Origin of the sequence: Pseudomonas sivasensis (assembly GCF_013778505.1) — a bacterium.
GTDB classification, from domain to species: domain Bacteria; phylum Pseudomonadota; class Gammaproteobacteria; order Pseudomonadales; family Pseudomonadaceae; genus Aquipseudomonas; species Aquipseudomonas sivasensis.
The window spans coordinates 113,032-169,146 of sequence record NZ_JAAOWU010000007.1 but is presented as its reverse complement, the minus strand read 5'-3'; the positions used below and the strand labels follow the sequence as shown (position 1 = coordinate 169,146).

General features: G+C 60.0%; 58 protein-coding genes and 2 pseudogenes (2 of these 60 cut by a window edge). 32 read left to right on the top strand and 28 right to left on the bottom strand.

Going from position 1 to position 56,115, the window contains the following annotated elements; translation table 11 throughout:
• Positions 1-1,094 carry the 3' portion of a glycoside hydrolase family 17 protein gene (locus G9Q84_RS14555; RefSeq protein WP_181643578.1) on the top strand. It extends 460 nt beyond the left edge of the window, so only the last 1,094 of its 1,554 coding nucleotides appear in the window; its start codon lies beyond the left edge, outside the window; the stop codon is at positions 1,092-1,094.
• Positions 1,095-1,174: 80 nt separating this feature from the next.
• Here the strand turns inward: G9Q84_RS14555 and G9Q84_RS14550 are convergent, their stop codons facing one another.
• The gene (locus G9Q84_RS14550) at positions 1,175-1,543 is read right to left on the bottom strand and encodes a hypothetical protein (RefSeq protein WP_032889146.1); all 369 of its coding nucleotides are present in this window, start codon (positions 1,541-1,543) and stop codon (positions 1,175-1,177) included.
• Between the two features lie 236 nt (positions 1,544-1,779).
• On the opposite strand from G9Q84_RS14550, the gene G9Q84_RS14545 reads away from it, so the two are divergent.
• The 3 genes from G9Q84_RS14545 to G9Q84_RS14535 all read left to right on the top strand — a co-directional run bounded on the left by G9Q84_RS14545 (position 1,780) and on the right by G9Q84_RS14535 (position 4,605).
• A complete protein-coding gene (locus G9Q84_RS14545) occupies positions 1,780-3,078 on the top strand; it encodes a serine/threonine protein kinase (protein ID WP_032889143.1) in 1,299 nt (432 codons plus the stop codon).
• Entirely contained in the window at positions 3,071-3,859 is a 789-nt protein-coding gene (locus G9Q84_RS14540; RefSeq protein ID WP_032889141.1) for an MlaA family lipoprotein, read from the top strand. Before G9Q84_RS14545 ends, G9Q84_RS14540 begins: the two co-directional genes overlap by 8 nt.
• A 230-nt stretch (positions 3,860-4,089) precedes the next feature.
• Positions 4,090-4,605, top strand: a complete 516-nt coding sequence (locus tag G9Q84_RS14535) for a hypothetical protein (protein ID WP_050442854.1) — start codon at positions 4,090-4,092, stop codon at positions 4,603-4,605.
• Positions 4,606-4,669: 64 nt separating this feature from the next.
• On the opposite strand, the gene G9Q84_RS14530 is transcribed toward G9Q84_RS14535, so the two are convergent.
• Positions 4,670-5,590 (bottom strand): DUF808 domain-containing protein, encoded by a 921-nt coding sequence (locus G9Q84_RS14530; protein WP_032889139.1) that lies wholly within the window; start codon positions 5,588-5,590, stop codon positions 4,670-4,672.
• 133 nt (positions 5,591-5,723) lie between these two features.
• Between G9Q84_RS14530 and G9Q84_RS14525 the strand changes: the two genes are divergently transcribed.
• Positions 5,724-6,329 (top strand): TetR/AcrR family transcriptional regulator, encoded by a 606-nt coding sequence (locus G9Q84_RS14525; RefSeq protein ID WP_032889137.1) that lies wholly within the window; start codon positions 5,724-5,726, stop codon positions 6,327-6,329.
• Between the two features lie 117 nt (positions 6,330-6,446).
• On the opposite strand, the gene G9Q84_RS14520 is transcribed toward G9Q84_RS14525, so the two are convergent.
• Complete coding sequence (locus G9Q84_RS14520) at positions 6,447-6,887, bottom strand: GlcG/HbpS family heme-binding protein (RefSeq protein ID WP_095184250.1); 441 nt, start codon at positions 6,885-6,887, stop codon at positions 6,447-6,449.
• 255 nt (positions 6,888-7,142) lie between these two features.
• Here G9Q84_RS14520 and gcl point away from each other — a divergent pair, with 255 nt between their 5' ends.
• The 9 genes from gcl (at position 7,143) to G9Q84_RS14475 (ending at position 18,032) form a co-directional block, all read left to right on the top strand.
• Complete coding sequence (gene gcl / locus G9Q84_RS14515; protein ID WP_032889133.1) at positions 7,143-8,918, top strand: glyoxylate carboligase; 1,776 nt, start codon at positions 7,143-7,145, stop codon at positions 8,916-8,918.
• 10 nt (positions 8,919-8,928) lie between these two features.
• Complete coding sequence (gene hyi / locus G9Q84_RS14510; protein ID WP_099601479.1) at positions 8,929-9,711, top strand: hydroxypyruvate isomerase; 783 nt, start codon at positions 8,929-8,931, stop codon at positions 9,709-9,711.
• Positions 9,712-9,837: 126 nt separating this feature from the next.
• The gene (locus G9Q84_RS14505) at positions 9,838-10,728 is read left to right on the top strand and encodes a 2-hydroxy-3-oxopropionate reductase (protein ID WP_032889129.1); all 891 of its coding nucleotides are present in this window, start codon (positions 9,838-9,840) and stop codon (positions 10,726-10,728) included.
• Positions 10,729-10,905: 177 nt separating this feature from the next.
• On the top strand, positions 10,906-12,186 hold the full coding sequence (locus G9Q84_RS14500) for a glycerate kinase type-2 family protein (protein WP_032889128.1): 1,281 nt from the start codon (positions 10,906-10,908) through the stop codon (positions 12,184-12,186).
• Complete coding sequence (pyk, locus tag G9Q84_RS14495; protein ID WP_095184248.1) at positions 12,176-13,591, top strand: pyruvate kinase; 1,416 nt, start codon at positions 12,176-12,178, stop codon at positions 13,589-13,591. Before G9Q84_RS14500 ends, pyk begins: the two co-directional genes overlap by 11 nt.
• A gap of 137 nt (positions 13,592-13,728) precedes the next feature.
• Positions 13,729-14,604, top strand: a complete 876-nt coding sequence (locus tag G9Q84_RS14490; protein WP_181643577.1) for an urea transporter — start codon at positions 13,729-13,731, stop codon at positions 14,602-14,604.
• Between the two features lie 31 nt (positions 14,605-14,635).
• Positions 14,636-15,460 carry an ion transporter gene (locus G9Q84_RS14485; protein ID WP_032889122.1) on the top strand — a complete coding sequence of 275 codons (825 nt, stop codon included), beginning with the start codon at positions 14,636-14,638 and terminating at the stop codon, positions 15,458-15,460.
• Between the two features lie 96 nt (positions 15,461-15,556).
• Positions 15,557-16,561: a sulfate ABC transporter substrate-binding protein gene (locus G9Q84_RS14480; protein ID WP_032889121.1), complete on the top strand. Its 1,005-nt coding sequence runs from the start codon at positions 15,557-15,559 to the stop codon at positions 16,559-16,561.
• A 274-nt stretch (positions 16,562-16,835) separates the two neighbouring features.
• A complete protein-coding gene (locus tag G9Q84_RS14475) occupies positions 16,836-18,032 on the top strand; it encodes an MFS transporter (RefSeq protein ID WP_081797774.1) in 1,197 nt (398 codons plus the stop codon).
• On the opposite strand, the pseudogene G9Q84_RS29070 reads toward G9Q84_RS14475, so the two are convergent.
• Together G9Q84_RS29070 and G9Q84_RS14460 are read right to left on the bottom strand one after the other, a co-directional pair.
• Positions 18,029-18,478, bottom strand: a pseudogene (locus G9Q84_RS29070) (type II toxin-antitoxin system HicB family antitoxin). The gene G9Q84_RS14475 and the pseudogene G9Q84_RS29070 sit on opposite strands and share 4 nt — an antisense overlap.
• Positions 18,479-18,585: 107 nt before the next feature.
• Entirely contained in the window at positions 18,586-19,710 is a 1,125-nt protein-coding gene (locus G9Q84_RS14460; protein WP_181643576.1) for a cytochrome P450, read from the bottom strand.
• A 74-nt stretch (positions 19,711-19,784) separates the two neighbouring features.
• Between G9Q84_RS14460 and G9Q84_RS14455 the strand changes: the two genes are divergently transcribed.
• Positions 19,785-20,480 (top strand): ArsR/SmtB family transcription factor, encoded by a 696-nt coding sequence (locus G9Q84_RS14455; RefSeq protein WP_181643575.1) that lies wholly within the window; start codon positions 19,785-19,787, stop codon positions 20,478-20,480.
• Positions 20,481-20,515: 35 nt separating this feature from the next.
• Here G9Q84_RS14455 and phnN read toward each other — a convergent pair whose 3' ends face one another.
• Together phnN and G9Q84_RS29330 are read right to left on the bottom strand one after the other, a co-directional pair.
• Complete coding sequence (phnN, locus tag G9Q84_RS14450; RefSeq protein ID WP_032889113.1) at positions 20,516-21,088, bottom strand: phosphonate metabolism protein/1,5-bisphosphokinase (PRPP-forming) PhnN; 573 nt, start codon at positions 21,086-21,088, stop codon at positions 20,516-20,518.
• A pseudogene (locus tag G9Q84_RS29330) lies at positions 21,088-21,319 on the bottom strand (alpha-D-ribose 1-methylphosphonate 5-triphosphate diphosphatase); the annotation flags it as partial. The gene phnN and the pseudogene G9Q84_RS29330, both read right to left, overlap by 1 nt.
• A gap of 95 nt (positions 21,320-21,414) precedes the next feature.
• Here G9Q84_RS29330 and G9Q84_RS14445 point away from each other — a divergent pair.
• Positions 21,415-22,398, top strand: coding sequence for a hypothetical protein (locus G9Q84_RS14445; RefSeq protein ID WP_177434249.1), 984 nt, complete (start codon positions 21,415-21,417; stop codon positions 22,396-22,398).
• A gap of 209 nt (positions 22,399-22,607) precedes the next feature.
• Here G9Q84_RS14445 and G9Q84_RS14440 read toward each other — a convergent pair whose 3' ends face one another.
• From G9Q84_RS14440 to ccmA, 10 genes are all read right to left on the bottom strand, one after another.
• Positions 22,608-23,003 carry a hypothetical protein gene (locus tag G9Q84_RS14440; RefSeq protein WP_181643596.1) on the bottom strand — a complete coding sequence of 132 codons (396 nt, stop codon included), beginning with the start codon at positions 23,001-23,003 and terminating at the stop codon, positions 22,608-22,610.
• Positions 23,004-23,022: 19 nt separating this feature from the next.
• Positions 23,023-24,207, bottom strand: a complete 1,185-nt coding sequence (gene ccmI, locus G9Q84_RS14435; RefSeq protein WP_032889107.1) for a c-type cytochrome biogenesis protein CcmI — start codon at positions 24,205-24,207, stop codon at positions 23,023-23,025.
• On the bottom strand, positions 24,200-24,673 hold the full coding sequence (locus tag G9Q84_RS14430; RefSeq protein WP_122755806.1) for a cytochrome c-type biogenesis protein: 474 nt from the start codon (positions 24,671-24,673) through the stop codon (positions 24,200-24,202). Before G9Q84_RS14430 ends, ccmI begins: the two co-directional genes overlap by 8 nt.
• Positions 24,670-25,224: a DsbE family thiol:disulfide interchange protein gene (locus tag G9Q84_RS14425; protein WP_122755805.1), complete on the bottom strand. Its 555-nt coding sequence runs from the start codon at positions 25,222-25,224 to the stop codon at positions 24,670-24,672. The genes G9Q84_RS14430 and G9Q84_RS14425 overlap by 4 nt, the downstream gene beginning before the upstream one ends.
• Positions 25,224-27,215, bottom strand: coding sequence for a heme lyase CcmF/NrfE family subunit (locus G9Q84_RS14420; RefSeq protein WP_122755804.1), 1,992 nt, complete (start codon positions 27,213-27,215; stop codon positions 25,224-25,226). The genes G9Q84_RS14425 and G9Q84_RS14420 overlap by 1 nt, the downstream gene beginning before the upstream one ends.
• 3 nt (positions 27,216-27,218) lie before the next feature.
• Entirely contained in the window at positions 27,219-27,674 is a 456-nt protein-coding gene (gene ccmE, locus G9Q84_RS14415) for a cytochrome c maturation protein CcmE (RefSeq protein ID WP_032889100.1), read from the bottom strand.
• Entirely contained in the window at positions 27,671-27,847 is a 177-nt protein-coding gene (gene ccmD, locus G9Q84_RS14410) for a heme exporter protein CcmD (protein ID WP_003172771.1), read from the bottom strand. Before ccmD ends, ccmE begins: the two co-directional genes overlap by 4 nt.
• Positions 27,844-28,599: a heme ABC transporter permease gene (locus G9Q84_RS14405; RefSeq protein ID WP_181643574.1), complete on the bottom strand. Its 756-nt coding sequence runs from the start codon at positions 28,597-28,599 to the stop codon at positions 27,844-27,846. Before G9Q84_RS14405 ends, ccmD begins: the two co-directional genes overlap by 4 nt.
• A 91-nt stretch (positions 28,600-28,690) precedes the next feature.
• Positions 28,691-29,359 carry a heme exporter protein CcmB gene (gene ccmB, locus G9Q84_RS14400; protein WP_003189951.1) on the bottom strand — a complete coding sequence of 223 codons (669 nt, stop codon included), beginning with the start codon at positions 29,357-29,359 and terminating at the stop codon, positions 28,691-28,693.
• Positions 29,356-29,991, bottom strand: a complete 636-nt coding sequence (gene ccmA / locus G9Q84_RS14395) for a cytochrome c biogenesis heme-transporting ATPase CcmA (protein ID WP_032889096.1) — start codon at positions 29,989-29,991, stop codon at positions 29,356-29,358. The genes ccmB and ccmA overlap by 4 nt, the downstream gene beginning before the upstream one ends.
• A 200-nt stretch (positions 29,992-30,191) precedes the next feature.
• Between ccmA and fliK the strand changes: the two genes are divergently transcribed.
• Both fliK and G9Q84_RS14385 read left to right on the top strand, forming a co-directional pair.
• Positions 30,192-31,769, top strand: coding sequence for a flagellar hook-length control protein FliK (fliK, locus tag G9Q84_RS14390; RefSeq protein ID WP_095184332.1), 1,578 nt, complete (start codon positions 30,192-30,194; stop codon positions 31,767-31,769).
• A complete protein-coding gene (locus G9Q84_RS14385) occupies positions 31,766-32,095 on the top strand; it encodes an EscU/YscU/HrcU family type III secretion system export apparatus switch protein (protein WP_181643573.1) in 330 nt (109 codons plus the stop codon). Before fliK ends, G9Q84_RS14385 begins: the two co-directional genes overlap by 4 nt.
• Before the next feature lie 129 nt (positions 32,096-32,224).
• Here the strand turns inward: G9Q84_RS14385 and G9Q84_RS14380 are convergent, their stop codons facing one another.
• A complete protein-coding gene (locus G9Q84_RS14380) occupies positions 32,225-33,451 on the bottom strand; it encodes a molybdopterin molybdotransferase MoeA (protein ID WP_095184238.1) in 1,227 nt (408 codons plus the stop codon).
• On the bottom strand, positions 33,435-33,974 hold the full coding sequence (gene moaB / locus G9Q84_RS14375) for a molybdenum cofactor biosynthesis protein B (protein ID WP_032889090.1): 540 nt from the start codon (positions 33,972-33,974) through the stop codon (positions 33,435-33,437). Before moaB ends, G9Q84_RS14380 begins: the two co-directional genes overlap by 17 nt.
• Before the next feature lie 76 nt (positions 33,975-34,050).
• Between moaB and mobA the strand changes: the two genes are divergently transcribed.
• Both mobA and G9Q84_RS14365 read left to right on the top strand, forming a co-directional pair.
• Complete coding sequence (gene mobA, locus G9Q84_RS14370; RefSeq protein WP_181643572.1) at positions 34,051-34,653, top strand: molybdenum cofactor guanylyltransferase MobA; 603 nt, start codon at positions 34,051-34,053, stop codon at positions 34,651-34,653.
• An 80-nt stretch (positions 34,654-34,733) separates the two neighbouring features.
• Positions 34,734-34,955, top strand: coding sequence for a YgdI/YgdR family lipoprotein (locus tag G9Q84_RS14365; RefSeq protein ID WP_032889086.1), 222 nt, complete (start codon positions 34,734-34,736; stop codon positions 34,953-34,955).
• A 55-nt stretch (positions 34,956-35,010) separates the two neighbouring features.
• Here G9Q84_RS14365 and G9Q84_RS14360 read toward each other — a convergent pair whose 3' ends face one another.
• The 3 genes from G9Q84_RS14360 to G9Q84_RS14350 form a co-directional block, all read right to left on the bottom strand.
• Positions 35,011-35,901, bottom strand: coding sequence for a pseudouridine synthase (locus tag G9Q84_RS14360; protein WP_181643595.1), 891 nt, complete (start codon positions 35,899-35,901; stop codon positions 35,011-35,013).
• A 73-nt stretch (positions 35,902-35,974) separates the two neighbouring features.
• Positions 35,975-36,310: a hypothetical protein gene (locus G9Q84_RS14355; protein ID WP_032889084.1), complete on the bottom strand. Its 336-nt coding sequence runs from the start codon at positions 36,308-36,310 to the stop codon at positions 35,975-35,977.
• A 74-nt stretch (positions 36,311-36,384) separates the two neighbouring features.
• The gene (locus G9Q84_RS14350; RefSeq protein ID WP_095184236.1) at positions 36,385-36,621 is read right to left on the bottom strand and encodes a glutaredoxin family protein; all 237 of its coding nucleotides are present in this window, start codon (positions 36,619-36,621) and stop codon (positions 36,385-36,387) included.
• Between the two features lie 147 nt (positions 36,622-36,768).
• On the opposite strand from G9Q84_RS14350, the gene G9Q84_RS14345 reads away from it, so the two are divergent.
• Positions 36,769-38,490, top strand: coding sequence for a cation:proton antiporter (locus G9Q84_RS14345; protein ID WP_095184235.1), 1,722 nt, complete (start codon positions 36,769-36,771; stop codon positions 38,488-38,490).
• Here G9Q84_RS14345 and G9Q84_RS14340 read toward each other — a convergent pair.
• On the bottom strand, positions 38,481-39,689 hold the full coding sequence (locus tag G9Q84_RS14340) for an ammonium transporter (RefSeq protein ID WP_032889301.1): 1,209 nt from the start codon (positions 39,687-39,689) through the stop codon (positions 38,481-38,483). The two genes, G9Q84_RS14345 and G9Q84_RS14340, sit on opposite strands and share 10 nt — an antisense overlap.
• A 346-nt stretch (positions 39,690-40,035) precedes the next feature.
• On the opposite strand from G9Q84_RS14340, the gene G9Q84_RS14335 reads away from it, so the two are divergent.
• From G9Q84_RS14335 to G9Q84_RS14300, 8 genes are all read left to right on the top strand, one after another.
• A complete protein-coding gene (locus tag G9Q84_RS14335) occupies positions 40,036-40,350 on the top strand; it encodes an ElaB/YgaM/YqjD family protein (protein ID WP_032889079.1) in 315 nt (104 codons plus the stop codon).
• Between the two features lie 4 nt (positions 40,351-40,354).
• Entirely contained in the window at positions 40,355-40,744 is a 390-nt protein-coding gene (locus tag G9Q84_RS14330) for a phage holin family protein (RefSeq protein WP_032889077.1), read from the top strand.
• The gene (locus tag G9Q84_RS14325; protein ID WP_032889075.1) at positions 40,741-41,082 is read left to right on the top strand and encodes a hypothetical protein; all 342 of its coding nucleotides are present in this window, start codon (positions 40,741-40,743) and stop codon (positions 41,080-41,082) included. Before G9Q84_RS14330 ends, G9Q84_RS14325 begins: the two co-directional genes overlap by 4 nt.
• A gap of 95 nt (positions 41,083-41,177) precedes the next feature.
• Positions 41,178-42,341 carry an EAL domain-containing protein gene (locus G9Q84_RS14320; RefSeq protein ID WP_181639728.1) on the top strand — a complete coding sequence of 388 codons (1,164 nt, stop codon included), beginning with the start codon at positions 41,178-41,180 and terminating at the stop codon, positions 42,339-42,341.
• Positions 42,342-42,412: 71 nt separating this feature from the next.
• Positions 42,413-43,744, top strand: a complete 1,332-nt coding sequence (locus G9Q84_RS14315; RefSeq protein WP_181643571.1) for a deoxyguanosinetriphosphate triphosphohydrolase — start codon at positions 42,413-42,415, stop codon at positions 43,742-43,744.
• Positions 43,745-43,915: 171 nt separating this feature from the next.
• The gene (locus G9Q84_RS14310) at positions 43,916-44,311 is read left to right on the top strand and encodes a response regulator (RefSeq protein ID WP_081797772.1); all 396 of its coding nucleotides are present in this window, start codon (positions 43,916-43,918) and stop codon (positions 44,309-44,311) included.
• A 255-nt stretch (positions 44,312-44,566) separates the two neighbouring features.
• Positions 44,567-45,187, top strand: a complete 621-nt coding sequence (locus G9Q84_RS14305; RefSeq protein ID WP_181643570.1) for a response regulator transcription factor — start codon at positions 44,567-44,569, stop codon at positions 45,185-45,187.
• Positions 45,188-45,195: 8 nt separating this feature from the next.
• Positions 45,196-48,831, top strand: a complete 3,636-nt coding sequence (locus G9Q84_RS14300) for a transporter substrate-binding domain-containing protein (protein ID WP_081797770.1) — start codon at positions 45,196-45,198, stop codon at positions 48,829-48,831.
• A gap of 25 nt (positions 48,832-48,856) precedes the next feature.
• On the opposite strand, the gene G9Q84_RS14295 is transcribed toward G9Q84_RS14300, so the two are convergent.
• Both G9Q84_RS14295 and G9Q84_RS14290 read right to left on the bottom strand, forming a co-directional pair.
• On the bottom strand, positions 48,857-49,339 hold the full coding sequence (locus G9Q84_RS14295; protein ID WP_032889067.1) for a GAF domain-containing protein: 483 nt from the start codon (positions 49,337-49,339) through the stop codon (positions 48,857-48,859).
• Positions 49,336-50,226 carry an ATP-binding protein gene (locus tag G9Q84_RS14290; protein WP_181643569.1) on the bottom strand — a complete coding sequence of 297 codons (891 nt, stop codon included), beginning with the start codon at positions 50,224-50,226 and terminating at the stop codon, positions 49,336-49,338. Before G9Q84_RS14290 ends, G9Q84_RS14295 begins: the two co-directional genes overlap by 4 nt.
• A gap of 163 nt (positions 50,227-50,389) precedes the next feature.
• On the opposite strand from G9Q84_RS14290, the gene G9Q84_RS14285 reads away from it, so the two are divergent.
• Positions 50,390-52,699 (top strand): hybrid sensor histidine kinase/response regulator, encoded by a 2,310-nt coding sequence (locus tag G9Q84_RS14285; protein WP_032889297.1) that lies wholly within the window; start codon positions 50,390-50,392, stop codon positions 52,697-52,699.
• On the opposite strand, the gene G9Q84_RS14280 is transcribed toward G9Q84_RS14285, so the two are convergent.
• The 3 genes from G9Q84_RS14280 to msrB form a co-directional block, all read right to left on the bottom strand.
• Positions 52,653-53,144, bottom strand: a complete 492-nt coding sequence (locus G9Q84_RS14280) for a MarR family winged helix-turn-helix transcriptional regulator (protein WP_095184231.1) — start codon at positions 53,142-53,144, stop codon at positions 52,653-52,655. The two genes, G9Q84_RS14285 and G9Q84_RS14280, sit on opposite strands and share 47 nt — an antisense overlap.
• Positions 53,141-53,626, bottom strand: a complete 486-nt coding sequence (locus tag G9Q84_RS14275) for a glutathione peroxidase (protein WP_032889060.1) — start codon at positions 53,624-53,626, stop codon at positions 53,141-53,143. The genes G9Q84_RS14280 and G9Q84_RS14275 overlap by 4 nt, the downstream gene beginning before the upstream one ends.
• Before the next feature lie 133 nt (positions 53,627-53,759).
• Positions 53,760-54,152 (bottom strand): peptide-methionine (R)-S-oxide reductase MsrB, encoded by a 393-nt coding sequence (gene msrB, locus G9Q84_RS14270; protein WP_032889057.1) that lies wholly within the window; start codon positions 54,150-54,152, stop codon positions 53,760-53,762.
• Between the two features lie 202 nt (positions 54,153-54,354).
• On the opposite strand from msrB, the gene G9Q84_RS14265 reads away from it, so the two are divergent.
• Positions 54,355-55,566, top strand: a complete 1,212-nt coding sequence (locus tag G9Q84_RS14265; protein WP_032889055.1) for a pyridoxal phosphate-dependent aminotransferase — start codon at positions 54,355-54,357, stop codon at positions 55,564-55,566.
• A gap of 303 nt (positions 55,567-55,869) precedes the next feature.
• Positions 55,870-56,115, top strand: partial view of a protease HtpX gene (htpX, locus tag G9Q84_RS14260; RefSeq protein WP_181643568.1) — the 5' portion only. The gene runs 642 nt beyond the window's last position; only the first 246 of its 888 coding nucleotides appear in the window; its start codon is at positions 55,870-55,872; its stop codon lies beyond the right edge, outside the window.

The following is a 56,115-nucleotide window of genomic DNA, read 5'->3' as shown; positions in this document are numbered from 1 at the left end:
TCACCGCCGCGCAGTTGGTGAAGCTGATCCAGACAGTCAAAAGCCAGATCAAACAACCGGTGACTTACGCCGATGTCTGGGAGTTCTGGCTGCAACACCCGGAAATCGCCCCGGCGGTGGATTTCCTGACCATTCACCTACTGCCCTATTGGGAAGATGATCCTTCGAGCATCGACGAGGCCCTCAAGCACGTGGGCGATGTGCGTCAGACCTTCGGCAACAAGTTCGCGCCCAAGGACGTGCTGATCGGCGAAACCGGCTGGCCCAGCGAGGGTCGCCAGCGTGAAACAGCCGTGCCGAGCCGAGTCAATGAAGCCAAGTTCATGCGTGGTTTTGTGGCGATGGCCGAAGCCAATGGCTGGCGCTACAACCTGATCGAAGCGTTTGACCAGCCGTGGAAACGTGCCAGCGAAGGTGCGGTAGGCGGCTACTGGGGCTTGTTCGATGCTGATCGCCAGGAAAAGGGCATCCTCGCCGGGCCGGTGACTAACGTGCCGTACTGGCCGCTGTGGTTGGGGGTGGGTGGTGTCATCCTGCTCGGGACGTTGGTGCTCGGTGGTCGCGTTCGCAGCACTCGCGCCGCCATGGCCCTGCCGCTGCTCGGCGCAGTGGCGGCCTGCTCTATCGGAACCTGGGCCGAACTGACCCGCGTGACTGCGCGATTTAATGATGAGTGGGTGTGGGCGGCGTTGTTGATGACGCTCAACTTGCTGGTATTGGCTCATGCAGCACTGGCATTGAGCACTCGGGAAGGTTGGCGCGAGCGGGCCTTCAATTGGCTGGAACAGCGTGCGGGCTGGCTGGTGGCAATCGCCGGCTTTGCCGGTGCGGTGATGATGCTGGCACTGGTGTTTGACCCACGCTACCGCAGTTTCCCGAGTGCGGCGCTGCTACTGCCGGCGTTGGTGTATCTGGTTCGTCCGGTGACCGGGCCACGCCGGGAGATTGCACTCTTGACCTTTATCATCGGCGCCGGCATTGCGCCGCAACTATACCGTGAAGGCTTGCTGAACCAGCAGGCGTGGGGTTGGGCGGTGGTCAGTGGGTTGATGGTTGTGGCTTTGTGGCGGTGCTTGCGGATGCGTAAGGCTTAAGACCGCTATCGGGGGCAAGCCCCCTCCCACATGAGAACGCATTCCAAAGGTGGGAGGGGGTTTGCCCTCGATTGGCCTTATCAGGCGCCCCGCGGCTGCCTGACCAACCGCAACCCCGCAATCACCAGTGCAAACACCGCAAACGTGGTGTTGTACAACGCCAGGGCCGGGAACCCGAACACCAGCCCCAGCACTGCCAATCCCCAGCCCACGCGACCCGGCACGAAAAACGCCAGCACCGAGGTCACCAGTGCGGCCCAGCCCAGCACCTTAAAGTGAATCATCAAGCCCAGGTTCGAACGCACCTGGCATTCCCAGCGGCTGGCCTCGTCGGCACAGATGCCGACCCACTGGCCATCTTCCATAAAGCCGTAACGTGCGCCATAACTGGCAGCCAGCCATAACGGCAGGGCAATAAGCAGCAGAATCAAGGGCAAGCGGCGGGACATGGAGCACTCCGATAGGCAAAAACGGCGCTCAGCTTAATGCGCCAGCGGTCGTTAGCAAGGTGCATACACACAATTAGTGTTCACTAATGCATGGCAAAGTGTATCGTCTCGCTACTATTACCCCGATTCCGACGTTATTTTCCGACTTTTCGTGCCGAGAGCTGGCACTTCGGTGGCAACGCGGTGGTCATAGCCTGCGAACTTCATTAAGCACGTTTCCTCTTAGGGATTAAGTCATGCTCCGTTCCTTGCGCTGTGCTGCCTTACTGGGCAGCCTTTTTTTGAGTGCGTCAGCACTGGCGGTCGATATCGACCAAGCCAGCTATGGCTACCCTTTGACCAACCCGTTCGAAGCGACCATCGCCACCACTCCGCCTGACCTTCGGCCCACATTGCCGAGTGATAGCGAAATCAACCAGTCCGACTACACCCTGAACATGCGCCCAGAGCGCGAGTTCAGCCTGCCGGACAACTTCTGGGCGGTGAAGAAGCTCACCTACCGCATCGCCAAGCAAGACCGCGCCGCGCCGCTGATCTTCCTGATCGCGGGCACCGGTGCGCGGTTCGATAGCAGCATCAACGAATACCTGAAAAAACTGTATTACCAAGCCGGCTATCACGTAGTGCAACTGTCGTCGCCCACCAGCTTTGACTTCATCAGTGCCGCCTCGCGCTTCGCCACCCCTGGGATCACCCAGGAAGACGCCGAAGACATGTACCGCGTGATGCAAGCCGTGCGTGCGCAAAACGCCTCGCTGCCAGTGACCGACTTCTACCTCACCGGCTACAGCCTCGGCGCACTGGATGCGGCGTTTGTCAGCAAACTGGACGAGACCCGCCGCAGCTTTAACTTCAAGAAAGTGCTGTTGCTCAACCCGCCGGTCAACCTCTATACCTCGATCACTAACCTCGACAAGCTGGTACAGACCGAGGTCAAGGGCATCAACAACACCACCACCTTCTATGAACTGGTGCTGAACAAGCTGACTCGCTACTTCCAGCAAAAGGGCTATATCGACCTCAACGACGCCCTGCTCTACGACTTCCAGCAATCCAAGCAGCACTTGACCAACGAACAGATGGCCATGCTGATTGGCACGTCGTTCCGCTTTTCGGCGGCCGACATTGCCTTTACCTCGGACCTGATCAACCGCCGCGGCCTGATCATCCCACCGAAGTACCCGATTACCGAAGGCACCAGCCTCACGCCGTTCCTCAAGCGTGCACTGCAATGCGATTTCGACTGCTACCTCACCGAACAGGTAATCCCGATGTGGCGCGCCCGTTCCGATGGCGGCAGCCTGTTGCAACTGGTTGACCAGGTCAGCCTGTACGCCCTCAAGGACTACCTGCACGCCAGCCCGAAAATCGCCGTCATGCACAACGCCGACGACGTAATCCTCGGCCCGGGCGACCTTGGTTTCCTGCGTAAAACCTTCGGCGATCGCTTGACCGTCTACCCACTGGGCGGCCACTGCGGCAACCTCAATTACCGCGTCAACGCCGACGCCATGCTGGAGTTCTTCCGTGGCTAAATATCTTCTGCTGCTCGCCGCCCTGATGTGCGCGGGCGTAGCCAATGCCGACAACAGCAAGGCTCACGCGCCGGTCGTGGTGGATTCCGACGGTTTCAAAGAGCCGTTAAGCAAACTTAAATTCAACCCGGGTCTGGACCAGCGCGAGTTTGAACGCTCGTCCGTCAACGCCCTCAACGTGTATGACCCGCTCGAATCGTGGAACCGTCGCGTGTACCACTTCAACTACCGCTTCGACCAATGGGTGTTCCTGCCCGTGGTCGACGGCTACAAATACGTGACCCCGAGCTTCCTGCGCACCGGCGTGAGCAACTTCTTCAACAACCTGGGCGACGTGCCCAACCTGTTGAACAGCTTGCTCCAACTCAAGGGGCACCGCTCCCTGGAGACCACTGGCCGCCTGCTGCTCAACACCACCGTCGGCATCGCCGGCCTGTGGGACCCGGCCACCGCCATGGGCCTACCGCGCCAGAGCGAAGACTTCGGCCAGACCCTGGGCTTCTACGGCGTCCCCGGCGGGGCGTATTTGGTACTGCCGATCTTCGGCCCATCGAACTTGCGCGACACCGGCGGCTTGCTGGTGGACTACACCGCGGAATCGCAGATCAACTTCCTGAACGTCTCGGAAGTCAGCTCCAACCACCCGGAAATCTGGGCCCTGCGCGCGGTGGACAAGCGTTATCAGACCAGCTTCCGTTATGGCCAGATGAACTCGCCATTCGAGTATGAGAAGGTGCGGTATATCTACACGGAATCGCGCAAGTTGCAGATTGCCGAGTAATCACCTCTAGCTTAATTAAAAGGCCATCCAGGCAATCTGGATGGCCTTTTTTTTCGCACAACAGACTCAAGCAACCTCCCACAGAGCACGCACACTTTGCCCGGGAACTATCCCTGGGGAAAAACTCAATACTAAGAGTGTGCCTCTCAGGTTCAGTTAACGCCTGAAGCAGCAGACGCCCCCAACCAAAGAACATCCCATCAGACGCTTTATTTTAAAGGCCGACACAGATGCTGTTATCCAGCGCTTCAGTAACACACTCAAACGTGGACAAGGTTCTGACGACTACCTCCACACATCAGAACGAAGTAAAGCACGCGCCGCCGACCCAAAATACCGGCCGGGACGAGGGTGACTATCGTAGCCATCACGACTTCTACGAAGATCCGCTTTTTGCTTCGGTTTTCGGCACTAGCACCAAGCCTTCTGTGCTCACTAAAACTCAACTCCAAGCATTTTTCCTCAAAGTCGGCGGCGTTCCCCAGCATGAGTTGCATAAACTCACGCCCTACGACCGCGCGAACATCGCAGCCAATGCTCTTCGGGTACTTAAATACATTGATAGCACTCCACATGCCTTTTCGACGCCCAACAACGACCGCATAGACACTGGCTTTAAGAGTCCATCAGCGCACAACGCTTCAACTCCGAACAACGGCAAGATGCACCTTTGGAACTCCGAAGCGAGCATGCTTGTACGCTTCACGGAAGAAGGCTATCCAGGGCTGCAACCCGGTCCGAGATAAGCGGCACCACGATCAGACCGAACGCCCTTATAGCGCCCTGAACACAGATGCGTGACTGCGAACTTCACGCCTGACGTTTAGTGCGCTGCCATACCTTGCGAACCAGCGACACCATCATCAATACCAGCGCACCGGCGATAATCCCCGCCACCGCATTCAGCAAGGTCGGCATCAACCAAGCGATTGCGCCGGCGCTCTGACTCACCGATTCAATCCAGTGATGCACCACCGGTACGCCGTGGGTGAGGATGCCGCCACCGACCATAAACATCGCAGCCGTGCCGATCACCGACAGGCTTTTCATCATGTATGGCGCCGCACTCAGGATCCCACCACCGATGCTGCGCGCTACCTGACCGGGCTTCTGGGTGAGCCACAGACCCAAGTCGTCCAGCTTGACGATACCGGCCACCAGCCCATAGACGCCGATGGTCATGACAATGGCGATGCCCGACAGCACGATCACCTGCTGGGTCAACTGCGCGTCGGCCACAATACCGAGGGTAATGGCGATGATTTCGGCGGAGAGAATGAAGTCGGTGCGGATCGCGCCTTTGATCTTGTCTTTTTCGAACGCCACCAGGTCGGTCGCCGGGTCTGCTACGGCGTCGGCCAACTGCGCATGCTCGGCCTGGTCTTCAGCTTTGCTGTGAAGGAATTTGTGCGCGACTTTCTCGAAGCCTTCAAAACACAGGTAGGCGCCGCCGAGCATCAACAGCGGCGTCACCGCCCACGGCGCAAAGGCGCTGATCAACAGTGCGGTGGGCACCAGGATCAGTTTATTGACGAACGAGCCCTTGGCCACCGCCCACACCACGGGAATTTCACGCTCGGCGCGCACACCGGAAACCTGCTGGGCGTTGAGCGCCAGGTCGTCACCCAGCACGCCGGAGGTCTTCTTCGCGGCCATTTTTGTCATCAAGGCAACGTCATCGAGTACCGCGGCGATGTCATCGATCAACACCAACAAGCTGCTTCCTGCCATGAATCGCACTTCCATAAGGGGGGATGGCGCGAGCATAACGCGGCGCAAGGCGTTGCGGGCACATTGTTGAGGCCCGCGGATAGCCGGTGCTACCATGCGCAACCGCCGGTATTGGCAAGGAAACTCCTGGTTTATGAGCACCATTCGCGAGCGCAACAAAGAAAAAATCCTGCGGGCGGCAAGCGAGGAGTTTGCCGACAAGGGCTTCGCCGCGACCAAAACCAGCGACATTGCCGCCAAGGCCGGCCTGCCCAAGCCCAACGTCTATTACTACTTCAAGTCCAAGGACAACCTCTACCGCGAGGTACTCGAAAGCATTATCGAGCCGATCCTGGCCGCTTCCACGCCGTTCAATCCGGACGGCGACCCCAAAGAAGTGTTGAGCAACTACATCCGCTCGAAAATCCGCATCTCCCGCGACCTGCCCTTTGCCTCCAAGGTGTTCGCCAGTGAAATCATGCACGGCGCCCCGCACCTGAGCAGCGATCAGGTCGAACAGCTCAACGCCCAGGCCAAGCACAATATCCAATGCATCCAGAGCTGGGTGGATCGTGGGTTGATTGCGGCGATCGACCCGAATCACCTGATGTTCAGCATCTGGGCGGCGACGCAGACCTATGCGGATTTCGACTGGCAGATTTCGGCGGTGACCGGCAAGGCCAAGCTCGATGAAGCGGATTACGAAGCGGCGGCGCAGACCATTATTCGGTTGGTGCTCAAGGGCTGTGAACCCGACTGATACACCGAGGTGCCTGTGGCAATCGGGAGCAAGCCCCCTCCCACATGTTGAACTGCGAACGCGGTCAAAATTGTGGAAGGGAGCTTGCTTCGGTGGACACCTGACAGTCACCGACGATTAGGCTGACACCCCAGCATCCGCCCACAACCCCACCCCCTCGATCGCCGTGATCGCACACTGCTCATCAATATCCGACGTATCCCCACTGATACCGATTGCTCCCAGTACCGCCCCATCCTGATCCCGAATCAACACGCCTCCCGGTGCCGGCACGACGCTGCCCTGCCCCAGGCTATTCAACGCCGCAATAAACGCCGGTCGTTGCTGCGCATCCAGTGCCAGCAAGCGCGAGCCCTTGCCCAACGCAATCGCCCCCCAGGCCTTGCCGATGGCGATTTGCGGGCGCAGCAGGCTGGCGCCGTCTTCGCGCTGCAGGGTGATCAAATGGCCGCCGCTGTCGAGGACCGCGATGGTCAGCGGTGCCGCTGAAATCGTGCGGCCTGCGGTGAGGGCCTGGCTGGCCAGTTGGGTGGCAATCTTCAAGGTTAAAGCGCTCATGGTGCCGTCCTTCTTTTGTTATTGGGAAAGCGGTGGAGGTCTGTTTGATCAGATGCTCGATCAAACAAATAGAACACAATGACATTTGTTTTTGTATACAATATTTTCGCACAAAGGCTCCATACGTCGAAAAAAGCCGTTCCGACGAACGCAAAGACCAATCAATAAAATGGATTGACCTGCGCATCCCGCCGTGAATACACTTTGAACAGACACCACTTGTATACAATTACAAAACGCAAGAGGCACCAAAACATGAGCAAAATGAGAGCAATCGAAGCCGCCGTCCTCGTCATGCGCCGTGAAGGCGTGGACACCGCCTTCGGCATCCCAGGCGCCGCGATCAACCCGCTGTACTCAGCCTTGCAGAAGGTGGGTGGCATCGATCACGTCCTTGCTCGCCACGTTGAAGGCGCCTCGCACATGGCCGAGGGTTACACCCGCACCAAGGCCGGGAATATCGGCGTGTGTATCGGCACCTCGGGCCCGGCGGGCACCGACATGGTCACCGGCCTCTACAGCGCCTCGGCCGACTCGATCCCGATCCTGTGCATCACCGGCCAAGCCCCTCGTGCACGGATGCACAAGGAAGACTTCCAGGCCGTGGACATCACCAGCATCGTCAAGCCGGTGACCAAGTGGGCGACCACCGTCCTGGAACCGGGTCAGGTGCCCTACGCGTTCCAGAAAGCTTTCTATGAAATGCGCTCCGGCCGACCAGGCCCAGTGCTGATCGACCTGCCGTTCGACGTGCAGATGGCCGAAATCGAATTCGACATCGACGCCTATCAGCCACTGCCCCTGGCCAAACCACTGGCGACACGCATCCAGGTCGAAAAAGCCCTGGCCCTGCTCGACGCGGCCGAACGTCCGTTGCTGGTCAGCGGGGGGGGCGTGATCAACGCCGATGCCAGCGAGCTGCTGGTGGAATTCGCTGAACTCACCGGTATCCCGGTGATTCCGACCCTGATGGGCTGGGGCACCATCGCCGATGATCACCCGCTGATGGTGGGTATGGTCGGCCTGCAAACCTCCCACCGTTATGGCAACGCGACCATGCTCAAGTCGGACGTGGTGCTGGGCATCGGCAACCGCTGGGCCAACCGCCACACCGGTTCGGTAGAGGTCTACACCGAGGGCCGCAAGTTCATCCACGTCGATATTGAGCCGACCCAGATTGGTCGTGTTTTCACCCCGGACCTGGGTATCGTTTCCGACGCCGGTGCGGCGCTGACAATGTTTATCGAAGTGGCCCGCGAGTGGAAAGCCGCCGGTAAGCTCAAGGACCGCAGTGCCTGGCTGCATGACTGCCAGCAGCGCAAAGCCACCCTGCACCGCAAGACTCACTTCGACAACGTGCCGGTCAAGCCGCAGCGCGTGTACGAAGAGATGAACCAGGTGTTTGGCAAAGACACCTGCTACGTCAGCACCATCGGCCTGTCGCAGATTGCCGGCGCGCAGTTCCTGCACGTCTACAAGCCACGCCACTGGATCAACTGCGGCCAGGCTGGCCCGCTGGGCTGGACCATTCCCGCCGCACTCGGCGTGGTCAAGGCCGACCCGAGCCGCAAGGTGGTGGCGTTATCCGGCGACTATGACTTCCAGTTCATGATCGAAGAACTGGCCGTGGGCGCGCAGTTCAAGCTGCCGTACATCCATGTAGTGGTGAACAATTCCTACCTGGGTTTGATCCGTCAGGCACAACGTGGCTTTGAAATGGACTACTGCGTGCAGCTGTCTTTCGACAACCTCAACGCCCCGGAACTCAATGGATATGGCGTGGACCACGTCGCCGTCGCCGAAGGCCTGGGTTGCAAGGCCCTGCGTGTATTCGAGCCAGGCCAGATCCAGCCGGCACTGCGCAAGGCCCAGGAGATGATCGAAGAGTTCAAGGTGCCAGTGATCGTCGAAATCATTCTGGAGCGCGTGACCAATATTTCCATGGGCACCGAGATCAACGCCGTCAACGAATTCGAAGACTTGGCCCTGGTCGGCAACGATGCACCGACTGCCATTTCCCTGCTCGATTAAGGAGAACCTTATGCCGCGTTTCGCCGCCAACCTGTCCATGCTGTTTACCGAACAGGATTTCCTTGCCCGTTTCAAAGCGGCCGCCGATGCCGGTTTCGAAGGTGTCGAGTACCTGTTCCCGTATGAATTCAGCTCGGCTGACATCAAGGCACACCTCGACGCCAACGGCCTGACCCAGGTGCTGTTCAACCTGCCAGCCGGTGACTGGGCCAAAGGCGAACGCGGCCTGGCGTGCCACCCGGACCGGGTCGAGGAATTCCGCGCCGGGGTCAAGCTGGCCATCGCTTACGCCCAAGTGCTGGGCAATACCCAGATCAACTGCCTGGCGGGCATTCGGCCACAAGGCGTTGACGACGACATCCTGGAAAAAACCTTCGTCGCCAACCTCAAGTACGCCGCCGACAAGCTGCAAGCAGCGGGCATCAAGCTGGTGATGGAGATGATCAATACCCGCGACATCCCCGGCTTCTACCTGAACACCACAGCGCAAGCCCTGTCGATCCGCGAGCAGGTGGGCAGTGCCAACCTGTTCCTGCAGTACGACATCTACCACATGCAAATCATGGAAGGCGACCTTGCCCGGACCATGGCCACGCACCTGGATGAGATCAACCACATCCAGCTGGCGGACAACCCTGGGCGCAATGAGCCGGGCACGGGCGAGATCAACTATCGCTTCCTGTTCGAGCATCTGGATCGGATTGGCTACTCGGGTTGGGTCGGCTGTGAGTACAAGCCGTTGACCACCACCGAAGCGGGCCTGGGTTGGCTTAAAACCCATAACGCCATCTGACAGACACCACACAAAACCCTGTGGGAGGGGGCTTGCCCCCGATAGCGGCGGGTCAGTCAGCAATGTTTTGCCTGACACACCGCCATCGGGGGCAAGCCCCCTCCCACATAAGAAGAGGATTTCACCATGGCTAAAATCGGATTTATCGGCACCGGCATCATGGGCCAACCCATGGCCGCGAACCTGCAGAAAGCAGGTCACCAACTGTTTCTTTCCGAGCACCACGGCAAGGCGCCGGCCGAGCTGATCAACGCCGGCGCAGTGGCCCTGGCCAATCCGCAGCAAGTCGCCCAGGAAGCCGAATTCATCATCGTCATGGTGCCCGACACCCCGCAGGTCGATGACGTGCTGTTCCGCGCCGACGGCGTCGCCGCTGGCTTGTCGCCGAACAAGGTTGTGATCGACATGAGTTCGATCTCGCCCACTGCCACCAAGGCATTCGCAGCGAAAATCAACGAGACCGGTGCACAGTACCTCGATGCACCGGTGTCCGGCGGTGAGGTCGGCGCCAAGGCCGGCACCCTGAGCATCATGGTCGGCGGCGAGCCCCAGACCTTCGAACGTGCCCTGCCGCTGTTCCAGAGCATGGGCAAGAACATCACGCTGGTCGGCGGCAATGGCGATGGCCAGACGGCCAAAGTGGCCAATCAGATCATCGTTGCGCTGAACATCCAGGCGGTGGCCGAAGCGCTGCTGTTTGCCTCGAAAAACGGCGCCGACCCGGCCAAGGTGCGTGAAGCACTGATGGGTGGATTTGCCTCGTCGAAGATTCTGGAAGTGCACGGCGAACGCATGATCAAGGGCACCTTCGATCCTGGCTTCCGCATCAACCTGCACCAGAAAGACCTGAACCTGGCCCTGGCCGGAGCCAAGGAGTTGGGGATCAACCTGCCGAACACTGCCGGTACCCAGCAGGTGTTCAGTACGTGCACGGCAATTGGTGGCGGCAACTGGGATCACTCGGCGCTGATCAAGGGGCTGGAGCATATGGCGAATTTCTCGATTCGCGATAAGTAACCCGCCAGTGGAAACACCTTGAATGTGGGAGGGGGCTTGCCCCTGAGGACAGTGTTTCAGCCCAATCATCTACGTCTGACACACCGCTATCGGGGGCAAGCCCCCTCCCACACTTGATCGCATTCCAAATCTGAAATTGCTGCACCTCTAATAACAAAAATCCCCGGGAGCCCGCTTATGTCGGTCGATCCGCAACACCTGCTTCGCGAGCTGTTTGCCACAGCCATCGACGCCGCCCACCCCCGGCAAGTCCTTGAACCCTTTCTGCCCGCCGACCGCACCGGCCGCGTGATCGTGATCGGCGCCGGCAAGGCCGCCGCCGCCATGGCACTCGTCGTCGAAAACTGCTGGCACGGCGAGGTCACTGGTCTGGTGGTCACCCGCTACGGCCATGGCGCACCGTGCAAAAAAATCGAAGTGGTTGAAGCCGCCCACCCCGTCCCCGATGCTGCCGGCCTGGCCGTGGCCAAGCGCGTGCTGGAGTTGATCAGCAACCTCGGCGAAGACGACCGCGTGATCTTCCTGCTCTCCGGCGGCGGCTCTGCATTGCTGGCCCTGCCCGCCGAAGGCATCACCCTGGCGGACAAACAAACCATCAATAAGGCGTTGCTTAAATCCGGCGCGACCATTGGCGAGATGAACTGCGTGCGCAAGCACCTCTCGGCAATCAAGGGCGGTCGGTTGGCCAAGGCCGCATGGCCGGCAACGGTGTACACCTACGCCATCTCCGACGTGCCGGGCGACCAAGCCACGGTGATTGCCTCCGGCCCTACCGTCGGCGACCCGAGCACCTCGCAACAAGCCCTGGCGATTCTCAAGCGTTACGGGATCGACGCACCCGCCTCCGTGCGCAGCTGGCTGCAAAACCCGGCCTCGGAAACCGTCAAACCCGGCGATCCGATCCTCGCCCGCAGCCACTTCCAATTGATCGCCCGCCCCCAGCAATCCCTGGAAGCCGTGGCCGTAAAAGTACGCCAGGCCGGTTTCAGCCCGCTGATCCTCGGCGATCTGGAAGGTGAAGCGCGGGACGTGGCCAAAGTGCATGCGGGCATTGCCCGGCAGATCGTGCAGCACGGCCAACCGTTGGCAGCGCCGTGCGTGATCCTGTCCGGCGGTGAAACCACCGTCACAGTGCGCGGCAATGGCCGGGGCGGGCGCAATGCGGAATTTCTGCTGAGCCTGACCGACAGCCTCAAAGGCCTGCCCGGCGTGTACGCACTGGCGGGCGACACCGACGGCATCGACGGTTCGGAAGACAACGCCGGCGCAATCATGACGCCCTGCAGCTACCGCCGCGCCGAAGCCTTGGGCCTGAGCGCCAGCGATGAGTTGGATAACAACAACGGCTACGGCTATTTCGCGGCGCTCGACGACTTGATCGTCACCGAGCCAACCCGCACCAACGTCAACGACTTCCGCGCCATCCTGATCCTTGAGAGCACTGCACATGACGCCTGACAAGAAGGTCAAGATCCTCGCCACCCTGGGCCCGGCCACCGACGGGATCGATGACATCCTCGAACTGGTAGAAGCCGGGGTGAATATCTTCCGCCTCAACTTCAGCCACGGTGACCACGCCGATCACGCCCAGCGCTACCAATGGATTCGCCAGGTGGAGCGCCAGCTCAACTACCCGCTGGGCATCCTGATGGACCTGCAAGGGCCGAAGCTGCGAGTCGGGCGTTTCGCCGAAGGCAAGGTGCAATTGGTGCGCGGCCAGGCCCTGCGCCTGGACCTGGATGAGACCCCGGGCGACCAACGCCGGGTCAACCTGCCCCACCCGGAAATCATTGCAGCGCTGGAGCCGGGCATGGACCTGCTACTGGACGACGGCAAGCTGCGCCTGCGGGTGATCACCAAGCACACCGATGCCATTGATACCACCGTGCTCAATGGCGGTGAGCTTTCCGACCGCAAGGGCGTGAACGTGCCACAAGCGCTGTTGGAACTGAGCCCTCTGACCGCCAAGGACCGCCGCGACCTGAGCTTCGGCCTGGAGCTGGGCGTGGACTGGGTGGCGTTGTCGTTCGTGCAACGCCCGGAAGACATCCGCGAAGCCCGCGAGCTGATCGGTGACAAAGCCTTCCTGATGGCCAAGATCGAGAAGCCGTCGGCCGTCCAGCGCCTGCGGGAAATCGCCGAACTGAGCGACGCGATCATGGTGGCCAGAGGCGACCTGGGTGTGGAAGTACCGGCCGAGAGCGTGCCGCAGATCCAGAAGGACATCATCAGCACCTGCCGTCAGTTGGGTAAACCGGTGGTGGTCGCCACGCAGATGCTCGAATCCATGCGTTTCTCACCGGCGCCCACCCGTGCCGAAGTCACCGATGTGGCCAACGCCGTGGCCGAGGGCGCGGATGCGGTGATGCTGTCGGCAGAAACCGCATCGGGTGAGTACCCGCTGGAAGCCGTGCAGATGATGAGCAAGATCATCCGCCAAGTGGAAAACGGTCCGGATTACCAGGCGCAACTGGACGTCAGCCGGCCCAAAGCCGATGCCACCGTGTCGGACGCCATCAGCTGCGCGATCCGTCGTATCAGCAGCATCCTGCCGGTGGCGGTGCTGGTGAACTACAGCGAATCCGGCAGCTCCAGCCTGCGCGCTGCACGGGAACGGCCCGTGGCGCCGATTCTTAACCTCACGCCGAACCTGTCCACGGCGCGACGGCTGAGCGTGGCGTGGGGCGTGCACTCGGTGGTCAATGATCGGCTGCGCCAGGTGGATGAGGTGTGTTCCACGGCACTGGAGATTGCCCAGGCTCAGGGCATGGCGCAGCGCGGGGATACGTTGGTGATTACGGCGGGGGTGCCGTTCGGGCAGCCGGGGTCGACCAACTCTTTGCGTATAGAGACGCTGATCTAGCGCCTGTAGAGGCCCCATCGGGGGCAAGCCCCCTCCCACATTGGACTGCATTCACACATCTAACGGTGTGAACCCAATCAAGTGTGGGAGGGGGCTTGCCCTCGATGGGGACAACTCGGTCTCACTGAATCCCCATCATGCACAACCAGACCTGCCCCGACTGGGCCGAAGCGCTGCTCAACGGCTTCAGCCAAATCTTCCTACAACGCCAGCCGCTGTGCGGCTTGCTGTGCCTACTGGCCATCCTGATCGGCGCTCCGGCCTTGCTCGGCGGTGCACTGCTGGGTGGCGTGGCCGGGTTGCTCACGGCCCAGCGCCGGGGTTATCCCAAAGCTGAACGCCAAGCTGGCTTATATAGCTACAACGGCGTGTTGCTGGGCTTGTTGATCAGCGAGCATTTCGCGTGGTCTGCCTTGTTGCCGCCGCTGATCCTGGCGTGTGGCGGCTTGAGTGCGATTCTCACGCGGCAATGGCTCAAGCACGCGACGCAACCGGATGACTTGCCTGCCTACACCGCGCCGTTTGTCATGCTGGGTTGGCTGCTGCTGGGCACTGCGGCGCCAAACACCTTCGCCCTGGGCGCGCCGGACGCCCTGGTTTGGTTCAGCGCGCCCTTCACTGGACTGGCGCAAATCATGCTGCTGGATCAGCCCGTGGCCGGCGCCTTGATTGCACTTGGCCTGTGGCTCGCCAACCGACGCGCGGCCATCTGGGCCTTGATCGGCGCCAGCGCCGGCGTGCTGATCGGCGTCATGCTGGAGGACAGCACCGGCGCCCTCCTCGGCCTGCACAGCTACAACCCGGCCCTCGCGGCCCTGGCCATGAGCCAAGCGCGTCGCCAAGCCTGGCTGCCGCTGCTCGGCATCCTGCTGGCGATCCTTCTGACACCGGGCTTTGCCGCCCTGCACCTGCCCGCGCTCACCGCGCCGTTTATCCTCGCCTGCTGGCTGGTACGCGCCGGTCGCCGAATCGTGCAGAAACCGCGCATGGACAGCCCCTTCGAATCCCCCTAGGCTTGCTCGATCTTCGATTCGGGCGGGACTTATGGACAGCAACAACGACTGGCGCCAGCGGCTCTACGTCATGGTTTTTCAGAGCGACACCGTCGCCGGGCGGCGCTTTGACGGCATCTTGTTGCTGATCATCCTCGCCAGCCTGGTGATCGTGATGCTCGACAGCATCGACCAGATCCACCAGAACTACGCCAATGTGCTGGCGTATATCGAGTGGGGCTTCACCGTCATCTTCCTGATCGAGTACGGGCTGCGCCTGTACTGCTCGCCCAAGCCGTTGCGCTATGCCTTCAGTTTTTACGGGCTGGTGGATTTGCTCGCCATCGTGCCCGGCATCCTTGCGCTGTATTACAGCGATGCGCAGTACCTGCTGATCATCCGCATCATCCGCATGCTGCGGATTTTCCGCGTGCTCAAGCTCAGCCCGTACCTCAAGCAAGCCAACTACCTGATGGCGGCGTTGCGCGGCAGCAAGCAGAAGATCGTGGTGTTCCTGGTGAGCGTATGCACCTTGGTGACGGTGTTCGGCACCTTGATGTACGTGATCGAAGGCCCGGAACACGGGTTTACCAGCATTCCAAAAGGCATCTATTGGGCCATCGTCACGCTGACCACCGTGGGCTTTGGCGATATCGTTCCGAAGACGCCGCTGGGCCAAGTGATTTCGTCACTGGTGATGATCACCGGTTACTCGATCATCGCAGTGCCCACGGGCATTTTTACCGCGGAGCTGGCCAGTGCCATGCGCGGTGAACAGCTGCAAACCGACTGCCCCGTGTGCAAGAAAAACAGCCACGAGCCCAATGCGGCGTTCTGCTCGCGCTGCGGCAGTAATCTTTTCAAGAAAGTGGAATAAGCAAAGTTCTTTTTAATCTTTAAGCGACTATGGCGCCCCGGCTATAGTCGCTGGCAAATGGCCTTACCCCTTCTCCCGAACAACAAGGAATGAGCAGTGAAAAAACTCGTTAGCGCCTCTCTCCTGGCCGCCGGTCTTGCCCTGGCGGGCGCCGTGCACGCCGCACCGGTCACACTGCTCAACGTCTCCTATGACGTAATGCGCGATTTCTACAAGGACTACAACGCCGCCTTCCAGAAGCATTGGGAAGCCGAGCACCCGAACGACAAGCTGACCCTGCAAATGTCCTTCGGCGGTTCCAGCAAACAAGCGCGTTCGGTGATCGACGGTCTGCCCGCTGACGTGATCACCATGAACATGGCCACCGACATCAACGCCCTTGCCGACAACGGCAAACTGGTGCCAGACAACTGGGTCACGCGCCTGCCCAACAACAGCGCGCCGTTCACCTCCGCCACCGTGTTTATCGTGCGCAAGGGCAACCCCAAGGCGCTGAAAGACTGGCCGGACCTGCTCAAGGATGGCGTGCAAGTGATCGTGCCTAACCCGAAAACCTCGGGTAACGGCCGCTACACCTACCTGTCGGCCTGGGGTTATGTGCTCAAGAACGGCGGCGATGAAGAAAAGGCGAAAACCTTCGTCGGCAAGCTGTTCAAGCAAGCGCCTGTGCTCGACACCGGTGGCCGTGCAGCGACCACCACGTTCATGACCAACCAGATCGGCGACGTGCTGGTGACCTTTGAGAACGAAGCCGAAATGATCGCCCGTGAATTCGGCCGTGATCAGTTTGAAGTGATCTACCCAAGCGTTTCCGCTGAAGCCGAGCCGCCGGTGTCGGTGGTCGACAAAGTGGTCGAGAAGAAAGGCACCCGCGTGGCCGCCGAAGACTACCTGAAGTACCTGTGGTCGCCGGAAGGCCAGGAAATCGCCGCCAACAACTACCTGCGCCCGCGTGATCCAAAAGTCCTGGCCAAGTACACCGACCGCTTCCCGAAAGTCGACTTCCTGTCGGTGGAGAAGACCTTTGGTGACTGGCGCACCGTACAGAAGACCCACTTCAATGACGGTGGCATCTTCGACCAGATCTACTCCGGTCAATAACTAAGAAACGCGGTAAAAAATGTGGGAGGGGGCTTGCTCCCGATAGCAGCGTGTCAGCCACTACACCCAGTGACTGACACTCCGCCATCGGGGGCAAGCCCCCTCCCACATTTGGCTGTCTGTATGGCCGTTGCATCGGTAGTGTCACACCACCTTAGTTGTTTCTGAATGTATCATCAGCCAGCATAAGTGATATCACCACGAGCGCCCTACTCGTGCGTACGCCTTGGCTTTACTCTCGCTCGCCATCTTCCTCCGCTTTTATGAGAACACCATGAACGCTACTCCCCACACTACAAGCACCATGACCCGCGGGATGGTGATGCTGTTTGCGTTCTGCTGCGGCGCCATCGTTGCCAACATTTACTACGCGCAACCGATCATTGAACTGATCGCCCCGGACATCGGCCTTACGCCGGCCATGGCCAGCCTGATCGTGTCCCTGACGCAAATCGGTTATGCCCTGGGACTCTTCTTCCTGGTGCCGTTGGGCGACCTGCTGGAAAACCGCAAGCTGATGATCCTCACCACCGTGGTGGCCATCGCCAGCCTACTGGGCGCAGCGTTCACCGCACAGCCGAACCTGTTCTTGCTGGTGTCGCTGCTGATCGGATTCAGTTCTGTATCGGTGCAGATCCTGATCCCGCTGGCCGCGCACCTGGCGCCTGCCGAGTCCCGTGGCCGTGTGGTCGGTAGCATCATGGGCGGTTTGTTGCTGGGCATCCTGCTGGCACGGCCGGTCTCCAGCGTGGTGGCGGACCACTTCGGCTGGCGTGCGATGTTCATGGCGGCGGCGGGGTTGATGGCGTTTATCAGCGTGGTGCTGATGCTGACCATCCCCAAGCGCCAACCCGACCACAGCGCCACATATGGCCAATTGCTGGGTTCGCTGGGCACCTTGTTGCGTCGCCAGCCAGTGCTGCGCCAGCGCGCGTTTTACCAAGGCTGCATGTTTGCCACCTTCAGCCTGTTCTGGACCGCCGCGCCACTGGAGCTGGCGCGTAATCACGGCCTGAGCCAGAGCGAAATCGCCCTGTTCGCCCTGGTCGGTGCCTTGGGCGCCATCGCCGCGCCCATCGCCGGGCGCCTGGCGGATGCCGGTCACACTCACCGCGCTTCGTTGCTGGCGATGCTGTTCGCCGCGCTGAGCTTCCTGCCGGCGTTCGTGCATCCGCTGTACAGCGTGATCGGCCTGGCGGTAACCGGTGTGGTCCTGGACTTCTGCGTGCAGATGAACATGGTCCTGGGCCAACGCGCCATCTACGCCCTCGACGCCAACAGCCGCAGCCGTTTGAACGCGCTGTACATGACCAGCATCTTCATCGGCGGCGCCTTTGGCTCAGCGATTGCCAGCAGCGTGTATGAACACGGCGGCTGGCTCGGGGTGATGCTGGTCGGCAGCGCATTCCCGCTGGTGGCGTTGTTGCGGTTCCTGAGTGCGTCCCGGCGGGTGGCGGTCGCAACCGCTTAAGAGCGCACCAACTTCTCCAGAGCCGCGTCCGCCAGAAATGACGAGCGGCTTTTGACCTTGTGCTGACGCACATAACGGTCGATTCGCCGGATGACATAACCGGGCAAGGTCGCATTGACCTTCTCGGTCTTGCCCAGATAAGGCGAGATGTCCAACGCCAGCATCCCCCAGCCCATCCCCGCATAGTCCTCATGAGCGCGATGGTTCGGGACTGACGTTGGCATCGGAATCGTCCCGCCCTCTGCAGCGATCTCCTGCAGCAGGATGTGCGCGACTTACACGGCAGCGTTGTAAGCCTCTTCAAAGCTGTCCCCGGCGATGACAGCGCCTGGAATATCGGGGATTTGAATGCCGGTGGCGGTAAAGTCATCGCTCCATTCGATAAAAATATGATGACTGCCCGTGACACGATCCAGTACCCATCCAGCCTCTTGCAGCTCCTTGATCAATCACCTGCTTTGCACCCCAGCCTCCTTGGCTTGGCCTGAACAAAAACAACCCTAGAGTTATCTTTGCTCAAGCACAGAACCTCTCAGCCTGACTGGCGGTGGTTTTACCGAATGTTGAGCGCTGCCGAGTGAAACCTCGGAATCCGCCCGTTAAGCGACGGCCAGTAACCGAATGACCCCGCGCCCGCCAGCAAGGCAGGCTGGCGACGGAGCAGCGCAAGGATGGTTTGGGACGCAATGATCAACGCCAGCCGCTGGCCAGGACATTGATGAGCGCCGAAACCAAAGCTGAAGCTGCGCCGCTGCGGGCGTTCAAGCACAAAACTATCGGGCATCGGGTTTGCCGCAGGGTCACGATTGGCGGACGCCAGCACCACCAGGAGGGTATCCCCGGCCTCCAGCACGCGGTTACCGATGACACACCGATCGGCAACAAACCGCCGAGTGTTCTGCACTGGGGAATCGAAGCGCGCCACTTCTTCAACCAGCGCCATGACCTGGGCGGGCGCGTGCTGAACCTGCTCCAGCAGATCAGGCTGCCGGGCGAGCATCACCAATGTGTTACCTATCAGGCCGGCCGTGGCTTCGCAGGTCTGTGACAGCAGCCCGATCAGGTTCGCGGTCAACACGTCAGTGTCCATCCAGTCGCCTGTGCGGATGTGCGTCATCAACGCCGAAGCTTCAAGTACGTCGCCGAACATTTGCGTCAACTGCGACGCTCCGATGTCGGCGTGATGCCGTTGGGCCTCGTTGCTCAGCGGCGAGAGGCAGGCGACGAAATCCCGTGTCAGCTCGGCAACCGCTGCTGTCTGCCCTGTTGGAAAACCCAGCAACGCCGCAACCGCCGAGACCGGCAAGGTGAACATCAACGCCTCCAGGTTATCCACGCGGTCGATAAGGCTGCCGACCACCTCCGCGACGGTCCCGACGCCTACGCCAGCCAATGCCGGTTCGACTGCTGCTCGCGGGCATCGATGGGCCGTCCCTTCATTCATCCGCATCAAGCGGGCAAATACCTGGCCTGCAGCGCCTTGCGCAATCGCAGCAGGCACCGGCTCGTGATGCGGGCGTACTCGACAATCCGGGTGAGCCAGAACAGCCGCAACAAACTCGGCTGTACTGGCGACCCACAGCCCAAGTTCAGCGTCGAACAGCAACCCGCCAGTACGTCTCAGGCGTGAGTAATAGTCATAAGGGTCAGCGTGGGTAGCGGCTTCAAGCGGTGTCATTCAGGACGTCCTGTTCACGAAGAACCGCTACTATCAGCCACCTCACCCGGTAACGATTCGCTCAGGAACGAAATATGAACGGCCAGGACGACGACGTCGCACTCTCACAGGTCGCCGGCGCAATTGCAGAACCTGCGCGCACGAAAATGCTCTGCGCGCTGATGGATGGGCATGCGCGTACCAGCACCGAAATGGCGGTGATTGCCGAGGTCAGCACCTCAACCGCCAGCGCGCACTTGGCCCGGCTCAAGGACGACGGCTTGATCACGTTGCACACGCAGGGTCGTCACCGCTACTACAGCCTCGCCGGTCCGTCTGTGGCCCAGGCGATTGAAGGGTTGATGGTGATCAGCCGCAACAGCGCCAAGGCGTTTGTGCCGAGCACGCCCACGCGTCTGCAGTTTGCGCGCACCTGCTACGACCACATGGCGGGTACGTTGGCGGTCACGCTGCACGACCATTTCATTGAGGCCGGCTGGTTGACCGGGAACGACAGCTACCAACTCAGCGCACACGGCGAAAAGGCGATGGTTGAACTTGGGATTGATGTGGCGGCGCTGCGCACGCAACGACGGCGATTCGCCTGCGCCTGCCTGGACTGGAGCATGCGCCGCCCGCACCTGGCGGGTGCTTTGGGCGCGGCGCTTTTGCAAAACGCTGTTCGCCGTGAATGGGTAATACAGGACCTGGATAGCCGCGCACTGAGTGTGACGCCAAAGGGCCGCAAAGCGCTCAAGGCCCGATTTGGAACAACGATCTGCGAGCCATGAAGATCACCAGCCAAACTCGCCGATACGTAGCAGGATCAGGCGCATACCGAATGCCCAGCATCCAGGCAGTGCAGCAGGCGCTCGACCGTGTGCTCCAAGGGGCCGGAGTTATCCAGCACAAACAACCCTGAACCACTGCCGGCGATCAGCTCTTGAGTAAACCGCGCATTGCGCGCCAAGCGCTCCTCGATGTCGGCCGGCAACTCTCGTCCCCGCGCGATCAAGCGCTGGCGTAACACGCCTTGATCCACGGTCAGCAATAGCACCAGCATCTGCGGATAACGCGCGTGGGCCTGCGCCAGGTGTGCACGCGAGCCGTTGACCAGAACGTCATCCCCCGCCGCCAGCCAATCGTCGATTTCCCGTGGAATGCCATAGGACAAGCCGTTGGCCTGCCAACTGAGGGCAAACGCCCCCTCGGTACGCATCACCGCAAACTGCTCCGCGCTCACACCGTGCGCCGCCTCGCCCACGGCCTCCGCCGAACGGGTGATGACGCGCCGCACGATGCGGCAGCCGCGCTCGGCCAACTGCGGACGGGCGGCATCCAGCAGGCTGTCCTTGCCCGAACCCGATGGCCCGATGAGATAGATCAACCTGCCCGCCATCAACACACCCTCTTCGCTTGTCGCCAGACTTATGCACCACAGGAAGCCCTTCGCGGCGCCTGGCTTGCATCAGCTCGGCCCGCTGGCCCGTACAAATGCCGCCTGCAACAGGCTGGGCGGATAGCGATCACTGAAAAGTATATCCAGCAATCCTTCGGCAGCCAGGCCGGCGGCGGCCACATTACCCGAGTGCGACCCGCAGCGCACCAGGTTCGGCGCGACCACAAAGACGAGTGATGCCTCCCCGAACAATCCTACAGCCAGCACTACGGTGCTTATCTACGGTACAGGCTCCTATCCCTTCTCCCCTCAACGGAGACGAAAAAGTGCCCGACTCAATCGCAGCGCAAGTACGTGAAACCGCTCAAACAGAACAGTCAAAAGAAGACATATTCTTTAGCCTTCTTTCCGGACTGGCAGGCCTTCACCCCATCATCACAACCATAGGCGCCGCCAGAAGTTATATGAAGGTCTGCGAAAAAAGCGGGTTGAAACTCAACCCGTACTTTGTCAAAAACGGCAATTGCGGACCCTCGCCCAAAACCCAAAAGATGCTTTCACACCGCAAATACAAAAGCTTGGGTGTTGGCGCAACCGGGGTGGGAGTGGCGGCGATAAGCCCGGCGATCTCGCCTATTCCCGCGCCCTTCTATGCGGCCAGGCATGCGTCTGCCACGACCTCTACGGCGATACATCTGCGTCGGCTGTCAAAAATGCTGGCGGCTTATCAACCCTTCGCCGCTGGTGATAAACAAGTCAGTGATGCGATTAAATGGCTGCAACTGGCCATCGAGGTAAAGTTCAAGAAGCTCGCATTTCGAGGCACAGAAATGGCCATCTCGACCACCTCGACCTTGCTTTCATTTACCGGCATCGGCCTGGTCGGAAAAATCCCGCTCATCATGGTCAGCTTCCAACTTGAACTGGCCAGGCTGATGGTCAGCGACCGTTACGCCGCCCTGTGCAAGGTGGCGGCGATGGAGTTGCAGTGGGCGGCCTTTCTTGAACAGAACCCCAACGTCGGCGATATGCCGCAAGCCAGCCTCGCCGGCTTATCCCGAGCAGATCAGATCAAGCAGCTTGAACAAAGAAAGATGATGCTCGGCGCCGCAATCACCACTCAAGTGCGAGGTCGTGCACTCGATGCCCGAACCGGCAATACCGGCTTGGGCCCTGCCACGATGATCATCAAGGAGATCATGGCTAAGCACACGTTTCAGGGGCAGTTCTTCGCGGGCCATGACTACTTGACCATGATCCATGAACCGGCTGGCTGGAATGCCATTGCGGCGAAACTGATGAACATATGAGAAGCGGCATGGTACCGGCGCCTCCGTGGCCTGAGGGCTGAGGAGGCCCACTGTGGGACGGGGCTTGCTCCCGATGGCGATGCCATATTCAACTAATCAGTGACTGACCTGGCGCTATCGGGAGCAAGCCCCCTCCCGTATTTGAACTTCAGTGCCTGGAAAGATGGATTTCACAGGCATGAAAAAGGCGACCCGAAGGTCGCCTTTTGTCATTGCGCGTACTGCTTGCTCAACCCCGGCGGCACACCTTGCACGTTGGTGTCTTCCCACGGCCCATTGGGGCTGATGGAGCGGCTCCAGCCGTTGCTCCAGCGGTAGTAGGTGCGCTGGCGGTAGAACGTGTCGGGTTGGTCGTCGAGCACGTACACCTGCATCTTGCCGTCCCAATGGCTGGCGGCGCCCGGTGGGGGGGCGAAGGTCGGCGATTTAGTCGGGGCAGGCTTCGGTGGCGGGGTGACCGGGCCGGAAGGCTTGGTGCTCGGCTGAGTCGAGGGGCCGGACGGCGGGATAGTCGGGCCGGTCGGGCCAGGTGGTGGCCGATGGACCGCACAGGCGCTCAGGCCCAGTACCAGGCTGAGCAAGGTGATGCGTGCGAATGCGGTCATCATAGGCGTTTCCTCAAAATTACTTGTCCGGACTGTCGATGGTCAGCTGTTGCAGCGCAGTGGTGCTGCTGGCCAGGGGTTGGCTGCGGCCGATCCACTCGCCAGTGGTTGGTTGACCGGCCCGGGATATGCGCGCAACCAGTTGGACTTCGGGGAAGTTGGACAGTTTCAATTGCGGCATCATTGCATCGGCGTCACCCAGTTCGACGGTAACAGGCAATTCGGCGACGGTGACGCGTTTGACCGCCAGAGGTGCCGGCGGGCCACTGACGGCGCGGGCGAAGATGAACACGCTGTCGGTTGGCAAGGCCTTGGCCTTCACGTCGGCGGACAGGTCCACACGTACCTTCATCACAGCCTTTTGGGCGACGCTGCCCCCGCTCTCCTTCAGACTTTGCGCAGCCCGGTCGATGCCGCCTTGCAGGGCAGCACGGGAATTATCTTCCGGTGGCAGTTGGGCCAACAGACGGGTCCAGTAGTCGATGGCCTCTTGATAACGCTTGCCTTCAAATGCCGCAATGCCCAGCAAGCCCAGGCTGGTGACTTCCTTCGGGTCCAGCTTCAAGGCTTCATCAGTGAGCGCCTGCACCTTGGGCGACCACTGTTTGTTGTCGGCAAAGTACTGCGCCTGGGCCCACTGCCCCAGCAGCTCCGGCTGGCGCCCGGCCAGGGCCACGGTGCGCTCGAACACTTTCGCGGCGTCTGCGGAGCGGTCTTGGGCCATATAGGCGCGACCGAGGAAGTACAGGCCTTCGGCCGAATCCGGTTGGGCCGCAGCCGCGCGTTCCAGGCGGTGGGTCATGTCTTCCATGGACACCGGTGGCTGTGAGAATTCGCGGGTCAGCTCGACCTTGTCGCTGGCACCAAAGTGCATGTACAGGCCCAAGCCAAGGACGGGGACGAGGACGGCGGCGAGCAATGGCAGCGGTTTGCCCAGGCGCGATTCGCGGGGTTTTTCCACACCCTCGGTATCCGCCAGCAGTTCGCGGGCGGCTTCGGCGCGACCGGTGTCGAGTTGCGCGGCGTTGAGCACGCCTTCGTCCTGCTGCACTTGCAACTCGGCGACGCGTTCTTGATACAGCGCCACGTTCAGCGCGGTGCGATCCTCTTCGCGCTGGGCACGGCGGCCGCGCAATACAGGGATCAACAGGAAACTCAGGGCAATCAGAAGCAGCAAGCCGGCTGCGAGCCAGAAATCAATCATCAGTCTTGGTGTCCAGCAATTGGTCGAGGCGTTTACGCTCTTCGGGGGACAGCGCGTCGGAACCATCGGTCGGCGCTGCGCGGCGACGGCGCACGATCACCGCCATCACCACCACGCCGGCCAATAACAGCCCTGCAGGGCCGAACCAGAGCAGCGCGGTCTTGCCGGTGAGGGCCGGTTTGTAGCGCACGAAATCACCATAGCGATCGACCATGAAGTCGATGATCTGCTGGTTGTCCTTGCCCTCTCCCAGCATGCGGAAGATCTCTTTGCGCAGGTCGGCGGCGATGGGAGCGTTGGAGTCGGCGATGTCCTGGTTCTGACACTTGGGGCAGCGCAGTTCCTTGGTCAATTCACGGAAACGCTCGCGGTCACCGTCCTTGGCGAATTCGTACGTGTCGATGGCGGCGTGGGCCATACCCGCCAAACCCAGTGCCAGCACGGCAGCGACTAACAGACGCTTCATGGCTTGGCCTCATCGACCAGCGCCTGGTACTTGGCAGCCAGTTGCTCGCGCCAGACCACCTCGTCGATCACACCGACGTATTTGTCGCGGATCACACCCTTGGCATCAATGAAGAAGGTTTCCGGGGCGCCGTAAACGCCGAGGTTGAGACCGAGATTGCCGTCTTCATCACGGATGTCCAGTTGGTACGGGTTATGGAACTCGGCCAGCCACTTCAAGGCCGCCGCATTGTCGTCCTTGTAGTTGATGCCGTAGATCACCACGCCCTTCTCAGCCAACTTGTTCAGCACCGGATGTTCGACGCGGCAGGAAATGCACCAGGTCGCCCATACATTTACGAGCGCAGGCTTACCCAGAAGATCGGTTCTAGTAAGTTGCTTGGTGCCCTGGACATTGACCAATGAAAACTCAGGGAAAGGCTTATTTATGAGTGCCGAGGGCAACGTAGTTGGATCACCTTTATTAAGCTGTACAACTACGATCGTGGCGAACGCGCCAAGTACCGCAGCTATCAGCCCCACGACTATCCAACGCTTACTATCAATACTCATCAGCTAATCCCTTGAGGGGTCAAACCAATCGCTTCACGCACTCGGCTCTTGACCTTGACCCGATAACGCCGGTCCAGCGCCGCCAGCAAACCGCCAAACCCAGTGAGCAAACCGCCGAACCAGATCCAGCGCACAAACGGTTTCACATGCACGCGCACTGCCCAGGCGCCCTCGCCCAACGGTTCGCCCAGTGCCACATAGAGGTCACGGGTGAAACCCGCGTCGATACCGGCTTCGGTCATCATCGAGCTCTGCACGGTGTATAGGCGTTTTTCGGGGTGCAATACGGCGATTTCCTTACCGTTGCGGACTACCCGCACGGTGCCTTTGTCCGACGTGAAATTCGGCCCTTCAAAGTGCTTGGCGCCCTCGAAGATGAACTGGTACCCAGCAAGGTCCATGGACTCGCCCGGCGCCAGACGCAGATCGCGCTCGGCGCTGTTCTGGCTGGACAGCACCACGCCCAGCGCACACACGGCGATGCCGATGTGGGCGATCTGCATGCCCCAGTAGCTGCGGGTCAGCGTCGGCAGGCCTTTGACCAGGCCTTTGTGGCGGGTCTTGTCGAAGATGTCGCGCACACCGGCCAGCAATACCCAGGCGGCGAGCAGGAAGGTGGCGAGCACCGCCCAGTTGAAGTCGCCATAGGCAATCCCGGCGACCACGGCCAGGGCCACGCTGCCGAGTAGCACCGGCATCAACATGCCGACCAGCCATTTGACCGGGGTGTCCTTCCAGCGCACCAGCATGCCGACCGCCATCACCACCATCAACAGGCCCATCAACGGGATGAACAACGCGTTGAAGTACGGCGGGCCGACGGACAGTTTGGCGCCACTCAGGGCATCCAACACCAGGGGGTACAGAGTGCCGAGCAGGATCATCGACGCGGCCACCACCAGCACCAGGTTATTGCCCAGCAGCAGGGTTTCCCGCGACCACAGATTGAAGCCGACCTGGCTTTTGACCACCGGCGCGCGCAGGGCGAACAGGGTCAGGGAGCCGCCAACCACAAACAGCAGGAAGATCAGGATGAACACGCCGCGCTCCGGGTCGGACGCAAAGGCGTGCACCGAGGTCAACACACCCGAACGCACGAGGAATGTGCCCAGCAGGCTGAGGGAAAATGCCGCGATGGCCAGCAACACGGTCCAGCTCTTGAACACGCCGCGCTTTTCGGTGACGGCCAACGAGTGAATCAGTGCGGTACCCACCAGCCATGGCATGAACGAGGCGTTTTCCACCGGGTCCCAGAACCACCACCCGCCCCAGCCGAGTTCGTAGTAGGCCCACCATGAGCCAAGGGTGATGCCGATACCCAGGAACGCCCAGGCGACGATGGTCCATGGCCGCGACCAGCGCGCCCACGCGGCATCCAGACGCCCGCCAAGCAAGGCGGCGATGGCGAAGGCGAAGGCCACGGAGAAACCGACGTAACCCATGTAGAGCATCGGCGGGTGCACGATCAGGCCAATGTCTTGCAGCAAGGGGTTGAGGTCATGCCCATCCGATGGAATCTGCGGCAGGATGCGGCTGAAAGGGTTGGAGGTCATGATCAGGAACAGCAAAAAACCAATGCTGATCATGCCCATCACCGCCAGCACCCGCGCCAGCATCACTTGCGGCAATTGGCGCGAGAACACCGATACAGCGAAGGTCCAGCCGCCGAGGATCAACGCCCACAGCAGCAACGAACCTTCGTGGGCGCCCCACACGGCGCTGAACTTGTAGTACCAAGGCAGCGCGGTGTTGGAGTTATTGGCGACATAAGCGACGGAAAAGTCGTCGGTCATAAAGGCGTAGGTCAGGCAGCCAAACGCGAACAGCAGAAAGGCAAACTGCCCCCAGGCGGCCGGCTGCGCCAGGCTCATCCAAAGGCGGTCGCCGCGCCAGGCACCGAGCAACGGCACCACGGCCTGCACGATGGCGAAGCACAAGGCGAGGATCATCGCCAATTGGCCCAACTCGGGGATAAACAGTGCGGACGTCATCACTTAGCCCTCCTTCGCTGGGGTTGGTGCCGATTGGCCGCTTTCTTTCAACGCCTTGGTGACTTCCGGCGGCATGTATTTTTCGTCGTGCTTGGCCAGCACTTCATCGGCCACCACCACGCCGTCAGCGTTGAGTTTGCCCAGGGCGACGATGCCCTGGCCTTCGCGGAACAGGTCCGGGAGGATGCCACGGTAGGTGATGGTCACGGCCTTATTGAAGTCGGTAACCACGAAGGTCACGTCGAGGGAATCGCCGGAACGTTTCAACGAGCCCTTCTCCACCATGCCACCGGCGCGGATGCGGGTATCAACCGGTGCTTCGCCATTGGCGATCTGGGTCGGGGTGTAGAACAGGTTGATGTTCTGTTGCAGCGCGCTCAAGGCCAGGGCCACGGCAATGCCGACGCCGGCCATGATGGCGAGGATGATCATCAGACGTTTTCTACGCAGCGGATTCACTTTTCGGTCTCCCGGCGCAGACGACGCGCCTCTTGTTGCAGGTAACGCTTGCGGGCCAGGATCGGCGCGGCGACGTTGAGGGCCAGCACCGCCAGGCAGATGCCATAGGCCGTCCAGACATAGAGGCCGTGGTGGCCCATGGCGAGAAAATCACTGAAAGAAGCAAAACTCATCCGCGCGCTCCCAGGCTGCTTTGCACTTCGGCCTTGACCCAACTGGCGCGGGCTTCACGCTTGAGCACTTCGAGGCGCATGCGCATCAGCAGCACGGCACCGAAGAAACAGTAGAAGCCCAGCACCATCAACAGCAGCGGTGCCCACATTTCCACGGGCATCGCCGGTTTTTCGGTGAGGGTGAAGGTGGCGCCCTGGTGCAGGGTGTTCCACCACTCCACCGAGTATTTGATGATCGGGATGTTGATCACGCCGACAATCGCCAGCACCGCGCAGGCCTTGGCGGCGCTGTCACGATTGCTGATCGCGTTGCCCAACGCAATCAGACCGAAGTACAGGAACAGCAGGATCAACATGGACGTTAGTCGCGCATCCCACACCCACCACGAGCCCCAGGTGGGTTTGCCCCAGATCGCGCCGGTGACCAGCGCCACGGCGGTCATCCACGCGCCGATGGGCGCGGCGCATTGCAGGGCAACGTCGGCCAACTTCATCTTCCACACCAGGCCGACAACGCCGCACACCGCGAGCATCACGTAACAGGACTGGGCCAGCATCGCGGCGGGTACGTGGATATAGATGATGCGAAAGCTGTTGCCTTGCTGGTAGTCCGGCGGCGCGAAGGCCAGGCCCCAGACCAGGCCGATGCCGATCAGCAACACGGCGGCGCTGCTGAACCAAGGCAGCAGTTTGCCACTGATGCCGTAGAACCATTTGGGCGAGCCGAGCTTGTGAAACCAGGTCCAGTTCATTGCTGTTTCTCACGATTGCTTCTCGTCATTGCGAGAGGCGTAGGGTCTTTCTTATGTTGAAGAGCTGACAATGTCGCTGGGTCAGACCTCATTATTCGCCGACGCTGATCTTCAGGCCGGCGGCTATAGCAAAGGGTGTCAGGGTTACCGCCAGGGCGGTCAGGCTACCAAGCCACAGGAGGTAACCGGTCGCCGGCATGCCCATGAGCGCAGCCTGCAAAGCGCCGCTGCCAAGGATCAGTACCGGGATGTACAACGGCAGAATCAACAGGGCCAGTAGCAGGCCACCACGCTTCAAACCGACGGTCAACGCTGCGCCCACGGCCCCTAACAGGCTGAGCACTGGCGTGCCGAGTAACAAGGACAAAAGCAATACCGGCAGGCACTCGACGGGCAAGCCCAGCATCATCGCCAACAGCGGCGAGAGCAAGACTAGCGCGAGGCCGGAAAAAGCCCAGTGTGCCAGCACCTTGGCCAGTACCAGAAGTGGCAGAGGGTGCGACGAAAGGACCCACTGTTCCAGGGAACCGTCTTCGAAATCACTGCGAAACAGCCCGTCCAGCGAGAGCAGAACCGATAAAAGCGCCGCCACCCACACCAGCCCCGGCGACAAGGTTTGCAACAGTTTAGTCTCGGGACCGACCGCCAGCGGGAACAGCGCAATCACGATGGCAAAGAACACCAGCGGGTTGGCCAATTCAGCCGGGCGACGGCACAACAGCCGTGCTTCGCGGGCGACCAGCAGGGCGAAGACACTCATGCCGACCACCGGCCCAGATCAAGGTCGCGGTAACCGGCGGGCATGCGCGCCAGGGTGTGGTGGGTGGTGAGCAAGACGGTTCCGCCCTGCTCGCAATGCCGCGCCAGGTGTTCTTCCAACTGGGCGACGCCTTGCTTGTCGAGGGCGGTGAAGGGTTCGTCGAGAATCCACAGCGGCGGACCAGGCAGGTAGAGCCGCGCCAGGGCCACGCGGCGCTGCTGGCCGGCGGACAGGGTGTGACAGGGAACGTCTTCGAAACCCTTGAGGCCCACAGCGGCCAGGGCCTGCCAGATGGCATCGCGGGAAGCAGGATGGTGCAGGGCGCTGAGCCAGCTGAGGTTTTCTTCGGCAGTGAGCACGTCCTTGATGCCGGCGGCGTGGCCGATCCAGATCAAGTTGCGTGCAAGCTCGGTGCGCTGTTCGTTGAGGGGCTTGCCGTTAAGCCGCACTTCACCGGCCGTGGGTTGCATCAACCCGGCCAGCAGGCGCAGCAAACTGGTTTTGCCGCTGCCGTTGGGACCGCTGATCTGCACCATATCGCCACCCGCCACACGCAGGTCGAGGTGCTCGAACAGCAGGCGCAAGTCGCGTTCACAGGAGAGCGCTACGGCTTCAAGAAGAGGGCTGGTCAAGAGATCGCGGGCCTTTACGGTTCAAGTCGGCGGTGCAGCGGCCGTTATAGAAAGAAGCACAATAACGGCTTTGGCGACCGATTTTAGAGAGCTGGATCAAATAGTTGTGAGGTTTTTAGCGCTCTCTTTGCAGACGGGCGGCATTATACATGCGATGCCCTACGCTAAAGAGGGCAATTTCCCCAGAGACGATGCGCACGATGACCGGCGAGATCAACCTTCCTACGCTTCCTCCCACCCCGGCAGCCGGGCAAAGCTCCGCGCCTGCGCCTGGAGCACTGCTGAAACTGCTGGAGCCGCAGATTGGGCTGATCGACCCTGGGAAAACCGCGAATGCCGAAGTCATCGCCCTTAAACAAGGCGGTGAAGCCTTTCAGTTGCTGCTCAAGCTGACCTTGGACGGCGGCCGCCAGACGCTGGTGCAGGCCAGCAGCGCGCAGCCATTACCCTTAGGCAGCAATGTGGCGGTGAGCCAGACGCCAGCGGGCAATCTGACCCTCAGCCTGCAACAGGCTTTGAGTGCCAACGTCGCCGCCCTCACCCGCATCGATACCGCCAAAGTCCCGGAAGGTACGTTGTTGCAAGCCAAGGTACTGACCACTCAGATGCTGCCACAGGGCACGGCGCAACCGGCGATCTATCGTTCGCTGGTGACAGTGCTGAATAACGTCTTGGCCGGCGCGACACTGACGGTGGAAAGCCCACAGCCGTTGCGCGTAGGCAGCCTGCTCAGCGCCGTGGTGCAGAACGCGCAGACCTTGAATTTTGTGCCGCTGAGCGGGCTCAAGGATCAATTGGCGGTCACCCAGCAACTGTCGACCCAGCAAAGTCGCCAGGGCTCCCTGGATGCGGTGTTCACTGCCCTGCAAAACCTGCCCCGTGGCGATAGCACCTCCGCCGACCTGCGCGCCGCCGCCGACCGTTTGCTCGCGGCGCTGCCCGATCTGGCACAGGTCAGTAACCCCAAAGTCCTGGCTCAAGTGATTCAGAACAGCGGCGCCTTTCTGGAGGCCAAATTACTCGCAGGACAGAATCCACAAATACCACCACTGGACATGAAGGGCGCACTGCTGCGCCTTGTCGCGGACTTATTGCCCGCCCTGCCCGCCAGTACCAACCTCAACGCCATTCTTGCGGCCAACACGCTGGCCCAGGTATTGCCCAATTTTGTGCGCAGCCCACTGAACACGCTGGGCCAAGTCAGCGCGCGGCAGGCACCGGTCAGCTTTCCACTGCCCGAGCGGCTGATGGCGAAGCTTGAAGGCGAAGGCGACCTGGAAAACCTGCTGCGTCTGGCAGCCGGGGCCATTTCCAGGTTACAGAGCCACCAACTGTCGAGTCTGGAACAGACCGGCACCACCGCCGATGGCCGCCTGCAAACCACCTGGCAGTTGGAAATCCCTATGCGCACGCTGCAGGACATCGTGCCGTTGCAGGTCAAGTTCCAGCGCGAAGAACCGGCGCCAGACAAAGACCAGCCCGAACGCAAAGACCGCAAGGACCCCAAGCAAATGCTATGGCGCGTCGAGCTGGCATTCGATATGGAGCCGCTGGGGCCGTTGCAGGTCCAGGCACAACTGACCCAGGGCAAACTGTCGAGCCAACTGTGGGCAACACGCCCGTTCACCGCCAGCCTGATCGAAAGCCATTTGGGCAACTTGCGCGAGCGGCTGGTGACTTCGGGCATCAACGTCGGCGACCTCGATTGCCACCTGGGTACGCCACCACGCGGGCCGAAAACCGGACTGGAGCAACGCTGGGTGGATGAAACCGCATGAAGAACACCAACCCACCGCGCCAGGCGATTGCCCTCAAGTACGACGGCCAGCAAGCGCCGACCCTGACCGCCAAGGGCGACGATGCCCTGGCCGAAGCCATCCTCAAGTTGGCGCGGGAAAATGAAGTGCCGATCTATGAAAACGCCGAGCTGGTAAAGCTGCTGGCGCGCATGGAACTGGGCGACAGCATTCCAGAGGAGTTGTACCGCACCATCGCGGAGATCATTGCGTTTGCCTGGACCTTGAAGGGCAAGTTCCCGGTGGGCTATGACCCGGATGCGCGGCCTGTGGAGCGGGACGTCACGGAGCGTGGCGACGACTACTGAATAACCACAGGCACACAAAGGTCCAAATGTGGGAGGGGGCTTGCCCCCGATGGCAGAGTGTCAGTCACCTGATGTGTGGCTGAAGCACCGCTATCGGGGGCAAGCCCCCTCTCCCATTTGGAGTTGTGTTCAGTTCAGGACTTCGCTCAGCGGGATGAAATTAACCCGATCACCGAGTGCCAGCGTCGTCCCTTCCAACACCTCCACAAACCCCTCAGCCCACGCCGCGCTGCGCAGCACGCCAGAGCTTTGGTTACGGTAGATGATCGCCTTGCCCTGCTCGATGCGCCCGCGCAGATACTCGCGACGATTGCCCGGTTTCGGCCAGACGAATCCCACCGGGACTTCGAACCGCAACGGCTCCACGTCGGCCACACCTTGGCGACGCAGAATGTAGGGGCGCGCCAAGAGTGCGAAAGTCACCAGGGTCGAGGCCGGGTTACCCGGCAGGCCGATCACCGGCACGCCACGGAAATGCCCGACCGTCAGTGGCTTGCCAGGTTTGATCGCGAGCTTCCACAGGGCCAGTTCGCCTTCTTCACGCAGGGCGATGCCAAGGAAGTCCGCTTCACCTACCGACACGCCACCGGTGGACAGGATCAGGTCGACACTGCCCAGGCCCGCCAATCGCGTGCGGGTCTGTTCCAAGTCATCCGGCAGGATCCCGGCGTCGATCACTTCACAGCCCATGCGTGAAAGCCAACTGCACAGCACGCGACGATTGCTGTTGTAGATCTGGCCGGGCCCCAGCGGCAAGCCGGGTTCGATCAACTCGTCGCCGGTGGACAGCACGGCCACGCGCGGGCAGCGCACTACATTCAGACGATCACAGCCGAGGGACGCAGCCAAGCCCAGCTCAATCGGGCCCAAGCGCGTCCCGGCTGACAAAACGAGTTCACCGACCGTGGTTTCCTGGCCTTGAGGGCGGATGTTCTGGTCGGCGTGCAGGGGCTCGGTAAAGCTCACGCGCTCATCGGCGTGAACCACGGCATTTTCCTGCATCTCCACGCAATCGGCGCCTTGCGGCACCGGTGCGCCGGTGAAGATGCGCGCGCAAGTGCCCGCGGCCAGAGGTTCAGGCGCCTGACCGGCAAAGATGCGCTGGCTCACCACCAGCGGCTCACCGGTCCAGTCCGCCAGGCGCAGCGCGTAACCGTCCATGGCACTGTTCGGCCACGGAGGCAGGTCGAGGGTGGAGACCAGATCCTGCGCCAATACCCGGCCATCACACTCGGCCAGGGGCAAGGCGTGCGGCTCACGGATCGGCGCAGCTTCGGCCAGCGCCAACAGGTGCTGCAGCGCCTCTTCCACGGGCATCAGCGCGCCGGTCTTGCCAGGCTTACCCACGGGATTCACAAGGCGCGGCCTGTTTCAGGTGCGGGACGAAGTTGCAGGGGCGATGGCGGTTGTCCAACTGCTCGGCAAGAATGCCGTCCCAACCCGTGCGCACCGCATTGGTGGAACCCGGCAGGCAGCACACCAGGGTGCCATTGGCCAAGCCGGCCAGGGCACGAGATTGCACGGTGGAGGTGCCGATGTCGGCCACGGATATCTGGCGGAACAGTTCGCCAAAGCCGTCGACCTGCTTGTCGAGAAGGCAGCTCACGGCTTCGGGGGTGCTGTCACGGCCGGTGAAACCGGTGCCGCCGGTGATCAGCACCACTTGCACCACGTCTTCGGCAATCCAATGGGCAACCTGGGCGCGGATCTTGTAGAGGTCGTCCTTGAGCAGTACGCGCTCGGCCAGGTTGTGCCCGGCGGCGGTGAGGCGGTCGACGAAAACCTGGCCCGAGGTGTCGGTGTCCAGGGTGCGGGTGTCGCTGACGGTCAATACAGCGATATTCAGGGGTACGAAGGGCGCATCAGCCTTGGCTTTCATGGCACGGTCCGGTTGTCGGAGGAACAGCCCGGTGTTATATCACAGGCCCCTATTTACCTGCCGCAGCGGAACCTTTATGTCGTTAGATTCTTCGCCCCTTCCCTGCTCGATTTTGCTGTTATCCGGCGGGCGCGGCCAGCGCATGGGCGGCCAGGACAAAGGTCTGTTGGCATGGCGCGGCCAGCCATTGATCGCCCATCTACAGCGCTTGGTGCGAGCGTTGACGGATGACCTGATCATCTCGTGCAATCGCAACCAGGACCTCTACGCGCCCTATGCCGACACGCTGGTGAGCGACGACAGCCCGGACTTTCCGGGCCCGCTCGCCGGTATCCGCGCCGGGCTGGCCGCAGCGCGCCATGAGCACCTGCTGATATTGCCGTGCGATGTGCCAGCTATCGACGCGATCCTACTGACCGACCTGCGTGAGACCGCGCGGCAAAACCCATTGGTGCCCGTGATGGTGCGCCACGGCGAATTCTGGGAACCCTTGATCTGCATCATCCCTACACACCTCAAAACCGAGGTAGAACAGGCCTGGCAAGCCGGCGAGCGAAGCCCGCGCAAGATATTCCTGCAATTGGGCGGCGTGGGGCTGGAGTGCCCGGCGGATGACCCACGGCTGGCCAACCTTAATACGCCGGAGCTGTTACAGCCGAGCTCTGACGTGTCAGAATGAACTTTCGCACAAGGAACTTTGGCGACGCCTTACGCGTCTCAAGGTCAGCAATTAAAAAGTATTCTCTCGGAGACAAACCCATGACTCAACGGACCATCGCCGCTCTCATGCTTGCACTGGGCATCGCCACCCTCGCCGGTTGCGCTTCGCCGACAGTGATCACCCTGAATGACGGTCGCGAAATCCAGGCCGTCGACACCCCTAAATTCGATAAGGATTCGGGCTTCTACGAGTTCGAACAACTGGACGGCAAGCAGACCCGTATCAATAAAGATCAGGTCCGCACCGTTAAAGACCTGTAAGTCTTAGCGTTTGCCTACAAGGCCCGCCTCGCGCGGGCCTTGTCGTTTCCGGGGGTTACCAATCGAGGGTGATCTGGCTGCGAAAACGACGCTCTTCGCCGGTGACCGGGTCGATAAACCGTACGCCCTGGGCCAGCAGCTTGAGCGGGTTGGCGTAATCGTCGACGGCATCCTTGAGCACGTCCGGGTAGAACGGGTCATTGCAGATGCTCGCCCCCAGCGCGGTCATGTGCACGCGCAGTTGGTGCTTCTTACCGGTCACGGGAAACAGGCCGTAGCGCCATAGATCACCATTTTTTTCCCGCACCTCCACCGCCGTTTCGGTGTTGCTGGCACCCTCGCCTTCCTGCATGCGGAAGAAGGGTTCGCCGTCCACAAGGCGACTTTTGTGCACCAACGGGAACGTCAAACCAGGTAAGGCCGGGGCAATGGCTTCGTAGAATTTATCGATCTGGCGCTTGGGGAACAATTGCTGATAGGCCGAGCGGCTGGCGGGGTTGGCCGAGAACAGCACCAGCCCGGCGGTGTGCCGGTCGATACGGTGCAGGGGTACCAGCGACGGATTATCCAGGCGGCGAATCAGGCGGCGCAGAAGGGTTTGCTCGACGTACTCTCCGGCCGGGGTCACGGGCAGGAAATGCGGTTTATCCGCCACCACCAAGTGCTCGTCGGCGTACAGGATGGTTTCCTGCACCGGAATCACCTTTTCGTTCGGCACTTCACGGAAGTAGTAAATGCACAGACCTTCCTTGTAGGCGAGGTCCAGCTGGATGGGGCTGCCTTTGATATCCAATACCCGCCCGCGGGCGATGCGGTCCAGCCAGTGCTCACGGCTTATCGCCGGGAAGTGCTCGCACAGGCAATCGAGCACGGTCGCCCAAGGGCCTGGCGGCAAGTAGAGAGTGCTGGCTTGGTGTTGGGACGCGGAAAAACCGGAAGTGGACATGCCGATGCTCGAAGCCTTGAAAAAACCGATGGGCATTATCCCGCACGACGCGGGATTGAGCCTAGGGCGGATCTCAGGCTTTGGCTAATTGCGTGCGCAGGATCGGCGACGCACTGGCCGCTTCGGTGAATTCCTTGAGCCAACGCAGCACATCCACCGCTTCCCAGCGACCGGGATCGTACAAGGCGTAGAGCAAGCCCTGATAACCCACCACATCCAGTTGCTTGTGGTAACCGGCGCGCTGGAACAACGCTTCGATCTCCGCAAAGCAGGTATTGAAATGCACTTTGTTAAAAGGCGTCTTGCCTTCCGTGACCAAGCCATCGAGGCGCAGCTCGTTCACCGCGTCGCGCACGACGTCGGCGGACATGCGATTGACGCTGCTTTTCAGTTGTTCAACATTCACCACGGGCGTTCCCTCTATTCAATCGCTGTACAAACATACAGTAACGTAATAATTGGAAACCCGCCATCGCATAAACGTCAGCGCAGGAAGGCAACGACCTGTTCAGCGTCAAAGGGCCAGTCCAATTCGGCGCCGGTATCCACCCGTCGAAGCACCGGAATCCGCAGCCCATAGAGGTCGGTGAGATCTTGGGGATCGGTGATGTCAACCAGCTCCACCAACAGCCCGTGTTCGACGAGCGGCATGATTTCGGCTTCGGCAATCTCACAAAGATGGCAACCCAGGGTGCCGAACAACTGGCATTCAGGAAGCATGGCGAAAGGACCTGATCAGAAAACAGATCAACATTCTAGGCTTGCGTAAGACCCGTGGCGAGCCGATAAACCCTGACACAGATCAGCATGACGTATAACTGATTCAGCGATTCTCGCGGCTTTATGCCCGCTCACCCTGCAACGGAGATGCTCGTGTTCGCCAACCTGCTGATCATTTTGGCCTCATCCCTTGTGGTGATTGCGCTGTTTCGCCGACTGCAACTGCCGCCCGTGCTGGGCTACCTGTGTGTGGGCCTCGCCGTGGGACCTACAGCGCTGGACTGGGTGAATGACAGCGAAGAGCTCCCCGACCTCGCCGAGCTTGGCGTGGTGTTCCTGTTGTTTTCCCTGGGCCTGGAGTTCTCCCTGACAAAGATGCTCGCCCTGCGCCGCGTGGTGTTTGGCCTGGGCAGTTTGCAGGTGCTGGGGTGCAGTGCGCTGCTTGGAGGCTTGTTGATGGGCTTTGGTGTGGCTCCCGGCATCGCGTTGCTGCTGGGTGCGGGCTTGGCATTGTCGTCCACGGCGATCGTCAGCAAAGAGCTGACCAGCCTCGGAGAAATCTTCAGCAGCCATGGCCAGAACGCGATTGGCGTGCTGCTGTTCCAGGACGTGGTAGCCGTGTTGCTACTGACCTTGGTGCCCGTGTTTGCCGGCAGCAGCGATCAAGCCTGGTACTGGGCGCTGCCGCTGACGCTGGGTAAAACCGTGTTGCTGTTTGTTGGCCTGCTGCTGGCCAGTCGCTGGTTGTTGCCGCGCCTGTTCCATGAAGTCGCCGCGTCCCACTCGGCGGAGCTGTTTGTGTTGCTTGCACTGGTGATCGTGTTGCTGACCGCCTGGCTCACCCATTTGCTGGGTCTGTCGCCGGCCCTCGGCGCCTTCCTGGCCGGCATGCTGCTGGGCGAAAGCCATTACCGCCATCAGATCGAAGCGGATATCCGACCGTTTCGCGACATCCTGCTGGGGCTGTTTTTCGTCAGTATCGGCATGTTGATCGACCTGCAATTGTTCATCAGCCACAGTCTGCTGATCCTCGGCCTGACCCTCGCGCTGATGCTGATCAAGGGGTGCGTGGTAGCGGTGCTGGTCAAGCTGCGGGGCAGCGACAGCGAAACCGCCTGGCGCAGCGGCTTGGCCCTCGCCCAGGGCGGTGAGTTCTGTTTTGCGTTGATGGCGCAAATGCAGCAAAGCCGGCTGATCCCGGATGAATTCAATGGCTTGCTGCTCGCCGCCACGTTCTGCTCGATGCTGCTGACGCCACTGCTGTTGCGCGCCGCCCCGGCGATTGCCCTGCGCCTGCACCGCAAACCCAACCAGCAAGTGCAACTGGAGGAAATCACCGCGCTCAATGCCGAGTTACGCGGCCATGCAGTGATCTGTGGCTACGGCCGTGTCGGGCAGTCCATCGGGCGCTTTCTGCGGCGGGAACAACAAGCCTTTATCGCCCTGGATGACGACCCGGAACGGGTACAGGAAGCCGCCACCGAGGACAGCAGCGTGCATTACGGCGACTGCCGTCGCGGCGCCCTGCTCAGTGCGGTGGGCCTGGAACGCGCGCGGTTGGTGGTAATTGCCGTGGACAACAGCGATGTCGCCCTGGTGGTGTTGAAAGAGGCGCGCCGTATCAACCCCGAGGTGCCGATTCTGGTGCGCACTCGCGATGACAGCCAGTGGGCCGAACTGAAAGCTGCGGGCGCCAGCGAAGTGGTGCCCGAACTATTGGAGTCGAGCCTGATGCTCGCCTCCCACGCCTTGATCCTGCTGGGCCTTCCGGACCACCAGGTACAGGCGCGGGTCGATGAAGTGCGACACAACCGCTATCGCCTGCTGCACGGCTCTTTCACGCCGCCGAACAGCGACGATCAATCCTGACTGACCGCGCCGATCTTGTGGATCGACAGGTCCGCACCGTAATACTCCTGCTCCTGACTCAGGCGCAGGCCACCGACGCGTTTGATCACCCCATACACCAACAGGCCGCCGCCGAACGCGACTGCCACGCCGAGGCCGGTGCCGATCAACTGGCTAACCAGGCTCACGCCACCCAGGCCGCCCAGCGCGGTCTGGCCAAAGATGCCGCAGGCAACCCCACCCCACACACCGCACAGGCCATGCAATGGCCACACGCCCAGCACGTCATCGATCTTCCAGCGATCCTGGGCGGCGATAAAGCACCAGACAAACAGCCCACCGGCGACCACACCGGTGACCAGCGCGCCTACCGGATGCATCAGGTCGGAACCGGCGCAGATCGCCACCAGCCCGGCGAGCGGGCCGTTATGCAGGAAGCCTGGGTCGTTACGGCCGATCACCAGCGCAGCAACGGTGCCGCCGACCATCGCCATCAACGAGTTGACCGCCACCAGGCCACTGACGCCGTTGAGGGTTTGCGCGCTCATCACGTTAAAGCCGAACCAGCCGACGATGAGAATCCACGAACCCAGCGCCAGAAACGGAATGCTCGATGGCGCAAAGGCGACCAAGCGTCCTTCCCGATAACGTCCGTTACGCGGGCCCAACAGCAACACCGCCGCCAGCGCCAGCCAGCCGCCCATGGCGTGCACCACGACAGAACCGGCGAAGTCATGAAAGCTGGCGCCAAAGGTGGCGAGCAACCAGGCTTGCAGGCCGAAATTGCCATTCCAGACCATGCCTTCGAAAAACGGGTAGATAAACGCCACGATCAACGCAGTAGCGCACAACTGCGGAGCAAACTTCGCGCGCTCGGCAATGCCGCCGGAGATGATCGCGGGGATCGCTGCCGCAAACGTCAGCAGGAAGAAGAATTTCACCAAGCCATAGCCATGGTCCGCGCTGATCACTGCCGCCGGTTGCATGAAGCTCACGCCGTAGGAGATCCAATAGCCTATAAAGAAATAGGCCAATGTAGAGATGGCGAAGTCGCTGAGGATCTTCGACAGCGCGTTGACCTGATTTTTTTGGCGAACGGTGCCGACTTCCAGGAATGCGAAGCCGGCGTGCATCGCCAGTACCATGACCGCGCCGATCAGGATAAACAGGGTGTTTGAACTGTGGACCAGAGTGTCCACCGCACTTTGCAAATTTTCCATGAAGGTTGGCAGGCCTGCATTAAAGGCAAAAAGCACCAAAGCGGTTCAAGCCACGGTTGCGCGCACTAAATTGGCACCGCCGGTACCGCCCCTCTTCACAGGGCGTGAACCGCTTTAGCGCAGCGATCAACACAACAGGCTGTTGCCGACAGGGTTTTTCCGCGAGTTTCAGTTATTTAAGGTAAGGTTTTTGATGGCTTGAGGCCTTACCGCCCAGATTCAGCGCAGGCACCCGTGCATGCGCACCAAGGCAAAGCAAAAGCTGTACCACGCAATTGCAGTGAACCTTCACCGACGCCGGTGACTCGAAACCACACGTACCGATCAGCCAATCACGGAGATAACCATGGCCAGAAAAACAGCACAGACAGCCCAAGAGATACTGATGGCGGATTTTCAAACCCTGGTCAGTGATACCGAAAAGCTACTGGATGACACCGCGATCCTGGCGGGTGACCAGGCGGACGAACTGCGCAGCAAGATTCATGAAAGCTTGCTCAAGGCCCGTGAAACCCTGCAACTGACCGAAGACTCCCTGCGCGAGCGCGGCCAAGCTGCGGTCACCGCTACTGAAGACTACGTACAGGCCAACCCCTGGCAGTCGGTGGGTATTGCCGCTGGCGTGGGCTTTCTGATCGGCCTATTGGCTACAAGGCGCTAACATTATGTCTATCGGCGAAAGCGGCTCGGCCACGGGCGCAAGTTCTACCTCAAGACGCCTGGGCGCGGCCGTTCTAGGCTTGCTGCACAGCCACGTCGAACTGTTCGGCATCGAATTGCAGGAGCAGAAAGCACGCACCGTCAGCCTGCTGCTGTTTGCCGGCTTGGCCTTGGTGTTTGCCCTGTTGTTGCTGGTCGGGTTGTCGACGCTGGTGATGATCCTGGTCTGGGACACCGGCTACCGTCTCACCGGGATCATCTGCCTCTGCTTGTTCTACAGCCTGGCCGCCGCGTTCTGCGGGGTGCGCTTGAAAGCAGCAGTTTTCGATGAGTCCACGCCCTTCCACGCCACGCTTGAAGAGCTGGCCAATGATCGGGAGCGCCTGCTGCCATGAGCATGACTGAGATCCCGCACAACACATCCCGTCGAGAAATGCGCAAGGCACTGATTCGCCTGCGCATGGAAATGCACCGCCAGGAAATCCGTCATGAGTCCCAACAATTGATGGCTCCGCTGCACAAAGTGCGCGACATGCGCCACAACTGGCAGGACAGCCTGGGCATCAAGCACGCGCCGCTGTGGGGCGTGGCGGCAGTGACGCTGATGGGCTTTTTTACCGGGAAGGGTGCCAAGGGCGGCAGTATCAGCAGCGTGACCCGGCTGGTGCGGCTGGGCGCAGGTTTGATCCCGCTGATCAAATTAGCGATGGCAGGTACTTCCCGAAAAGGATGAGCCCTGCTGGCTGCATTCTTGCAAACAGAATCGGCCCGGCCTTCGTCATTGAAGGCCGGGCCTCTTTTTTTCGCTACCTCTCATAAGGAGGTCCTGTGATTGACGGGCAACCGCTCGCCTGCTTCCAGCCGTTTATTGACACTGCCACCGGACGCATTGCCGGCGTCGAGGCCTTGGGTCGCCTGCGCCAGGCTGACGGCAGCTTGCAGTCTGTGGGCCCATTGTTCGCGGACCCGCGCACGCCAGGCACGACGTTGCGACGCCTCGACCGTCAGATCCGCGACAATGCCTTGAGCCGCCTGCATGAAGCCCCCGACGATTGGTTTCTAAGCCTGAACATCTCGCCCCGCTGGATCAACCGGTTGCGTCCGGGCCAGGCCCTGCCGAGCTTGAAACAAATCCACGCCCACGGCGTTGACCCGCAGCGCATTGTGTTCGAGATCACCGAACTGGGTGGCGATATCCAGCGCCTGGCCGATGTGGTCGCGCGTTATCGCGAGGCCGGTGCGCGTATTGCCATTGATGACTTCGGTGCCGGCTATTCCCAGCTTGACCGGGTGCTGGCGTTGCAGCCGGATATCCTCAAGTTGGACATGCGCCTTTTCCAGGAAGCCGCCAAGGGCGGGCCAAGCAGTGACGTCGTGCGGGCGCTGGCGCAGATGGCGGAGAAAACCGGCTGTTGGATCATTGCCGAAGGCGTGGAAACTGAAGCGCAACTGAGCTTTGCCCTGGAATGCGGCTCGCGCTATGTACAGGGCTATCTGTTCGCGCAGGCACAGCTGGATTGGTTTGCCACCGACGCCTTCGTGCCACGCTTTGCCCAACTGCGCGCAGCGTACGTCCAGCAGAAGCTGGCAGAGCGTGGACGCATCATGGACCTGCGCCAGCAGTTGGCCGAGCTGATGAAAATTCTCCAAAGCTGGGCCCTGGGCCAGGCACCGCTTAGCCAGTTACCACAATTGCAGGATTTCCCATGGCTGCTGCGCTTTTATCAGTGCGACCGACATGGCACGCAACTCACGCCGAACTTCGAATGGCGCCAGGACGCCTGGCAGGCCGACACCCGTTACCTGGGCCACAACTGGTCATGGCGCCCGTATTTCTATCACTTGCTGGCCGAAGGTTGGGACGAGCGGCGCCTGACCTTGTCGTCGACGTATCGCGACGCCACCACCAACCAGTATTGCCTCACTGCCGGACAATTCTTCGATAACGGTCAGCGCTTGCTGTTAATTGATATCGACGCCGCCGGGTTGTAGATTTTCGCTTGCCCCGCCAAGGTGGAACCGGGAAGCTGGGAGGGTCATTCACCGCACGGAGAGTACCCGCCTTGGATTGGCCTACCCTGCTTACCCGCGAACGGCTTGGAAAGCCCCTGCACAGCCCGGAAGAACTCGGCCGCAGCCCTTTTCACAAAGACCATGACCGCATTATTTTCTCCGGCGCATTTCGCCGCCTGGGCCGCAAGACCCAGGTGCACCCGGTGTCCAGCAACGACCATATCCACACCCGCCTGACCCACTCCCTGGAAGTCAGTTGCGTGGGCCGCTCACTCGGCATGCGCGTCGGTGAAACCCTGCGCAGTGCACTGCCCGACTGGTGCGAACCGAGTGATCTGGGCATGGTGGTGCAATCAGCCTGCCTGGCCCATGACATCGGCAACCCGCCGTTCGGGCATTCGGGCGAAGACGCCATCCGGCACTGGTTCCAACAGGCCGCCGGGCGTGGCTGGCTGGACGACATGAGCAGCGCCGAGCGCAACGACTTCCTCAATTTCGAAGGCAATGCCCAAGGCTTTCGGGTACTGACCCAGCTCGAATACCATCAGTTCGACGGCGGTACACGACTGACCTACGCGACCCTGGGCACGTACCTGAAATACCCCTGGACCGCTCGCCACGCCGACGCCCTGGGCTACAAGAAACACAAGTTCGGCTGCTACCAGAGCGAACTGCCGATCCTCGAGCAGATCGCCCACAAGCTCGGTCTGCCGCAACTGGAAGAACAACGCTGGGCCCGTCACCCATTGGTCTATCTGATGGAAGCCGCAGATGACATCTGCTATGCCCTGATCGACCTGGAAGACGGCCTGGAAATGGAGTTGCTGGAATACGCCGAAGTCGAGTCGCTGCTGCTCGACCTGGTAGGCGACGACCTGCCGCAGACCTATCGGCAATTGGGATCTCAGGACTCGCGCAGACGCAAGCTGGCGATCCTGCGCGGCAAAGCCATCGAGCATTTGACCAACGCGGCGGCGCGAGCCTTCGTCGAACAGCAGGATGCCTTGCTGGCCGGCACCCTGCCCGGCGACTTGGTGGAGCATATGCACGGGCCGGCCAAACGCTGCGTGCTGGATGCCAAAGACATGGCACGCAAGAAAATCTTCCAGGACAAACGCAAGACCTTGCATGAAATTGGCGCCTATACCACGTTGGAAATACTGCTGAACGCTTTTTGCGGCGCGGCACTGGAGCAGCATGGCGGACGAACGCCCTCCTTCAAGAACCGGCGTATTCTCGACCTGCTGGGTAACAATGCACCGAACCCGGCTTGGCCGTTGCACGCCTCGTTCCTGCGCATGATCGACTTTATCGCTGGCATGACCGACAGCTATGCCACCGAGATGGCGCGGGAAATGACCGGGCGTTCGAGCCCTCATTAACGTCATTTATCAAGTTGCCTGTTCCCTGAAGAGAATCGCCCTACGACGGGAACAGAGCGGCCTGATCGAATTCGCACAAACTCCCGAGGAATAATCGCTCACGCTCCGGGCAAATCTGGCGAACAGTTCCTACATGCCCTCCATCGACGCTTCACTCACCGTGTGCCCTCTATGCCCAATTACCCCCTTCGAATCCTGTTGGTGGAGGACCATCCCTTTCAACTGCTCGCCACCCAGTGCCTGCTCAAGAGCTTTGGTTTTGAGCAACTGACCCCGGCGGAAAACGCCGGACAGGCAATCCGTTTGATGACGCAGGCCCAAGCGCCCTTCGACATCCTCCTGTGCGACCAGTGTCTGCCCGACCTGCCCGGGCTTGAGTTGATTGAAATCGCCAGTCGCCAATGCTTTATAAAGGCCGCCATCTTGCTCAGCGGGCTTCCCGAGGCAGAACTGTCAGCGCTGCATAACCAAGCCCTTGAACGTGACCTGCCATTGCTCGGCTATTTGCAAAAGCCGTTGAATAAAGATGAACTTGCAGGCTTGATCCATATATTACTCACGCTATAAGTGTAGGAACTTAAACAAACTAGGCCGTCGAAAAGTTTACGTATAAGTGTCGCAAACTCCTTGCAATCACACGCTAACCCATCCCCTTGGGAAACCCTGGCCGCTCGTCTCGCGACGCCTTCACGCTCGGTAGGGCTTTACCTTTTTTAATGTAGGAACTTTCCTGTTTTATACCTGCACCCCTCAAGTTCATGCTTACCCCTCACCTTCTGAGCTAATGTGCCCGCTTTATTTGCACTTGCATGGAATATGATCATGAGCACAGTTTTTATTATTGATGACCACCCCGTTATAAGACTGGCCATACGCATGTTGTTGGAGCACGAGGAAAACTTCAAAGTAGTCGGCGAAACGGATAATGGATGCGACGCGATACAAATGGTCCGCGAATGCATGCCGGACCTGATCATCCTGGACATCAGCATTCCTAAACTCGATGGACTCGAAGTACTTTGCCGATTCAACGCCATGAGCGCTTCGATGAAAACCCTGGTTTTAACGGCTCAATCCCCCACTCTCTTTGCCACACGCTGCATGCGTTCGGGGGCCGATGGTTATGTATGCAAGGAAGGCGATCTGAGTGAACTGATGAGCGCCATCCGTGCCGTACTGTCCGGCTACAACTATTTCCCCAGCCAGGCCTTGAACGCCAACGATGAGAGCTGCAAGGAACTTGAACTGTTCAAGGCCGTTAATGATAGAGAGTTGATGGTATTGCAACTTTTTGCACAAGGCCGAACCAACAAGGAAATCGCAAAAGGCATGTTCCTGAGTAACAAAACCGTAAGCACATATAAAAAGAGGCTGATGCAAAAACTTCAAGCCAAGTCCTTGGTAGAACTTATCGAGTTGGCAAAACGAAACGCGCTAGTGTGAGAAACCGGATGCCCAGGCGTATAAAGGACTATTTGATTATATTGAGTGCCGGCTTGTGCTTCAGCACCGCTGTGCCTGCGACACCTCCAGCGAGCACGGAACATTTCAACCTATTGAGTCGAGCAAGCTCCGTACAGCTGGAAACCCACTTGGACAAGGGCCAGCGCCAATGGCTCCAGAACAAACGCGAACTGGTGCTGGGCACTGCGTTCCCTGACTACCCACCTTTTGACCTCACCTCCAGCGGGCGCGACTATGAGGGACTCACCGCTGATTACGCTGGCTTGCTGGCCATGGCACTGGCCTTGCCGGTGAAAGTGATGCGCTACCCCTCCCGAGAAGCCGCCATTCGTGCTCTCGAAGCAGGGGATATCGACTTACTGGGCTCTTCCAACAGCTTTGAAGCGGCAAAACCTAACCTGATCCTGTCGGAGCCCTATGCCGTGGATCGACCCGTCCTGGTGACCCGCGAAGGTGAAACCCGCAGTCTGAGCGAGGGGTTGGCCGGGATGCGCCTGGCACTGGTCTACCACTATCTACCACTGGCCGAGGTGGAAAAGCTGTACCCCAAAGCCGTCATCCGCGCCTACCCCTCTTACCAAAACGCTTTGAATGCAGTGGCTTTCGACCAGGCTGACGTCTTTCTCGGCGATACCATTTCCACCCACTACATGATCAACAAGGGCTACCTGAAAAACATCCGCATGGCCAACTTCGGCAAACATGAAGCCTATGGGTTCAGCTTCGCAATGCTCCAGGACCAGCAAACACTGTTGAGCATCGTCGACGCGGCACTGAGGGCCGTGCCGACCACCGAACGGGAGGCGATCGCCAAGCGCTGGAGTGCCGGCAGTGACATTCTGCTGACCGACCAAAAGTTGCAATTGACCCTGCGCGAAGAACGTTGGCTAAAGGATAACCCGGTGGTCAAGGTGATCGTGAACCCCACCTTTGCGCCGCTGACGTTCTTCGACAACGATGGCAACTTTCGCGGAATCACCGCTGACCTCCTGGAACTGATTCGCCTGCGCACCGGGTTGCGCTTCGACATCCAGCGCGCGCGTGATGTGGACACGATGATCGAACAGGTCGAGGCCGGCAAAGCAGACATCATTGGCGCTATCGCCCCCAGCGTCGAGCGGGAAGCCCAACTGAACTTCAGTCGCCCCTACCTGGAAAACTCCTACGTAATGTTGACGCGTAAGGACGGCCAGGCACCTACAAGCCTGGAGGAAATGTCGGGCAAACGACTGGCGATCACTCAAGGCAGCCCACTGAAGAAACTCCTGATTGAGCAGTTCCCAAAGATTCAGTTAGTAGAAACGGGTGACACCTTTAAATCAGCCGAACTCCTCGTACAAGGCAATGTTGAGGGGGCCGTGAATACTCTGGTAGTCGCCAACTACTTCCTGACCTCGCAGATGTTCCAAGACAAGATTCAAATCAGCTTCAGCATTGGCACAATGCCCGCCACCTTTGGATTGGCAACATCACGCAGCGCCACCGAACTCAGTTCGATCCTCGACAAGGCCTTGCTCAGCGTCGCCCCTGACGAGTTGGGTGTGATCAATAGCCGTTGGCGCGGCTATTCCGCAGCCTCCGACAGCTACTGGCGTGACTATCACCAACTGATTGCGCGCATCATCATCGGCACCGGGTTGTTGTTGCTGATTTCACTGAGTTGGAACGCTTACATGCGCCGCCAAATCAGGCACCGGAAAATGGCCGAGCGCGCCCTCAATGACCAGTTCGAGTTCATGCGTGCACTGGTCAATGAAACCCCGCATCCGATCTACGTGCGTGATAACAAGGGACTGTTGCAGACCTGCAACGATAGTTACCTGCAGGTGTTCGACGTCAAGCGCGAAGACGTGATCGGTAAAAGCGCAGTTCAGATCAGTACAGCTCTCGCGGCAGAAGCGGCGCAATATCATGCCGACTATCAACGTGTGGTGGCCGAAGGCAGGCCAATGATCGTGGACCGCACCCTGCATATTCGTGGACAGAAACTGACGATCTACCACTGGATCCTTCCCTACCGCGATTCCGTCGGTGAAGTTCAGGGCATCATCGGTGGCTGGATCGACATCAGCGAGCGACGTCAGCTGTTCGACGAACTTCGCACCGCCAAGGAGCGAGCTGACGAAGCCAATCGCGCCAAAAGCACGTTCCTCGCCACCATGAGCCATGAAATCCGTACGCCTATGAACGCGGTGATTGGCATGCTGGAGCTGACCCTCAAGCGGGCAGACCAGGGCCACCTTGATCGGCCGGCCATCGAAGTGGCCTACAACTCGGCCAAGGATCTGCTGGAGCTAATCGGCGACATCCTGGACATCGCACGTATTGAGTCCGGTCGCCTCAGCCTGGCGCCCGAACGCGTCAACCTGAGGGAGGTGATCGAATCGGTAGTGCGTGTATTCGACGGCCTGGCACGCCAGAAGAGCCTTAGCCTGTTGCTGGAATTCACGCCAGACCTAGAAGACACCGAAGTCCTGATTGACCCCCTGCGCTTCAAGCAGGTGCTGTCCAACTTGATCAGCAATGCGATCAAATTCACTGAACGTGGCCAAGTAAAAATCAAGGTGCATGTATCCAACACTGAATTGGCGCAGCAGATCGAGATGAAGCTGGTGGTGGAAGATACCGGCATCGGCATCAGCCGGGACGATCAAACGCGTCTGTTCGAACCCTTTGCCCAGGCGGACAATTCGGGACATCTGGCCAGGAGCGGTGCGGGCCTGGGGCTGGTGATCTGTCGCAGCCTGTGCGCGATGATGGGTGGGCAACTAAGCCTGAGCAGCGTGCCTATGGTCGGCACTCAGGTGCATGTGAGCCTGAAGATGAATCGCCTGCAGGCACTGCCGGTAGTCGACGAACTCAAGCCAACAACACCTGCCAGCGTGTCTGTGCTCAATGTACTGGTGGTTGATGATCACCCGGCGAATCGCCTGTTGATGTGCCAGCAACTCGGCTACCTGGGCCACCAGTTCACCGCTGCCCAGAACGGCGCGGCGGGCTTCCAGGCCTGGCGCCAGGAGCACTTCGACTTGGTAATCGCCGACTGCAATATGCCGATCATGAATGGTTACGAGCTGAGCTGCTCAATCCGTGAATACGAGCAACGCGAGAATCTAACCCCTTGTGTGGTACTGGGCTTTACCGCCAATGCCCAGCCAGAAGAGAAAAAACGCTGCGCACAGGCGGGCATGAATGACTGCCTGTTCAAACCTATCAATCTCACGGCGCTGGAGCAGCAACTGGCGAAAATCAGTCCTCAACCCACCGGCCTGATCCAGGACATTGGCAACTTCGAGGCCCTTACCGGTGGCGATCCGCAGATGAGTCGTCTGCTGCTGGAGGAGTTGCTGAGCAGCAGTCGTCAGGATCGCCAGGAACTTGTCGCACTGATGGTTGCGCAGGCATCGCCCCAGGACATCATCGAACAGGCTCACAAGATCAAGGGCGCGGCCAGAATTGTCCAGGCCAGTACGCTGGCCTCGCGGTGCGAAGCCCTCGAACAGGCCTGTGCCCGTGGTGATGACAGGCCCTTGATCGAAATAGGCGTGAAGTCATTGGAAAAGCTGATGTTGGAACTCGAAAGGATGCTGCAAGAGCGGCTTCAAAGACTGGATGGCCAATAAGGGGCGGGTTGCGCCCCTCACTTGATCAGCAGTCGGTCAAGCGGAGGAAAATTGCCGCCAACTGTTCGATTCCGGCCTGATCCTGAGGGGTAAAGCGGGCCAACGACGGGCTATCGAGGTCGAGGACGCCGATCAACTTACCGTCCTTGAGCAGTGGCACGACCAGCTCACTGTTAGACGCGCTGTCACAGGCGATATGTCCTGGGAATGCATGCACATCCTCTACTCGCTGGGTCTGCTGCGACGCTGCAGCAGCGCCGCAGACCCCTCGGCCAAACGGAATACGCACACATGCGATCTGCCCCTGGAAGGGGCCAAGCACCAGTTCTTCATTGCGATTGAGGTAAAAGCCGGCCCAATTCAAGTCATCCAGTTGGCTAAAGAGGAAAGCGGAAAACTGCGCGCTGTTGGCGATGAAATCGCGCTCATCGGCCAGCAGCGACTCCAATTGGGCACACAGTAGGGCGTAGCCACCGAGACCAGTGCCGGCTTGTTGTAAATCGATCATGGTTGACGCTCCAGTAATTTGAGACCCACCCAGTAACGGGCAAATTGATACGCGCAGCGGCCGTTGCGGTTACCGCGCCCGGTCGCCCAGCGCACCGCGAGAATGTCGAGGGCTTCGTCGCGCTGCCAGTGCAAACCGGCCTTGCTCGCTAGCTCACCGATCCAGTGCTCGACCACATCCAGGAAATGCTCTTGGGTGAACGGGTAGAAGGACAGCCACAAGCCAAAACGGTCTGACAAGGCAATCTTGTCTTCCACGGCCTCGCTTGGGTGCAGTTCCCCATCCACCCTCTTCCAGTTGTCGTTGTCACTCTGATTTTCCGGCACAAGGTGACGGCGGTTGGACGTCGCGTACAGCAGCACGTTTTCAGGCGCCTGTTCCAGGGAACCATCCAGCACGCTCTTGAGCACACGGTAGTCGCCCTCGCCGGCTTCGAACGAAAGGTCATCACAAAACAGGATGAAACGCTGCGGCAGCTTGAGCAGTTGCTCAACCACACGGGGCAAATCCGCCAGGTGGTCACGCTCGATTTCGATCAGGCGCAAACCGGCCTTCGCGTGATGAGCGAGCAACGCGCGCACCATGGACGATTTACCGGTGCCGCGCGAGCCCCACAGCAACGCGTGGTTGGCGGGCAGTCCATCAAGAAACTGCTGGGTGTTACGCGCCAATGTTTCACGCTGCTTGTCTACACCGATCAGGTCGGAAAGACGCATGTCCAGGCTTACGTCCAGTGGCAACAGAAAACCGCTGCGGCCTTCGCGCTGCCAGCGGGCGGCCAGACAGTGGCTCCAGTCGATGGCTTGGCGTGGCGCGGGCAACAAGGGCTCCAGGCGAGCGAGCACTGCATCGGCTCGCTCCAGAAAGGCATTCAATCGAGAATCCACGATTATTCCTCTGGCAAGTTCTTGTAAAAGATGGCGTATTGGCAACCCTGCGACAGACCGCTTGGGGCTGCGTAAAAAACGGTTCATGCCGTGCAAGCCTCAGCCTGTGGATGTTCAGCTATGCTTGCCGGGCGAAGGGAAACGTGAAGTGGTTCAACACTCGATGGATATCAAGTTCGCCCACCGCTTGTCTTATAAACAAGCCAGATTGACTGTGTTGGTCGGTTTCGTCTTGGGAACCTTGCTCAGCCTGATCCAAATCGGCATTGATTATGCCAGCGAAGACGCATCCATCAACCGTGAAATACGCTCACTGATCGAAATCAGCCATAACCCAGCATCACGTATTGCTTACAACATCGATGCTGAATTGGCCCAGGAACTGACCCTCGGACTGTTGCACTCCCCTGCCATCATTCGTGCGCAGTTGATCGACAACAATGGCGTGGTGCTCGCCGATGTCGACCGGCCTCGTAGAGAAAGCACCTACCGGCCTATCAGTGACTTCATGTTTGGCGCCAACCGCCAGTTCGAAGACCAACTGTTCCTGAGCCATATGCCCAACGACCCACTGGGTGTACTGCGTCTGGATGTAGACACCTACGCCTTCGGCAGCCGGTTCCTACACCGCGCCGAGATCACCCTGCTCAACGGATTCGTACGCAGCCTATTACTGACCGGGATTTTACTGGGTCTTTTCTACGTGATGCTGACCCAGCCGCTGGTGCGCATCATTCGTGAGTTGAGCACTCGCAAGCAGGCCCACCTGGACTGTCCGCCGGGGCATGAAAATGACGAAATCGGCGTACTGGTGAACGTCGCCAACCAGCAATTTGAAAATATGGAAACCGAAATCCAGCAGCGCCGCCACGCCGAAGACCGACTGACGGAATACCTGGGGCAACTGGAAGATATCGTCTCCGCCCGCACACTTGAACTCAAGGCTAGCAACCAGCGACTGACCCAGTCCAACGATGAGCTCGAAACGGCGAAGATGAATGCGATAGGCATGGCTCAGGCTCGGGCAGCCTTCCTGGCGAACATGAGCCACGAAATCCGCACCCCGCTCAACGGCCTGCTGGGCATGATCGCGCTGTCGCTGGACAGCGCGTTGAATGCTGAGCAGCGCCAGCAACTGTCTATCGCCCATGACTCCGGCAAAGTGCTGGTGGAGTTGCTCAACGACATTCTCGACCTGTCCAAATTCGACGCTGGTCAGTTGGAGCTGGAGCGCATCCCGTTCGACCTTGGTGCACTGATTGAAGATACCGCCAACCTCTTGTCGCAGAATGCCGCACCGAGCGTGGAACTGACGTGTTTGATCGACCCGCAGTTCCCGGCCCAAGTGCTAGGTGACCCGACCCGTGTACGTCAGATCGTCAGCAACTTACTGTCCAACGCTCTGAAGTTCACGCGATTCGGTCGAGTTGATGTGCGCCTGCGCACTTACGACGGCGGCGTGAGCATTGAGGTCTGCGATACCGGCATCGGCATTGCGCAGGAAGCGCAAGTGAAAATATTCCAGCCGTTCACCCAGGCCGGCGCCGGGATCACTCGTCAGTTTGGAGGGACGGGTCTGGGTCTGGCGTTGACTCACAACCTGTGTGAAGCCATGAAGGGACGGTTGAGTATCAGTTCAGAGGTAGGCTTTGGCAGCCAGTTCTGTGCGCAACTGCCATTACCTACCCACTTGCCCGCCGTGCAGCCACCGCCTCTCACAGGTAAGGTCGTTGCCATCACCAACATCGGCGGTGGACTGACCGAGTTGCTCACGACCCTGCTGCCCAGTTGGGGCCTTACCCCCCAATGTTTCACCATGGATGACGACTTGAGCGGGCAAACGCCTGACTTGCTGATTACCGACTGCCCTGAATGTCTGTTCCGTATACGACCGGGCATTACCGCGCCCATCCTGCTGGTGACGGCCTATGGCAATTTCATGCCCAGCGAAGAGGTCGCGGCGTTGGCGCCTTTGCACCAGCAAGCACGCCCCTTGAGCCGCAACGCGCTGTACCAGATTCTTCAGCGCAATTTACGCACCGACATGCACCTGGTTCTTGACCCCATCCAACTGGATGCCGCCCCACTCGCGCATCGCGGCTGCATACTCCTGGTGGAGGACAATCCGGTAAACCAACTGGTGGCCAAGGGCATGCTCAGCAAGCTGGGCTGCGAAGTGATAGTGGCCGCCCACGGTGGTGAAGCACTGAAGTTTCTTGAAGAACAACGCTTCGATATGGTGCTGATGGACTGCAACATGCCGGTGATGGATGGCTACGAGGCCAGCCGGCAGATTCGCCGCAGCGGGCGCTGGCCAGACCTGCCGATTGTCGCGCTGACTGCCAACGCCATGCCCGAAGAACGAGAGCGCTGCCGTGCGGCGGGGATGAATGACTATCTGGCTAAACCGTTCCGCCGCGAAGAACTCAATGCGCTGCTGGACCTGTGGGTGCCTCGGACGACAGCGCTCTGATCTGCGCCAATAACTGATCCAGGCCAACGCGCAAGGTGTCTGCCTGATTCAGATCAACCCCGCTGTCGCACAACAACCGAGTCTTCAGAACGAGAGCCTGATCACGCAGTTCCACGCCGGTGTCACTCAAGCTCAGATGCACCTCCCGTTCATCCTGGGCACTGCGCCGGCGCCGCACCAGTGAAATCTGCTCCAGCCGTTTGAGCAAGGGTGTCAGCGTGCCCGAGTCGAGCATCAGGCGTTCGCCCAGAGCTTTGACTGTCGGCTGCTCAGGGGCTGCGTCGTGCCATTCCCATAACACCAGCATCGCCAGGTATTGCGGATAAGTCAGGCCCAACTGGTCGAGCATCGGCTTATAAGCGCGGGTCACGGCCCGTGAGGCGGCGTAGAGTTTGAAACACAGCTGGTTATCCAGTGCCAGGGACACGGCGGGCAAGTCGGTCATTTGAGCAGGGCTTCGATCTCTTGGGTAAGGTCTTTTGGCTTGGTGGTAGGGCCGAAGCGCTTGACCACCTGGCCGTCACGGCCGATGAGGAACTTGGTGAAGTTCCACTTGATGCCCTTGGACCCCAACAGGCCCGGCGCCTGTTTTTTCAATTGCACGAACAGTGGATGGGCATCGCTGCCATTGACGTCGATCTTCTTGAACAACGGAAAGCTGACACCGAAATTCAGCTCACAGAACGTTGAGATAGCGCCTTCGTCACCGGGCTCCTGCTTGCCGAACTGATTGCAGGGAAAGCCCAGCACCACCAGGCCCTGGTCTTTGTACTGCTGCCAGAGCTGTTCCAGCCCCTTGTACTGAGGGGTGAAGCCGCACTTGCTGGCAGTGTTGACCACCAGCACGGCCTTGCCGGCGAAATCGGCCAAGGTCTTTTGCTCACCCTTGATGGTGGTGCAAGGGATGCTCAGCAGGTCGTTGCTCATGGCAGTGCCTCGATAAAAGCGGAAAGAAGTAGAAACATAGTAGGCAATTCAATTGTGTGCAATTGAATTGATCAAACTGATGATCCGTTATGGGCGCACGTGGTGAGGGAGGATGCTCCCTCACCACGCAGGTTTAACGCGGGACCAGGTCCAGGCACACCGAATTGATGCAATAACGCAGGCCCGTCGGCGGCGGCCCATCCGGGAACACATGGCCCAGGTGCGCGTCACACTTTGCGCAGGTTACCTCGGTACGGATCATGCCGTGGCTGACATCACGAATCTCGATCATCGCGCTGTCGGCAATCGGCGCGTAAAAGCTGGGCCAGCCGCAGCCGGAGTCGAATTTGGTGGTGGAATCGAACAGCGGCTCATTGCAGCAGATGCAGTGGTAAACGCCGTCGGTCTTGGTGCCGTTGTACTTGCCGCTGAAAGGCCGTTCGGTGCCTTTGAGCCGGCACACGTTGTACTGCTCCGGATCGAGCATGGCCTTCCACTCTTCAACGGTTTTCTGCAACTTTTCCATCGGTACACCTCGGCAACTGAAAAAGCCTGATCTGTGTCTTTTCCATGGATCAGGCGGCACGTATGATTGCGCCTCTTCAAAACGCCAGTCTGGCACCCGCGCTATCGGCATTCAAACGTATTTATGGGTGCGGGCCTCGCAGGATTCGCAGTACGGTAGTGCACACACCGTCTGGATCGTTCATTTTCAGGATCACATCGCCATGCAGGTCAGCAAATCGAACAAGCTCGCCAACGTCTGCTACGACATTCGCGGCCCAGTGCTCAAGCACGCCAAACGCCTGGAAGAGGAAGGTCATCGCATCCTCAAGCTGAACATTGGCAATCCGGCGCCTTTTGGTTTCGAAGCACCGGACGAAATTCTCCAGGACGTTATCCGCAACCTGCCTACCGCTCAGGGCTACAGCGACTCCAAAGGCCTGTTCAGCGCGCGTAAAGCGGTGATGCAGTACTACCAGCAGAAGCAGGTGGAAGGCGTCGGCATTGAAGACATCTACCTGGGCAATGGCGTGTCCGAACTGATCGTGATGTCCATGCAGGCCCTGCTGAACAATGGCGACGAAGTGCTGGTACCTGCACCGGACTATCCACTGTGGACCGCAGCCGTGACACTGGCCGGCGGCCACCCGGTCCACTACCTGTGCGACGAAGGCGCCGACTGGTTCCCGGACCTGGCTGACATCAAGGCCAAGATCACTCCGAACACAAAGGCACTGGTGATCATCAACCCGAACAACCCCACCGGCGCGGTGTATTCCAAGGAAGTGCTGCTGGGCATGCTGGAACTGGCACGCCAGCACAACCTGGTGGTGTTCTCCGACGAGATCTACGACAAGATCCTCTACGACGACGCCGTGCACGTATGCACCGCCTCCCTGGCACCGGACCTGTTGTGCCTGACCTTCAACGGCCTGTCCAAGTCCTACCGCGTGGCGGGTTTCCGCTCCGGCTGGATCGCCATCTCCGGTCCCAAGCACAACGCCCAGAGCTACATCGAAGGCATCGACATGCTGGCCAACATGCGCCTGTGTGCCAACGTACCGAGCCAGCATGCGATCCAGACCGCTCTGGGCGGCTACCAGAGCATCAATGACCTGGTACTGCCCCAGGGCCGCCTGCTGGAACAACGCAACCGCACGTGGGAGCTGCTCAATGCGATCCCCGGTGTGAGCTGCGTGAAACCCATGGGTGCGCTGTACGCTTTTCCACGGATAGACCCGAAGGTATGCCCGATCCTCAACGACGAAAAGTTCGTGCTCGACTTGTTGCTGTCGGAAAAGCTGTTGGTGGTTCAGGGCACCGCGTTCAACTGGCCGTGGCCGGATCACTTCCGCGTGGTGACCTTGCCGCGCGTAGATGACTTGGACATGGCGATTGGCCGTATTGGCAACTTCCTCAAGACCTATCGCCAGTAGTGGCATGGCGCTGTACGATCGACATTCGGTCGTACAGCGATTATCTGGCAACACTTCTCTGATCTCGCCCTTTTTCTGTATGGCACTTGCCTCTCTCAAGCCACGTGCCCCCTATAATTGCAGGGTTGTGAGGCAAAAAGTGGGGCATCTCTGGTGACATTCCTAGTCGGAAAATCCCTTCAAAGCTCTACATTCAGGCTGTAGGACACAGTTTGAAATAGTCGCTCGGTTGAATCACCCCATGCCGCACCTTATATACCCCGCAGTACGCGACATATTAAGCATGAGGAGAACTCTACAACCATGATGCGCATCCTGCTGTTCTTGGCCACTAACCTGGCGGTCGTGCTGATTGCCAGCATCACCCTGAGCCTTTTCGGCTTCAACGGGTTCATGGCGGCCAACGGGGTTGATCTGAACCTCAATCAGCTGCTGATTTTCTGTGCGGTCTTTGGTTTTGCCGGCTCGCTGTTCTCGCTGTTCATCTCCAAGTGGATGGCGAAGATGAGCACCAGCACCCAAGTCATCACCCAACCACGCACTCGCCAT

Coding starts and splice junctions, on each gene's coding strand:
- G9Q84_RS14490 (WP_181643577.1), top strand. CDS start 13,729: ATGCACAACCAGACCTGCCCCGACTGGGCCGAAGCGCTGCTCAACGGC.
- G9Q84_RS14425 (WP_122755805.1), bottom strand. CDS start 25,224: ATGAGTATTGATAGTAAGCGTTGGATAGTCGTGGGGCTGATAGCTGCG.
- G9Q84_RS14345 (WP_095184235.1), top strand. CDS start 36,769: ATGCTCGTGTTCGCCAACCTGCTGATCATTTTGGCCTCATCCCTTGTG.
- G9Q84_RS14530 (WP_032889139.1), bottom strand. CDS start 5,590: ATGGCAGGAAGCAGCTTGTTGGTGTTGATCGATGACATCGCCGCGGTA.
- msrB (WP_032889057.1), bottom strand. CDS start 54,152: ATGGAAAAGTTGCAGAAAACCGTTGAAGAGTGGAAGGCCATGCTCGAT.
- G9Q84_RS14550 (WP_032889146.1), bottom strand. CDS start 1,543: ATGTCCCGCCGCTTGCCCTTGATTCTGCTGCTTATTGCCCTGCCGTTA.
- G9Q84_RS14485 (WP_032889122.1), top strand. CDS start 14,636: ATGGACAGCAACAACGACTGGCGCCAGCGGCTCTACGTCATGGTTTTT.
- G9Q84_RS14305 (WP_181643570.1), top strand. CDS start 44,567: ATGAGCACAGTTTTTATTATTGATGACCACCCCGTTATAAGACTGGCC.
- G9Q84_RS14500 (WP_032889128.1), top strand. CDS start 10,906: ATGTCGGTCGATCCGCAACACCTGCTTCGCGAGCTGTTTGCCACAGCC.
- G9Q84_RS14360 (WP_181643595.1), bottom strand. CDS start 35,901: ATGTCCACTTCCGGTTTTTCCGCGTCCCAACACCAAGCCAGCACTCTC.
- G9Q84_RS14335 (WP_032889079.1), top strand. CDS start 40,036: ATGGCCAGAAAAACAGCACAGACAGCCCAAGAGATACTGATGGCGGAT.
- G9Q84_RS14295 (WP_032889067.1), bottom strand. CDS start 49,339: ATGATCGATTTACAACAAGCCGGCACTGGTCTCGGTGGCTACGCCCTA.
- G9Q84_RS14265 (WP_032889055.1), top strand. CDS start 54,355: ATGCAGGTCAGCAAATCGAACAAGCTCGCCAACGTCTGCTACGACATT.
- phnN (WP_032889113.1), bottom strand. CDS start 21,088: ATGGCGGGCAGGTTGATCTATCTCATCGGGCCATCGGGTTCGGGCAAG.
- G9Q84_RS14440 (WP_181643596.1), bottom strand. CDS start 23,003: ATGACCGCATTCGCACGCATCACCTTGCTCAGCCTGGTACTGGGCCTG.
- G9Q84_RS14420 (WP_122755804.1), bottom strand. CDS start 27,215: ATGACGTCCGCACTGTTTATCCCCGAGTTGGGCCAATTGGCGATGATC.
- fliK (WP_095184332.1), top strand. CDS start 30,192: ATGACCGGCGAGATCAACCTTCCTACGCTTCCTCCCACCCCGGCAGCC.
- G9Q84_RS14505 (WP_032889129.1), top strand. CDS start 9,838: ATGGCTAAAATCGGATTTATCGGCACCGGCATCATGGGCCAACCCATG.
- G9Q84_RS14520 (WP_095184250.1), bottom strand. CDS start 6,887: ATGAGCGCTTTAACCTTGAAGATTGCCACCCAACTGGCCAGCCAGGCC.
- moaB (WP_032889090.1), bottom strand. CDS start 33,974: ATGAAAGCCAAGGCTGATGCGCCCTTCGTACCCCTGAATATCGCTGTA.
- ccmB (WP_003189951.1), bottom strand. CDS start 29,359: ATGAGTGTCTTCGCCCTGCTGGTCGCCCGCGAAGCACGGCTGTTGTGC.
- G9Q84_RS14525 (WP_032889137.1), top strand. CDS start 5,724: ATGAGCACCATTCGCGAGCGCAACAAAGAAAAAATCCTGCGGGCGGCA.
- G9Q84_RS14385 (WP_181643573.1), top strand. CDS start 31,766: ATGAAGAACACCAACCCACCGCGCCAGGCGATTGCCCTCAAGTACGAC.
- mobA (WP_181643572.1), top strand. CDS start 34,051: ATGTCGTTAGATTCTTCGCCCCTTCCCTGCTCGATTTTGCTGTTATCC.
- hyi (WP_099601479.1), top strand. CDS start 8,929: ATGCCGCGTTTCGCCGCCAACCTGTCCATGCTGTTTACCGAACAGGAT.
- gcl (WP_032889133.1), top strand. CDS start 7,143: ATGAGCAAAATGAGAGCAATCGAAGCCGCCGTCCTCGTCATGCGCCGT.
- G9Q84_RS14405 (WP_181643574.1), bottom strand. CDS start 28,599: ATGAACTGGACCTGGTTTCACAAGCTCGGCTCGCCCAAATGGTTCTAC.
- G9Q84_RS14310 (WP_081797772.1), top strand. CDS start 43,916: ATGCCCAATTACCCCCTTCGAATCCTGTTGGTGGAGGACCATCCCTTT.
- G9Q84_RS14275 (WP_032889060.1), bottom strand. CDS start 53,626: ATGAGCAACGACCTGCTGAGCATCCCTTGCACCACCATCAAGGGTGAG.
- pyk (WP_095184248.1), top strand. CDS start 12,176: ATGACGCCTGACAAGAAGGTCAAGATCCTCGCCACCCTGGGCCCGGCC.
- G9Q84_RS14330 (WP_032889077.1), top strand. CDS start 40,355: ATGTCTATCGGCGAAAGCGGCTCGGCCACGGGCGCAAGTTCTACCTCA.
- G9Q84_RS14365 (WP_032889086.1), top strand. CDS start 34,734: ATGACTCAACGGACCATCGCCGCTCTCATGCTTGCACTGGGCATCGCC.
- G9Q84_RS14460 (WP_181643576.1), bottom strand. CDS start 19,710: ATGACACCGCTTGAAGCCGCTACCCACGCTGACCCTTATGACTATTAC.
- G9Q84_RS14280 (WP_095184231.1), bottom strand. CDS start 53,144: ATGACCGACTTGCCCGCCGTGTCCCTGGCACTGGATAACCAGCTGTGT.
- G9Q84_RS14535 (WP_050442854.1), top strand. CDS start 4,090: ATGCTGTTATCCAGCGCTTCAGTAACACACTCAAACGTGGACAAGGTT.
- G9Q84_RS14300 (WP_081797770.1), top strand. CDS start 45,196: ATGCCCAGGCGTATAAAGGACTATTTGATTATATTGAGTGCCGGCTTG.
- G9Q84_RS14430 (WP_122755806.1), bottom strand. CDS start 24,673: ATGAAGCGTCTGTTAGTCGCTGCCGTGCTGGCACTGGGTTTGGCGGGT.
- G9Q84_RS14325 (WP_032889075.1), top strand. CDS start 40,741: ATGAGCATGACTGAGATCCCGCACAACACATCCCGTCGAGAAATGCGC.
- G9Q84_RS14340 (WP_032889301.1), bottom strand. CDS start 39,689: ATGGAAAATTTGCAAAGTGCGGTGGACACTCTGGTCCACAGTTCAAAC.
- ccmD (WP_003172771.1), bottom strand. CDS start 27,847: ATGAGTTTTGCTTCTTTCAGTGATTTTCTCGCCATGGGCCACCACGGC.
- G9Q84_RS14350 (WP_095184236.1), bottom strand. CDS start 36,621: ATGCTTCCTGAATGCCAGTTGTTCGGCACCCTGGGTTGCCATCTTTGT.
- G9Q84_RS14455 (WP_181643575.1), top strand. CDS start 19,785: ATGAACGGCCAGGACGACGACGTCGCACTCTCACAGGTCGCCGGCGCA.
- ccmI (WP_032889107.1), bottom strand. CDS start 24,207: ATGATTGATTTCTGGCTCGCAGCCGGCTTGCTGCTTCTGATTGCCCTG.
- G9Q84_RS14285 (WP_032889297.1), top strand. CDS start 50,390: ATGGATATCAAGTTCGCCCACCGCTTGTCTTATAAACAAGCCAGATTG.
- G9Q84_RS14545 (WP_032889143.1), top strand. CDS start 1,780: ATGCTCCGTTCCTTGCGCTGTGCTGCCTTACTGGGCAGCCTTTTTTTG.
- G9Q84_RS14475 (WP_081797774.1), top strand. CDS start 16,836: ATGAACGCTACTCCCCACACTACAAGCACCATGACCCGCGGGATGGTG.